Raw genomic sequence first — 54789 nt, forward strand, 5'->3', positions numbered from 1 at the left:
CTCAGGGCCGCCAGCGGCGAGCCGTGCTCCTGCCGCGCCCGCTCGAACGGCTCCCCGGCCGTCCGGGCGGCGTGGGCGGCGAACGCCAGCAGCAGCCCCCGCTTCGACCCGAACCGCTGCACCAGCGTGGCCGGGGACAGCCCGGCCTCCTGGGCGACCGCGGCCAGCGTGAGGCCCTGCGGCCCGTGCCGCCCGATCGCGCGGGCGGTGGCACCGAGGATCGCCTCGTCGCTGGTCGTGCGCGGCCTGCCCATGCTCGCCCTCCCGCGGGACGGTTTACCGAATGCGCGTTCACAAACTAGCAGCCCGGCCCGGCAGGCGGCGCCTCGTGGCAGCGGAGTCCGTCAGGGGAGTCCGTCAGGGGAGAGAGCCGCACGGCCCGCCGGTGGCCAGGTCGGGCAGGTGGCGGCGGGCATGCTCGATGAACGCCCTGGCCGCCGGGCTCTGCCGGCCACCCTCCCGCCACACCACGCCCATCCGGCCGCGCATGCTCGGCTCCGTCACCGCCAGCACGTGCAGCTCGGACGCGGCGGCGGCGACCGCCGATTCGGGCAGGACGGCCACGCCGAGCCCGCGCGCGGCCAGCTGCCCCAGCACGTAGGGCTCGCCGGCCTCGAACGCCACGTGCGGCGCGAACCCCGCCCGCCCGCACGCCTCCTCCAGCGCCGCCCGCAGGCCGGTGCCGGTCGGCAGGCTGATCAGCGGCAGGCCCTTCAGCTCCGGCACCGCGATCGACTCCGCGCCGGCCAGCTCGTGCCCGCGGTGCACGACGGCGACCAGCCGCTGGTCCACGACGATCTGCACCTCGACGCCCGGTGGCAGCGGAGCCCCGAGCCCGAGCAGGGCGAGGTCGAGCCGCCCGGTCACGATGCCGTCGAGCAGCGCCTCGGGGTCGCTCTCCACGAGCGAGATCTCCACGGCCGGATGGCGCTCGTGGAAGCCGGCGAGCATGCCCGGCAGGTCGAGCACCGAGGGTGCGGAGACCCCGCCCATCACCACGCGCCCGCGCAGCAGCCCGGTGAACTCGTCGGCGACCAGCCGCATCCCGGACACCGCCGCCAGCGCGGCCCGCGCGTACGGCAGCACGGCCTCGCCCACCGCCGTCAGCCGCACCGCGCGCCCGGACCGGTCGAACAGCGGCTCGCCCAGCTCCCGCTCCAGCTGGCGGATCTGCGCGCTGACGCCCGGCTGGGCGACGTGCAGCCGGGCGGCGGCCCTGGTGAAGCCGCCCTCCTCGGCCACGGCCACGAGGTATTCGAGCTGCCGCAGTTCCATGCCCAGGAATGCTAGCCAGCCGCTACGACGGAAGGCTCACGCCCGTCACCGCGAAGCGCTCGACGGCGGCCACGTGACCGCCGGTGGAGGCCACGACGGTCAGCGTCCTGCCCGGCTCGGCGGTGAAGGAGACCTTCGCCGACCAGGCCGCGTTCTCGCCTCCGGCGCCCAGGCAGCACCGCTCCCCCACCGGCGTGGCCGAGCCGGGGTGGCGTACCTCGATCCGGATGCTCTCGTCGACGCCGGTGATCCGGCCGCCGACGGTCAGCGGGGAGCCGACGGTGGCGCCGTAGCCGGGCTTCGTCAGGGTGAGGGTGGTGTCGTCGGTGCCGACCACCTCCCAGGGGGCGTTCCTGCCGCTGCCGTACCGCATGAGGTGCACGACCGCGGCCACCAGCGGGCGGGGGCCCTCCTCGCTGCGGAAGCCGACGTGCACCCGGGCGTGCTCGCCGTCCCGCACCGTCTTGACGGCCTGGTCGATCTCGGTGAAGCCGAGGAAGTCGCGGGTGAAGGCGATCGCGGTGCGGGCGGCGTCCAGGTGCCACGCCTCGCGGCCGTCCGCCTGGTAGGCGCGCTGCCAGGCGGCGACCTCGCCGGGGCCGGAGAACGGCCACAGCGGCCGGTAGTGGCCGGCGATCAGGGTCTCGCGCGGGGTGGGCGGCGCCTGCGGCGTGCTCGGGGCGGCGGCGGAGGGTGCGGCCGGCGGGGTGGCTCGTGCCCGGGGCGTGTCCGCCTCCCCGCAGCCCGCCAGGCCGGCTCCGAGGACGGCCAGCAGAGACAGGGCTCGTACGAGGACTCTCATGCGCATCCTCCCGGGGTGGGGCGGCCTGACGATGAAGACGTACCCCGTGGGGCGGCGGGCGGACCGGAGGTCCCCGGCGCGGCGGGGGCCGGGCACCATGGCTGGGTGGCGTCTGCGCGGGTAGCGTCCAGACATGGCCACCTTCGACCTGACCAGCCTGCGCGCCGTCGTCTTCGACACCGACGGCGTGGTCACCGACACGGCCCGGGTGCACGCCGCGGCGTGGAAGCACGTCTTCGACGCGTTCCTGCGGGGACGCTCGGCGCCGTTCGACATCCGCGCCGACTACCTGGCCCACGTGGACGGCCGGCCGCGGCTGGACGGCGTGCGCACGTTCCTGGCCTCGCGCGACATCTCGCTGCCCGAGGGCGGCCCGGACGACGAGCCGGGCGCGCCGACCGTGCGCGGGCTGGGGCTGGCCAAGGACGCGCTGTTCGTCGAGCAGATCGAGGCGCACGGCGTGGCCGCCTTCCCCTCCACGGTCGTGCTGCTGCACGAGCTGCACCGGCGCGGCTGCCGTACCGGGGTGGTCTCGGCCAGCCGCCACTGCCGCGCGGTCGTGCAGTCGGCGGGGCTGATGCACCTGTTCGACGTGCTGGTGGACGGCAACGACGCGGCCGCGCTGGGGCTGCCGGGCAAGCCGGAGCCGGCGCTGTTCCTGGAGGCCGCGCGCCGGCTGGAGCTGCCGGCCGCGCAGGTGGCGATCGTGGAGGACGCGCTGCCGGGCGTGCAGGCCGGGCACCGGGGCGGCTTCGGGGCGGTGGTCGCCGTGGACCGGAGCGGCACCCAGGCCGCCGCGATGCTGGCCGCCGGGGCCGACGCGGTGGTCACCGACCTGGCCGACGCCGACGTCGCCGGGCGGGTGCCCGTGGGGCGGCGATGAACGCCTGGACGCTGGTCTACGAGGGCTTCGACCCGGCCGGCGAGGGGCTGCGCGAGGCGCTGTGCACGCTGGGCAACGGCCGGTTCGCCACGCGCGGCGCCACCCCGGACGGCGAGCCGCGCACGCCGGGCACGTACCTGGCGGGCTGCTACGACCGGCTGGACACGGTGGTCGCCGGCCGTACGGTGACGAACGAGGACATCGTCAACCTGCCGGACTGGCTGCCGCTGACGTTCGCCACGCCGGGGTCCGGCTGGTTCCGGCCCGAGCGGGCCGACCTGCCGCTCTACCGGCACGAGCTGGACCTGCGGCGCGGCGTGCTGGTGCGCGACCTGCGCTGGCGCGACGGCGACGGCCGGGTCACGCGGGTACGCCAGCGCCGCCTGGTGTCGATGGCCGACCCCTACCTGGCGGCGCTCGAGACCACCTTCACCGCCGAGAACTGGTCGGGCCCGCTGCGCGTGCGCGCCACGCTGGAGGGCCGGGTGGCGAACGACGGCGTGGCCCGCTACCGCGACCTGCGCGGCGACCACCTCACCGGGCACGCCACCGGCTCGGAGGACGACCTGGCCTGGCTGACGGCGCGCACGTGCTCCTCCCACGTCGTCGTGGCGCTGGCGGCCAGGGTCGACGCCGACGCCCCTGCCGCCCGCCCGTCGCTGGGCACCGACCACATCGCCTCCGACCACGTGCTCGACCTGGCCGAGGGCGCACCGGCCAGGTTCACGAAGATCGTGGCGCTGACGTCCTCGCGCGACCCCGCCACCCACGACCCCCGCTCGTCGGCGCTGCGGCACGTACGCCGGGCGCCGCCCTTCGAGGAGCTGCTGGCCCGCCACGAGGCCGCCTGGGAGCGGCTGTGGCGCCAGGCCCGGCTCGACGTGGACGGCCCGGACCTGTCGCAGGTCGTCCACCTGCACATCTTCCACCTGCTGCAGACGCTCTCCCCGCACACCGCCGACCTCGACGCCGGGGTGCCGGCCCGCGGCCTGCACGGGGAGGCGTACCGGGGGCACGTGTTCTGGGACGAGCTGTTCGTGCAGCCGTGGCTGGACCTGCGCTTCCCGGAGATCTCGCGCGGCCTGTTGCGCTACCGCTGGCGGCGGCTGCCGGAGGCCAGGGACGCCGCCAGGGAGCTCGGCCACGAGGGGGCGATGTTCCCGTGGCAGAGCGGCAGCGACGGCCGCGAGGAGACCCAGACCCTGCACCTCAACCCGGCCTCGGGGCGCTGGCTGCCGGACCACTCCCGCCTGCAGCGCCACGTCGGCCTGGCCATCGCCTACAACGTGTGGCAGCACTACCTGGCCACCGGCTCGATGCCGTCGTGGTGCGGCGAGCTGCTGCTGGACATCGCCCGGTTCTTCGCCTCGCTGGCCGAGGAGGTGGCCGGCCGTTACGAGATCCGCGGGGTCATGGGGCCCGACGAGTACCACGACGCCTACCCGGGCGCGGCCCTGCCGGGCGTGGACAACAACGCCTACACCAACGTCATGACCGCGTGGCTGATGGCGCGGGCCGCCGACACCGCGGCCCTGGTCCCCCACCTGGCGCCCGGGGCGGAGGAGCTGGCCCGCTGGGACGACGTCGGCCGCCGCCTGCGGGTCGACTTCCACGACGGCGTGATCAGCCAGTTCACCGGCTACGGGGACCTGCTGGAGCTCGACTGGGAGCGCTATCGCGGGGTGCGCCGCCTGGACCGGGCGCTGGAGGCCGACGGCGACGACGTCAACAAGTACAAGGCCTCCAAGCAGGCCGACACCCTCATGCTGTGCTACCTGCTGCCGGGCGACGGGCTGGCCACCATCCTGGAGCGGCTCGGCTACCCCGTCGATCCCGGCCTGGTCTCCCGGACGATCTCGTACTACCTGGCGCGCACCAGCCACGGCTCCACGCTCAGCGCGGTCGTGCACGCCTGGGTGCTGGCCCGCTCCAACCGGCCGCGGTCCTGGGAGTTCTTCATCGAGGCCCTGTACAGCGACATGAAGGACGTCCAGGGCGGCACCACGGCGGAGGGGATCCACCTGGGCGCCATGGGCGGCACGCTGGACCTGCTGCAGCGCTGCTATCTGGGCCTGGAGCTGCGGCGGGACGGGCTGCGGCTGGACCCGCTGCTGCCCGGGGCGCTCGGGGTCGTGTCGATGCCCATCCACTACCGGGGGCGCCGGATCTTCATCGACGCCGAACGCGACGAGGCACGAGTCAACGGCACCCCGTGCCGTACCTATATGCGAGGAGAAAAGATCATGACACGCACCGGTGATCTCGGCCGCCGCGTCATCCACCACCGCGAGCGGCTCGGCCTGACCCGCGAGCAGGTCGCCGCGCGGGCGGAGATGTCGCCGGGCTACCTGAAATATCTCGAGGAGAACGCCGACACCCCCGACACCGGGGCTCTCTACCGGCTGGCGGACGCCCTCGGGACGACGGTGGACGACCTGCTGGGCGGTGGCCAGGACCGCCCGCCCGGGCACGGCCCCGCCATGGCGCATCCCACGCTGGAGACGCTGGAGGACACGGAGTGCCGGCGGCTGATCGAGCCGGGCGGGATCGGGCGGGTGGCGTTCAACGGCTCGCACGGGCCGACCGTGATGCCCGTCAACTACAAGATGCACGAAGGGGCCATCGTCTTCCGCACCGCCGTGGGCGGGGCCATGGACAAGGACCTGCGTACCGGGCTGGAAGGCGTCGACATCATGATCGCCTTCGAGATCGACATGATCGACGAGGCCAACCGGGAGGGGTGGAGCGTGCTGGTGCAGGGGGCGGCGCACCACGTGTCGCCGGAGGAGGCGGGCGACCTGGCCGAGGCGGGGGTCACCCCATGGGCGGGGGGCGAGCGGCACCTCTACATCCGCATCGTCCCCCACCAGATCACCGGCCGCCGCATCCACGGCATGTGAGGGGCGTCAGCTGCAGCCCGTGGTGGCGAACGCCATGAACTGCGTCACCTCGCGCTCGTCGAAGTTGTCGTCCGAGCCGATCACCAGGGTGCACTCACCGCTCGCCAGGCGCGGGCCCCAGGACATGCTCTCCAGGTTCTGCACCGGGGGCCGGAAGTCGCCCAGGTCGTGGACCAGGCGCTTGGTCACCGGCCGGTAGGCGCCGCCGTGTGCCAGGGAGCCGCGGTCCAGGACGTTGGTGGCGCCGCGCAGGTCGATCTCGTACAGCTTGACGCGGTAGTTCACGCCCTCGATCCAGGAGCGTTCCAGCGCCAGGTAGCGGAACTCGTCGATGGGCAGCAGCTCCGACACCCCGCTGTCGGCCTGCCCGGTCGGCGGGTTCGGCGGGGCGGGCAGGCGGTCGAGCGGGTAGGCGTACTGGGCGCGGGGGCGGCCCTGGCGGTTCCACACGGTCAGCCGCGTCGCCGAGCCGCGCTCCGCCGTCGGCACCGGGCCGTCCTCGAAGCGCGGCCCCTCGGTCACGGCGGTGATGGCCCGGGCCGAGACGGCCAGCCCCTCGAATCCGGAATTGCGCCGCGGCCCGGTCTCCTCGCCCGTCAGGCGCAAATTCTGCGGGATCGGGAATTCACCCACCTGGCGCCCGTTCATATCCATTCCGCGCACCGCGGCGCCGGAAATCGGAATATTCGGGTTTCGGGTGTCCGGCCGGTCGCCCTCGTCGCCCCACAGCAGCCGCCCGCTCCACCGGTCGAGCCTGATCGACTCGGGGTCGGCGGACTCCGCCTGGCCGTAGCCGGGGAACGGTGTCCCGTCGGGCCTGGTCAGCGTCTTGACGCCGGTCAGCCGAACCCCGGTGAAGCCGCCCGTCACCCGGTCGATGTCCAGCCGGCCGGTGTAGAAGCGGGCCGGGTTGTAGCGGGCGCGGTCGTCGGAGATGAAATACCAGGTCCCGGTGCGCGGATCCCGGTCGATCCCGGACAGGCCGCCCACGACGGTCCCCTCGAACCTCGTCATGTACGGGATCCGCTGCTCCCCGAGGAACCGCGTGATCCGCACCGGCTCCCGCGGCGCCGCCACCGCCGGTGGAGCGGCGCTCACCACCAACGCGAATGCGACGGCGATTTCCATTGTTCTCCGCGTACGAGTCATTTGTTCCTCCGTCAGGAAAATCGACGGAGCAAATAAAAGCGCGAATCACCGGCGAAGTCCACGAGCAAAGAACCCGCATGCCGCACTGCAAAAGGGGCAAATCATTGGGCGATGTCGGGCAGCGTGAGCAGGTGCAGCGACCCCTCCCGCAGCCCCGCCGCCGAGACGTCCAGGACGCTGCCGTTGGCGTCGATCCTCGTCGCGCTCGCTTCCCAAACGCCCGAGGCGGTGCGGCCGCGGTCCCAGACCCCGGAGCCGGGCACGACCGTCTGCACGCGCAGGCCGCCGTCCGGCAGGCCGGCCGCCGACACGGCGCTCACCGACCCGTTGGCGTCGATCCTGGCCGCGCTCGCGTCCCACGTCCCGGCCGCGGCGCGGCGCAGGTTCCACACTCCCGATCCCGGCACGACGGTCTGCACGTGCAGGGTGCCGTCCGGCAGGCCCGCGGCCGAGATCGCGGCCACCGCCGCCTCGCCGTCGATCCGCACCGAGCTCGCGGCCCAGGTCCCGGCCTGGTCACGGGTACGGTTCCAGACCCCCGCCCCAGGCACCACGGTCTGCGCGTGCACGGAGCCGTCCGGCAGCGCGGCGGCCGACACCCGGGAGACCAGCCCGTTGTCGTCGATCTTCACCGCGCTCGCGTCCCACGCGCCCGAGGCGCCGCGCCCCCGGCTCCACACCCCCGACCCCGGCACGACGGTCAGCACCTGCAGGCCGCCGCCGGGCAGGGCGGCGGCGGCCACGTCCGTGATGTCGCCGTTGCCGTCGATCCTGACGGCGTGCTCGTCCCACACGCCCGCGGGGCTGCGGCCCCGGCTCCACACCCCGCTGCCCGGCACCACGGTCAGCACCTGCAGGCCGCCGTCGGGCAGCGCCGCCACCGCCGCACCGGAGATGCCGCCGTTGCCGTCGACCTCGGCCGTGCCCGCGTCCCACGCGCCGGAGGCGGCGCGGACCCGGTCCCGGACGGTGCCGCGCAGCGGCCGGTCGACGACGCTGTAGTACGGGCTCCACACCCGCGCCTTGTAGAAGGCCGCGCCGGTGCGCTTGCGGGTCATGGAGGGCGAGAAGAAGTCCACGGTGTCGGTGCACCACGTGCTCGCGGTACACGACCCGGGCGGCGTCTTGGCGGCGTCGGCCCTCGTCTGGACGATCTGGCCCGAGGGCTGGTTGCCGATGGACTTGACCGCGCCCCGGTTCGCCCCGGCGGGTGCGGCGGTGAAGATCCTGGTCGCCTTGTCGTACAGGTAGGCGGCCGAGCCGGTGGTGACCCAGAGCTTGCCGGTGTCGTGGGCGTAGGCGTACACGTCGTGGCCGCCGGGGGTCTCCAGGGCCCTGCGGCGCTGGGTGTCCTCGCGCAGCGCCGGGCGCGCCGGGGTGCCCTCGACCGCGAGCGCGGTCAGGATGTGCTGCCTGGTGACGGGGTCCTGGCCGATGACCCACAGGCGCCTGATGGCGGGGTCCCAGAGGGCGGCGTGCGCGTCGGCGAGCGGGAACTCGGCGTACGCGGCCGCGTTCGGGCCCTGAGAGGACGCGTACACCCTGACCCAGCCCCCGGTGGAGGCGGCCACCGCGATGTTGCCGTCGGGCAGCAGCTCGGCGGCGTGCAGGTTGCCCGGCAGGATCCGCGCCCACTGCCGCACGCCGCCCGGGTAGGAGACGATCGCCGCGATGCCCCGGCTGCCGCCGGCCGCGACCACGACGCTCCGCTCGCCCGACGGGCGCTCGCGCAGCTTGAAGTCGGCGATGAGCCCGAACGCCGAGACCTCGTCCGCGGTGAACCGGCCGGTCGTCACGCTGGGCTGCCACGTCCATTTCACGGCGGAGGGGCTGTTCCAGTCGGCCACCGCCGGATCGAACGCGATCAGCCGCCGGCCCGTCTGGTCCCCTCCCGCCACCCAGTAGTCCCCCGGGGCCGCGACCGCCTTCCCCGCGGGAAGTCCCATGCTCACCAGCATGACGGCGACCATCGCTGATTTGCGCACCCGCTGTCTCCTCCTCCACCGACGGATGATCGTCGATTATGGAGACCCGGGACCGGGTTCGTCCTGCTATTGGGCGGTTTACTGGGGGCGGAGGGAGGCCGCCACGCCGTCGACGATGAGCCGCACGCCACGGGCGAACGCCTCGTCGCTGGTGGGCGCGCCGCCGGCCCTGACGGCCGCGACGGTGAGCGGGAAGTCGGCGTAGGAGGCGAGCTCCCGCGTCTCGCCGCGCTCCTGGCGCTCGCGCCGGGCCTGCTCGTTCAGGACGAAACCGAGGGTGTAGTGGCTGATGGACGCGATCGCGTGCAGCCCCTGCTCCGGCGTGAACCCGAGCCCGGCCAGGATCGCGAGCTCGTCCTCGAAGCGGCGGGCCACGCCGGGTCCGGGGTCGCTGCCGGTGACCAGCCGCGCGCCGTCGCGGTGGCTCAGCAGCATGCGCCGGTAGGCGTGCGCGCGGCGGGTCAGCCACTCCCGCCACGACTCGCCCTCGCCGGGTCCGCCCATGTCGGGGGCCAGCAGCTCGCGGGCCATCTCGTCGAGGAGCTCCTGCTTGTCGCGGAAGTGCCAGTAGAGGGCCGGGTTCTGCACGCCCAGGCGGGCGGCCAGGCGGCGCACGGACAGGCGCTCCAGGCCGACCTCGTCGAGCAGTTCGAGCGCCGCGCGCACGACCGTGTCGCGCGCCAGTCCCTTCTGTGCCATCGCGGCCCACCTTAACACCGCTAAGCTCCTCGCCCGGGAATCGGGCTGCACCCCGGGCGGGCGGCCGTGACCAGCCAGGGGCGGTGGTCGGGGCGGTGGTCGGGGATCAGGCGGGATGGGTGCCGATGATCGCGGTGGCGTCCAGTTCGTCGGAGGTCGCCACCCGGGCCGTCAGGCCGGCGGCCGTCACCGCTTCGGCCGTGGCCGCCGCCTGGCGGGAGCTCGTCTCCACCAGCAGGTGGCCGCCGGGGGCGAGCCAGCCGGGCGCCTGCGCGATCACCCGTCGCACGACGTCGAGCCCGTCGGCGCCGCCGTCCAGCGACATCAGCGGCTCGTGCAGCCGCGCCTCGGGAGGCAGCAACCCGACCGACTCCGACGGCACGTACGGCGGGCTGGCGATCAGCACGTCCACCCGGCCCCGCAACGTGGCGGGCAGCGGGTCGTACAGGTCGCCCTCGTGGACGTGCGCCCCGGCCAGGTTGCGCCGGGCGCAGCGCACCGCGGCCGGATCGAGGTCGGCGGCGTGCAGCTCGGACCGCTCCAGACCCGCCGCCACCGCCGCGCCCATCGCGCCGGTCCCGCAGCACATGTCCAGGATCACCGGCGTTCCGGGAAGCTCCCGCGCCACGGCGACGGCGCGTTCGATGAGGAAGCCGGTACGCGGCCGGGGCACGAACACCCCGGGCTCCACGGCCACCCGCAGGCCGCAGAACTCCGCCCAGCCCAGCACGTGTTCGAGGGGCTCACCGGCGACGCGGCGCTCCACCATGGCGGCCAGGTCGCCGGCGGTGGGCGCGGTGGAGACGAGCAGCTCGGCCTCGTCCTCGGCGAACACGCAGCCGGCCGCCCGGAGCCGGGCGACGATCACAGAAGTAGGGATAGATGATGAAAAAACCGACATGGGAGCCTTTCGGGATGCCGATGGGCGCTCCCGCGGTCACCTGATCCCGGTGGGCCGCGCGCGGCCGGTGGAAGGGAGCACCCAGCCTGACACAGCGGTAATGGGTCTCACCTCCCAGGGACGATCGCTTCGAGACCGTCACAGTACCAGAGCGCTTTTCACGTCTTCCCGTCCCCCGCCACCGGAGCGGCCGCGTCCGGGATGACCCCGTGCAGGTGCAGACCGGCCCCGCGACCGGTGTCGATGGTGAGGGTGCCGCCGATGGCGCCGAGGCGGTCGTACATGTTGGTGATCCCGTGCCCGGACCTGAGCAGGTCGGGGCTGGCGCCGTCGCCGGTGTCGCGGAAGTCGAAGGACAGCCCGTCCTTGTCCCGCAGGTCGATGGTCACCGTGGCGTGCTCGCCCGCGTGCTTGCCGGCGTTCTGCAGCGCCTCCAGGAGGCAGAAGTAGATGTTGATCTCGATCTCGGGCGGGTAGCGGCCGATGCCGTGGGCGTGGATCTCGGCCGGCAGCGGGGAGTGCCGGACCGCCGCGCGCAGCGCCGCCTCCAGCCCCGACTCGGCCAGTTGCGGCGGGTAGATCCCGTGCGCGAGGTCGCGCAGCTCCGCCCCGGCCTCGCGCAGGTCCTCGGACAGCTGTGCCAGCAGCGGGCTCACGTCGGCGGGCTGGGTGGCCAGCAGCCGCTGCGCGACGCGCGACTGCACGGCCGCGGCCACGAGGCGCTGCTGGGCGCCGTCGTGCAGGTCGCGCTCGATCTGGCGGCGTTCGCGGTCGGCCGCGGCCACCAGGCGGCCTCGCGACTCCTGCAGCGCCTCCGCCCTGGCCACCAGCATCACGTGGTTGTGCCAGGCGAGGTAGGAGGCCCTGGTCAGGCCCAGGACGACCAGGACGATGACGGTCGCGGAGACGACCCAGCCGGGGGCGTTGCGCTCGAACCCGACGCCGGGCAGGAACCGGCCCGCCAGGGTGACGGCGACGGCCGTGGCGATCGTACAGCCCATGATGACCTTGAAGCGCCGGCGCGGCAGGTACGCCACGGACAGCAGCACCGGCGACACCGTCACCAGCGTCGCGTACGGCAGGGCGGACGGGATCATCGCGGTCAGCGCGAGCGCGTAGCACCAGGTGATGCCCGCCGAGACGCCGATGGCCCGCTCGATGCGGTCGCGCCTGACCACGCGCAGCGCCAGGACGATCAGCAGGGCCACCGTCCCGCAGCCGGCGGCCAGGGCCGGCAGCCAGGGGATGCGGGCGCCGGGGAACATCGCGACGGAGAGCGCGCCGGCTCCCAGCGCGACGCCGAGGATGGCCCACAGGCCGGTGGCGATGTACTGGTGGGGATGCGGGTGGGTGCTGCGCTGGAGGTCGGTGTAGAGACGGGCGACGACGTACCAGATCGCCTCCAGCGCGGCCCGTACGGCGCCGCCGCGCTCCTCGGCGGCACGCTGCACGCCCGCGCTCTCCAGCACGGCGCGGGGCAGGTGCCCGTGCAGGCGCATCCCGCCGCCCGGCCGGGTGTCGATGGTGAGGGTGCCGCCGATGGCGCCGAGGCGGTCGGTCATGTTGATCATGCCGGTGCCCTGGTGGATCGCGTCGGGGAAGCAGCCGGCGCCGGTGTCGCGGAAGTCGAAGGACAGGCCGTTGCGGTCCTGGAGGGTGATGGTGACGGTGGCGCCGTCCCCGGCGTGCCGGCTCGCGTTCCGCAGGGCCTCCAGGAGGCAGAAGTAGATGTTGATCTCGATCTCGGGCGGGTAGCGGCCGATGCCGAAGGCCCGGACCGTGGTGGGCAGCGGGGCGTGCTGGGCGACCGCGCGCAGAGCCGTCTCCAGGCCGTACTGGCCGAGCTGGGGCGGGTAGATCCCGTGCGCCAGACCGCGCAGCTCGGCGCTGGCCTCCTGCAGGTCGTCCGACAGCCGGGCCAGCAGCGGGGCCACCTGGGCGGGGTCGGTGTCCAGCAGCAGCCGGGCCTCCCGCGTCTGCTCGGCGGCGGCCATCAGGCGCCGCTGGGCGCCCTCGTGCAGGTTCCGCTCGATCTGGCAGCGCTCGCGGTCGGCCGCCGCCACCAGCCGGGCCCGCGACTCCTGCAGCGCCTCGGTCCTGGCGACCAGCATCCCGTGGTTCTGCCAGGCGGCCAGCGACACCAGGATCGTGATGAACGGGATGAACGTGATCGCCAGCGCGTGGGTGACCCCCGGCGGCACCTGGCCTTCGAGCCCCACCCCGCCGTGCACGGTGCCCACGACCACCAGCGCCGTACCGACCAGCATGGTCGCGCCGAGCATCGCGGCCAGCCGCGCGTGGTTCATGTGCTGTACGGCCACCAGCACCGGCAGCAGCACCGCCAGCGCCAACGTGGACAGCGCGAACGGCACCATCGAGGTGACCGCGACGGCCACGATCCAGTTCGCCAGCGCGAACACCACGACCGCGGCGAAGCGCCGGAACCGGTGGATCAGCTGGACGGCCCGGACCAGGAACCCCGCCATGACCAGCAGCAACGACACGATCACGACGAGCCAGGGGTCGTCCACCACCAGGAGCCGCAGGACGATCAGCCAGCCGACGGCCACCAGGACGCCGGCCAGATCCGCCTGGATGTACGTGCGCAGCCGCTCCCACTCGGGCGCGCCTATCTCGATGATCTCGTGCCCCCGCAGGCCGGCTAAGAGTTCACGCGCCCCCCGTCGCTCCACAGCGCCTCCAGTTCGTCGGGGCCGAAGCGGTCCTTGTGCCGATAATGAGCCCCCATCACCATCGCGTCACGAGGCAGATCCTCTGTGTTGTTGACCGACAGCAGGACCACCGTGATGTCCGGATGGCGGCACCGGATCCGGCGCGCCGCCTCCAGGCCGCCCATGCCGGGCATGTTCACGTCCATCAGCACCATCCCGACGGCCTCGTCCTCGATGAAGTCCAGGGCCTCCTCGCCGCTGACCGCCTCCCCCGCCAGCACGAACCCGTCCGCCACGGCGATCACGCCGGCCACGGCCCGGCGGAACGACGGCAGGTCGTCCACCACCAGCACGCGCACGAGATGTTGCTCCACAGACCTGATCGTCGCATCGGATCGCCGCCGTGTCGGTGGTGCCACCATCACTATCTTCGGCTTTGTCGCGGTCACCCGGGCGGGGAGTCCAGGAACATCAGGACCGCCTTGACCCGCCGGTTGGTGTCACGGTCGCCGCGCAGGCCCAGCTTCAGGAAGATGGAGTTGATGTACTTCTCCACCGCCCGCTCCGAGACGTTGAACGCGGACGCGATGGCGAGGTTCGACCGGCCGGCGGCGACCTCGGCGAGCGTCTGGCGCTCGCGGGGCGTGAGCTGCCGCAGCGGGCCCGCGTCGTTGCGGGCCTTGGCCGAGACCAGCGACTCCACGACCACCGGATCGATGAACGAGCCGCCGGAGGCCACCGTGCGGATCGCCGAGATCAGCTCGCCCGGCGCCGCGATGCGCTCCTTGAGCAGGTATCCGCGCCTGCTGCTGCCCTGCGCGATCAGAGTCAGCAGGTAGCTCGGGTCGAGGAACTGCGACAGCACCAGCACGGCCACCTCCGGATGGGTGTCGCGCAGCGCCGTGGCGGCCCTGATGCCCTCGTCGCTCATGGTCGGCGGCATGCGGATGTCGGAGACCACGACGTCCGGCTTCTCCTCGTCGACGCAGGCCATGAGCGCGTCGTAGCCCGAGCAGGCGCCGACGACCGCCACATCGGCCTCGGTCGCGACCAGCGCCTGGATGCCGGTCCGGACCAGCAAATTGTCCTCGGCGATCACCATCCGTAAGGAGGTCACCCCGTCAACGTAGTCCGCCGCACCCCGAATGCTCAACGGGTGCGGAAAACCGAACCACGGACTCGGAAGCCACCTTTATCGCCGAATTAGCGGGGGCGCGGGAAACTTGGCACAACGGCAGTGAACCTGCGAGCGAATATCAGGGGTTTCAGCTAGGGCCGAGACGGAGGGGAAGTGGGGGCCGAAATGCTGGACGTCGCCGAGGGAGTATCGCGAATCAGGTCCCGGATCAGCGCGTGGCTGGTCCGCGTCGACCGGGCGCTGTACGCGAAGCACGACGAGCGGGCCCGCCGGTACGGGTGGACGGTCACCAAGACGGGCTTCGGCTCCCGGAAATATCGCGATCCGCGCTTCGACGCGCTCAAGGCGGCCCGGGTCGCGGAGCTCCGCGCGGCCGGGGAAGCACCAGTACGTTCCGCTGTCAGGAGTTGATCGACATGTCCATGCGTAATATGCGCCGCAACCCGTACGCGCCGGCCGAGGGGGCGTACCCGGTGCCGGGGGCCGGGTCGCTGGTGGTGCTGTGGCGGTGGCGTACGGAGCTGGCGCTGGCCGCGCTGGTGGCCGCCGCGGGGTTCGTGATCGCGGCGGCCGTGGGCCAGGGGCTGTGGTGGGCGCCGATCGCGCTCGCCGGCAGCGTCTCGGTCCCCGCCACGGTGCCGGTCGGCCGCAAATGGATTCGGCGCCACTTCTGGTGCCTGTTTTCCCGGCACCGGCTGCAGCGGGTGTGCCTGGAGACGTCCATGCACACCCGAAAGAACAGAATTCCGCTGATCCTCTGGATAACGCCGACCGACTTGGGGGAAAGGGCTTTCATTCTGCTCCGGGCCGGCATTTGCGCCGAGGACTTCGAGGCGTTCGCGGGGGAAATAGCGGCGGCCTGCTGCGCGGCTTCCGTACGGGTACGGCGGCACCCGGGGCGGGCGCAGTTCGTCACGGTGGAGATCGTGCGGCGGGGCGTGGTGCTCGGGGCGGGGACGTGGGGCGACGACGGCGAGCCGGGGGCGGGACGCCCGCTGGAGAAGCTCGCCGGATAGGCCCCGCCCCGGATCCGCGGGCGGTGCGGCTCCACGCCACCCGAGCCCACCGCCCTTCCGACCCTCCGGCGCGCCCCTGCTGCCAGTACGGCCTGAGCAGGGTGGTCGTCGGGGCCCTCGTCCGGATCGCGTCAGGCCGACCTCTCGCGGCGTTCCGGGCCGCGGTGGCCGCGGGGCACCAGGGTCGGGTTGACGTTGTCGAGCACCGTGTCGCGCGTGACCACGACGCGGGCCACGTCGTCGCGGCTCGGCACCTCGTACATCACGTTGAGCAGCACCTCCTCGAGGATCGCGCGGGCCGCCCGGGCGCCGGTGCGGCGCAGCAGCGCCTGCTCGGCGACGGCGGCCACGGCGCCCTCGTCGAACTCGAGCTCCACCCCGTCGAGCTCGAACAGCCGCCGGTACTGCTTGATCAGCGCGTTGCGCGGCTCCGTCAGGATTCGCATCAGCGCCGTGCGGTCCAGCGGGCGCAGCGGCGCGATCACGGGCAGGCGGCCGACGAACTCCGGGATGAGCCCGTACTTCAGCAGGTCCTGCGGCATCACCTGGGACAGCACGTCGTCGTCCCCGTCGCGCAGGACGGCGTTGAAGCCGGCGCCCCGCCGGGCGACCCGCCGCTCGATGATCTCCTCCAGCCCGGCGAACGCGCCGCCCGCGATGAACAGCACGTTCGTCGTGTCGATCTGGACGAGGTCCTGGTGCGGGTGCTTGCGGCCGCCCTGCGGCGGCACCCCGGCGACCGTGCCTTCCAGCAGCTTCAGCAGCGCCTGCTGCACGCCCTCGCCGGAGACGTCACGCGTGATCGACGGGTTCTCACTCTTGCGGGCGATCTTGTCGATCTCGTCGATGTAGACGATGCCGGTCTGCGCTCGCGCGACGTCGTGGCCGGCCGCCTGGAGGAGCTTGAGCAGGATGTTCTCGACGTCCTCACCGACGTAGCCGGCCTCGGTGAGCGCGGTGGCGTCGGCGATCGCGAACGGCACGTCGAGCAGCCGCGCCAGCGTCTGTACGAGGTGCGTCTTGCCGCTGCCGGTGGGCCCGGCGAGCAGGATGTTCGACTTGCCGAGCTCGATCGGCTCCGGCTCCGCGGTCCCGCCCGGAGAGGAGGAGCGGTGCACGCGCTTGTAGTGGTTGTAGACGGCGACGGACAGGGCGCGCTTGGCCTGGTCCTGGCCGACGACGTACTGGTCGAGGAAGTCGTGGATCTCGCGCGGCCGGGGCAGCTCCCTGGCCTCGCCGCGGCCCTCCGCCGCGCGTTCCTCGGTGATGAGCTCGTTGCACAGGCCGACGCACTCGTCACAGATGTAGACGGTCGGCGGGCCCGCGATGAGCTTGCGCACCTCGGTTTGGCTCTTGCCGCAGAACGAGCAGCCCACCGCGTCGCCGTTCTTGCCGATTCGTGCCATCGGGCGCCTCAGCCGGCCCGGCGCGGATCGGTCACGTCGATCTCCAGCACGTCGTTCATGGCCCCGCTCCGCATTTCGCATGATCCCATCATCTGGATGTTCACGGTATCTTGAGCCGAGAGCGTACGGCAACGAGGAGGACGCTTGGTCCGGCTCACCAGAGCGGAGGCCCAGGAGCGCAATCGCGCGAAAGTGCTGGCTGCGGCCAGGCAGGAGTTCGCTGAGCGCGGATTCCGGGACGCGAAGATCGATGGCATCGCCGAGCGCGCCGACCTCACCCGGGGGGCGGTCTACTCCAACTTTCCCGGCAAGCGCGCGCTCTATTTCGCCGTCCTGGCCGACCTGGCCGAGCGCGCCCCCGTGACGGCCCGCGTCGAGCCGGCGCGCAGCGTGCGCGAGGCGCTGGCCGCTGTGGCACGGGTGTGGGCGACCCGGCTGCCGCTGATGGGCGACGACGAGCACGCCCCGAGCAGGCTGGGCATGGGCCTGCTGCCCGAGATCCTCGCCGACGAGGCCACGTGGAAGCCGTTCGCGCAGCTCATGAGGCTGAACGCGATCCTGCTCGGGCTGGCCGTGGAGCGGCTGCGGGCGCCCGGGGAGCCGGACGGGCGGCAGGTGCGGCTGGCCGAGTCTGTGCTCACGGTGCTGCAGGGGGCGGGGCAGCTCGCGGGCGCGGCGCCCGGGTTCGTGGAGCCGTTCGACCTGATCCGGGTGTGCGAGCAGCTCGCCGACCTCGACCTGGGCGACCGGTGGACGGTGGCGCCCATGCTCCCGCAGGTGCGGGAGGGTGCCGGGGCCTGGTCGCCGCCGGGCGGGGCGGTGGACGCGGTCAGCGGCGGGCCGGCCCGGCTGGAGCGCGACGGGGTGGTGGCGGTGCTGGGGCTGCACCGGCTGTCGGCCGCCGAGGAGGCCGTACGCGCGGCGCCCCCCGGGGCCGAGGTCACCGCCGTCGTGGTGACGAGCGCGCCCGGCGAGCTGCTGCCGCTGGCCCGGCTGGTGCTCGCCGAGGTGGTCACGTGCCTGCGGCAGGCGTTCCCGCGGGCGGCGTGGCCGCGGTTGCGGGTGGTGTTCGACGAGTCGGGGGCGCTGGCGGCGGCTGCGGGAGTGGCGGCACCGCGGGACATGACGGAGGTGGCGATCCGGGTGGAGTCCGGGCGGATCGCCCTGCGTGCCGAGGGTTTCGGCGCGTGCCACGCCGCCGCGTCCGTCCGTCACTGACGCTGTCCCCGTTTCACCGGCCCCGTCCCCTACGCCTCCAGCCAGAAGCCGGCGCTCTGCCGCCACAGCTCCAGCAGCGCGGTGTCGCCGATGAGCTCGATGCCGGGGGCGGGCCGGTTGTAGACGTACAGGAGCAGGTCCGTGATCGGGCCGCGCGCCGCGACGGCGGCCTTCTCGTGCGCGTGCCGCCAGGAGGGCGCCTCGCCGGTGAGGTCCACCAGCCACTCCCCCGCCGCCCCGTCGGCGTGGAAGTGCAGCGTGTGGCCGGGCCCGAGCAGCCCGGGCACCCCCTCGTACGCCTCCGGCACCGTGGAGAAGTGCAGCCACTCCTCCAGCCCGTCGCGCGCCACCTCCTCGGCCACCACTTAGTCGGCGCCCACGGCCAGCGCCGCTTCGGCCCGGTGCACCACGGTCTCGTGGGTGGTCCGCCGTGCCCAGAACCGCGGCGACCGGTCCGTCGCCTGCTCGTCCGCCGGCGACCACACGCGCACGTCGGGCCCGGCCTCGCGCAGCGTCTCCGCCAGCCGCTCGGCCCCCTCCGCCAGCCAGGAGTCCAGCACGGCGGCGTCCTCGTCGGTGTACGCGGACACGTCGTTGAGCACGTCGTCCGGGACCGGCTCCGTGGCCCGGGTGCGCACGACGGTCTCGGCCCAGCGGTGGTGGCCGCCGAGGTGGCGCAGGAGCCGGCCCAGGTTCCAGCCGGGGCACGTGGGCACGGGTGCCGTCATGTCGGCGTTCTTGACGTGTGATCTCAGCAGGTCCGTCTGGGTGACGATCTCGTCGCAGCAGCGTTCGAAGCCCAAGGAGGTCATGCCCTCACGCTACCGACGCGGCTCCTTTCCCAGGCGCGCGGCGCGGCCCCTCCGGCCGGTCGAGCAGGCGGTGCGCGCGCCCGCGTCGCCGCTCTGTCAATGGATCATCGAATCGATGGAACCGCCGGGCCCGGATGAGCTGTCCAAGCAATGGGCGACGCCCACGCCGGCACCCCGGCCGCTCGCCGGAAAGCCGGCTGACGCCGCAGACGGCCCTTCCCGTCCGCGGGCGCGCGCTGGACGTCGCCCCCCACCAGCTTCGTCAGAGGGTGGTCGGCAGCACCGGGAGGCCGCGGACGCCGGGGTCGGCCGCGAAGACGGCGCCCGCCTCGGGCTGCTCCGCGCGGTCCACGCCGAGCGCGGAGGTGGTGACGAACAGCCGGTCGAGGTCCTCGCCGCCGAACGTGACCGCCGTGACCTTGCGTACCGGCAGGGTGATGACGGCGTCGAGCCGCCCGCCGGCGTCGTACCGGTGCACGGCCCCGCCCTCCCACAGCGCCACCCACACGCCGCCCTCGGCGTCCACCGTCAGCCCGTCGGGCGCGCCCCGCTCCGGGTCCACGACGGCGAACGGCCGCCGCCCCGTCAGCCCGCCCTCGGGGTCATAGTCGAGCACGTCCACGCGCCCGGTCACGGTGTCGGCGTAGTAGGCCAGCCGCCCGTCCGGGCTGAAGCCGAACCCGTTGGAGATCGTCACCCCGGGCAGCACCACGCTCAGCCCGCCCCCGGACCCGGCCACGTAGAACGAGCCGCGCCCCGGGGCGGCGTCGTAGGCCATGCTGCCGATGTAGAAGCGGCCGTCGGGGTCGCAGCCGCCCTCGTTCATGCGGATCGCGGGGTCGGTCCACGCCTCGCCCAGGGAGCGCAGCGGGGCGTCCAGGTCGTCGGAATCGGACAGCAGCAGCTCGCGCTCGGCGGCGACGAGGTAGCCGCCGGAGGCGCGGGGGCGTACGACGGCGGCCACCGCGCCGACGTGGCGGCGGCGCACCTCGCCGCCCGGGCCCAGCGCGAGCACGTCGCCGGCCAGCATGTCCACCCACCGCAGGCCACCCCACCGGCCGGACCACACGGGTCCCTCGCCGTGCTCGGCGACGGGGTCTGTCACGGTGTACGCGGTGATGGTCATGCCGCTCTCCTCCAATGCTCGCGATCGGTGATCCACGACCCTATTCGTCCGATACGCCACCGTGAACCAGGCCGGGGCGACGGGCCACCACGGGGGCGGGGTTCGAGGACGCCCGAGGCAGCGCGCGCGGCCGGGAGGGCTGGAGCTGGGCGACGACGAGGGCGGCCAGCACGACGAGCGCGCCGAGCGCCTGGGCGGCGGTGAGGTCCTGGCCCAGCACGAGCCAGCCGAGCGCGGTGGCCACGACGGGGCTGAGCAGGCCGAGGAACGTGACCTTGGTGGCCGACAGCACCCGCAGCCCCCTGAACCACAGGGCGTAGGCGAGGGCGGCCCCGATGAGGGTGAGGTAGGCGTACCCGGCGAGGTTCGCGGTGGTCAGCGCGGCCGGCGGCGGGCCCTCGACCAGCAGGGCCACCGGGAGCAGCAGCAGGCCGCCCGCGACGAGCTGCCAGCCGGTGGAGGCCAGCAGCGGGGCGGGCGATTGCCACCGCTTGCTGAGCACGACCCCGGCGGCCATGACGGCGGCGCCCCCGAGCGCGGCGGCCACCCCGAGCGCGTCCAGCCGCGCGTCGGCGCGCAGCACGAGGAGGCTGACCCCGGCCACGCCCGCCACGGCGGCCAGCGTGGTGCGCAGGGTGAGCCGCTCGCCGAGCAGCCCGGCCGCCAGCAGGGCGACCAGCAGCGGCTGGATGGCGCCGACGGTCGCCGCCACCCCGCCGGGCAGCCGGTACGCCCCCACGAACAGCAACGCGAAGAACACCCCGATGTTCAGCGCGCCCAGCACCAGGGCCCGCCACCACCAGACGCCCTTCGGCAGCCGGCGGGTGATGGCGACGAGGAGGAGACCGGCGGGCAGGGCCCGGATCACGGCGGCCAGGAGGGGGCGGCCGGGCGGCAGCAGCTCGGTGGTGACCAGGTAGGTGGTCCCCCAGATGGCGGGGGTCAGCGCGGTCACGAGGACGATTCCCATGCGATTGCTTAGCACTAAGACAAAGTATCTCAGCACTAAGCGACTTGTCACGTGATTTACCTCAGCGCTAAGACATCGGTAGGCTGGAGCGGTGGCTGATCACGTCGACCTCGTCCTGGAGCAATGGCACGCCCAGCGGCCCGACCTGGATGTCTCCCCGATGGGGATCATCGGGCGGCTCTCGCGGCTGCACCGGCTGATCGACGCGGAGCTGTGCCGCACGTTCGCGGCGCACGGGCTGGACCGGGCCTCGTTCGACGTGCTGGCCACGCTGCGCCGCAGCGAACCGCCGCACCGGCTGACGCCCGCCGAGCTGATGCGGGCGTCCATGGTCACGTCGGGGGCGGTCACCCAGCGGCTGGACCGCCTGGAGTCGCGCGGGCTGGTGAAGCGCACGCCGAGCGAGTCCGACGGGCGCGGCGTCCACGTGACGCTCACCGAGGAGGGCTACGCGCTGATCGAACGGGTGCTGCCCGACCACCTGGCGACGGAGCACCGGGTGCTGGCCGCGCTCTCCGGGGAGCGCCGCGAGGACCTCGCGCGCACGCTGCGCGACCTGCTGGAGTCGCTGGGGGACACCACCGGCGGCGGGTGACGGCGGCGGGGGGATGCGTCAGCGGGGACGGCGGGCGAGGGCGGCGGACGGATGCGTCAGCGGCGGCGCCGGGGGCGGCGGGGCGTGGCCGGGGATGGGCGTGTGGCGTTTCCCCGCTTCTCCCCCGGGCCCTCCGCCGTCCAGTGGGCGGGCCGGGTGAGCGCGGCGGGCAGGCGGGTGGCAGGGGTGCCCTTGGCGGCGTTGACCTGGGCCTGGGTGAGGAAGACGGCGCCGGTCAGGTCGGCACCGGACAGGTCGGCGCCCCGCAGGTCCGCCCCGATCAGGTCGGCCTGCCGCAGGTCGGCGCCCCTCAGGTCGGCCCCGATCAGATAGGCCCCGCGCAGGTTGGCGGCCCGCAGGTCGGCGCCCCTCAGCCGGGCCCCGATCAGGTCCGCGCCGCGCCGCTCCTTGCCGTCGTGCCCGGCCCGCGCCAGCTCGCTCGTACGCAGGAGCAGCTCGTTGACCCGGGCCCGATGCGCCGCGACGTCCAGTTTCTCCAGCACGTCGGCGCTCTCCCGGGTGAGCCGCTCCGTCTCCTCCAGGGCCTCGGCCACCGAGGCGTGGATCGGCCGGGCGGCCTCCACCGTCAGCGCCTCCGCCAGATACCACAGCAGCTCGTGCAGCTGCCGCATGACCGGGAACACCGCGTACATCTGCCGCGCCGTCCCCGGCGCCTCCCGCCAGCCGCGGCCCTCGAACGTGACCTGCGAGACCTTCTGACCGGCCCCGAAACAGTCGAACACCGTGCATCCCGTGAACCCGCGCTCCCTGAGCCGCTCGTGGATCGAGCAGCGGAAGTCGTCGCGCAGGTTGTGGCAGGGCTGCCCGGCGTCCTTGTCGACCGCGAAGTCGGCCGAGGCCGAGAACGGCAGGGCGACGCAGCACAGCCCGAAACAGCTCTCGCAGTCGGCCAGCAGGCCGAGCTCCCGGGGGTTCATCGCGGGCAACGTGCCGGTCTCCTCGTGGGTGATGGGGTGTGGCAGGTCAGTCAAGGGTACTCACGGATGGACGTACGGCGTCGTCGTGGTGAGCGGCGTGAAGCCGAGCCGCGCCAGGATGGGGCGGCTCTGGTCGGAGGCGTCCACCTGCAGGTAGTCGTAGCCGCGCGCGACCGCCTCACGGGCCCGGTAGGCCACGAGCGCGCGGTAGACGCCGCGCCCGCGCCATTCCGGTACGGTGCCGCCGCCCCACAGGCCGGCGAACCGGGTGCCGGGGTGCAGGTCCATCCGGGCCGCGCTGATGGGCACGTCGCCGGCCAGGGCGAGGACGGCGACGACGGTCCCGGTGGCGAGCTGGGCGGGCAGGCGTTCCCTGATGTGGTCGTGGGTGGCGCCGAAGGCGATCTCGTGCACGCCGGCCAGCCGCTCGACGCCGTCCCGGCCGCTCACCGGCTCCAGCCGGACGCCGTCCGGCACCACCACGCCCGCGCCGGCGATCGGGGCGGCTTCGGCGATCATGAGCGTTTCGGCCGGCTCGGCGGTGAAGCCGGCGGCCAGGAGGCGGCGGTCGAGGTCGGCGGGCCGGTCGTGGTCGTACAGCTTCCACTCGAACGCCCGTCCCAGGGCCCCGAAGAACCGCACCTGCTCGGCGATGGCCGCGTCGGCGTCACCGGGGCCGAGGCCGGACCAGATGACGCCGTTCCAGGCGTGCTCGGGACCCACCTGGCGGACCACGTCGCCGACCCGCTCGACCTTGCTCTCCGGGCCGTCGGGGGCGGCCTCGCGCCGCAGCTCCCGGTCGAAGAGTGCGAGCACTTTATCTCGATTCACCCGCACACCCCACCAGTCGCACCCGCCTCCGGGCAACCGGTTAACCGCGGGTCAGCCGCCGTAACGGCGCTGGCGGGCCGCGAAGCTGCGCAGCGCGCGCAGGAAGTCGATCTCGCGGAACGCCGGCCAGTACGCCTCGCAGAAGTACAGCTCGGAGTAGGCGGACTGCCAGAGCAGGAAGTTGGACATGCGCTGCTCGCCGCTGGTCCGGATGACCAGGTCGGGGTCGGGCTGCCCGGCCGTGTAGAGGTGCGGGGCGATGTCGTCCACGGACAGGTCGGAGGCCAGCTCCAGCATCGACTGGCCGGCCTCGGCCCGCTCGTACAGCAGCTCGCGCAGGGCCTCGATGACCTCCTGGCGGCCGCCGTACCCGATGGCCAGGGTGAGGTGGAACCCCGTCTCGCAGGTGCGGGTCGCCTCGACGGCGCTCTTGAGCGCCCGGGCCGTGGTGTCGGGCAGGATGTCGAGCATTCCGGCGACGTGGACGCGCCAGCGGGCGTCGGGGCGGTCGAAGCGGTCGGTGACCATCTGCTCGATCACCCGCAGCAGGAAGGCCACCTCCTCGTCGCCGCGGCGCTGCAGGTTCTCCGTCGAGCACAGGAAGACGGTCACGTGCCGGATGCCGAGCCCCTCGCACCACGACAGGACGTGCTCGATGTGCTCGGCGCCGTACTTGTGGCCGATGCTCGGGTTGGCCATGCCCATCTGCCTGGCCCAGCGCCGGTTGCCGTCCATGATGAGGCCGACGTGCCGGGGCAGCGGGCCCGCCATGACGTGCCGCCGCAGGCGCCGGGCGTAGAGGGAGTGAAGGAGGTTTGTCGTCTGCACCCTCCAAGGATGGCGCGGGCGGCGGACCGGAATGCGATCTTTCCCGATTTCCGGGCCCGGCTCACCGCCCGGTCAGCGCCAGCTTGGCCCCCAGCGCCACGAACGCCGCCCCGAACCCGCGCCGCATCCAGGTCAGCACCTTGGGCCGGGAGATCACCTGGTTCCTGACGGCGGCGGCGCACAGGCCGTACCCGGCGAAGACCACGAACGTCAGCAGCATGAACACGCCGCTCAGCTCCAGCATGCGCGCCAGCGCGGCCGGCTCGCCGGCGCTGACGAACTGCGGCAGGAACGCGAAGAAGAAGATCGACAGCTTGGGGTTGAGGATGTTCACGAGCACACCGTCGGCGATCACCCTGGCCGCCGGGCGCGGCTCGGACTCCCCCTCCACGCTGAGCGCGCCACGCTCGCGCAGGGTGTTCCAGGCCATGTAGAGCAGGTACGCCACGCCCGCGTACTTGATGACCTGGAAGGCGACGGCGCTGGCGTGCAGCAGCGCCGCCAGGCCGGTGACGGCGGCGGCCATGTGCGGCACGATGCCGAGCGTGCAGCCGAACGCGGCGACGACCCCCGCCCGCCCGCCGCGGGACAGCCCGGCCGCCAGCGTGTAGAGCACGCCGGTGCCGGGGGTGACGACGATGACGAGCGAGGTCAGCAGGAACTCGATGCTCACGGCCGGCGGCCTTTCAGGAGGCGGGAGTGCTGTCACTGGCACCCAACCACTCCCCCGCCTTCTATGTCAATCTTGATTGGTTTTAGTCTGCGCCGGGGCATCTCGGGGTTCTTCACATGATCGCCGACCATCGCGCCACCGGTCCGAGAATCTCGGCATGATTACTGTCAGTTACGGGGATAACACTCCTCGTCTCACCAAGGGGCTACCTAGTCCGAAATATGCCTATGTGTCAGGAGAATTGGAGGCATCGACGATGCGGAACGGCGGCACCATACTCGTCAGCACGTTCACGGTGGTGCTGCTCGTGACCGCGGGATGCACCTCGGGCGGCTCCAGCAGCCCGCCGCAGAGGCCGCAGGCGCACGTCCCGCCGCCCCAACTGTCCCTCACGCCGGCTGACGGCACGAAGAAGGTCCCGCCGGACACCGGGATCGGCGTCAGGGTCACCGACGGCAAGGTCACCGAGCTGACCGTCGCCGACGCCAAGGGGCGCGAGGTCAGCGGGAGCCTGGGCGCGGACGGGACGTGGCGGCCGAGGTGGCCGTTGAAGCCGGCCACGGCGTACACGGTGAGCGCGCGGGCCACCAGCCCCGACGGCACGCAGGTGATCACGAAGCGGGCCGCGTTCACCACGCTGAAGCCGCAGCGGGTGCTGGAGAGCGGCATGGCGCCGCTGGACGGCGAGAAGGTCGGCATCGGGATGCCGATCCAGCTCCTGCTGTCGAAGCCGGTGACCGAGCAGAAGGACCGGGCCGCGGTCGAGCGGTCGCTGACGGTCCAGATGTCCAAGCCGGTCGAGGGCACGTGGAGCTGGGTGAGCGACCGGGAGGTGCAGTTCCGGCCGCGCGAATACTGGCCGACCGGCGAGAAGGTCACGGTGGTCGCCCACCTGGCCGGCCTCCGGATCGGCCGGAACCTGTGGGGCACCAAGGACCGTACCGTGACCTTCACCGTCGGCCCCGAGCACATCACCACGATCCACAACAAGACCCACCGGGCCGTCGTGCGCAAGAACGGCGAGGTCGTCAAAACCATCCCGGTCAGCCTGGGCAAGCCGGGCTACGAGAGCTATTCCGGCACCATGATCGCCCAGGAGAAGGCGGCGGACTTCCTCATGGACTCGGCCACCGTCGGCATCCCGGGCGAGTATCTCCACCACACCAAGTGGAACGTCCGGATGACCTACAGCGGCATGTTCTTCCACGCCGCACCCTGGTCGACCAGCGCGCAGGGCAACCGCAACGTCAGCCACGGATGCGTGAACGCCAGCACGTCCAACGCCCGCTGGTTCTACAACTTCACCCAGCGGGGGGACATCATCAAGGTCAGGGGGACGTCGCGCAAGCTCAGGTTCGGCAACGGGCCGACGCCCTGGACCAAGTCGTGGGAGGAGTGGCTGGCGGGCAGCGCCCTCAGGACTTCGACCGACGCCTGACCCCCGGCGGTGGCCGAAGGCCTTCTCGCGTGGGATCACGCAACGACCAGCCCGTCGCGCCCACCCAGCGGCCGGTGCGCGCCTGTCCCGCTCGGTGCGGCGCGGCAGAGCTCACGCGGCCCACGACGGCCGTACGTGCCGAGCGCGACCACAACACGGCGAGCACCGCCACACCCGGTGCCCGGCCACGATCGGCGGGCACCGGCAACCGGCACCATCGCACGCTTCCGGGGCGTTCCGCCGATCGGCGGGCTGCACGAATCCACCCGGAAGAAGTGAGCACCTCGCCACTGGAGGAGCCGCTGGAGGAGCCGGCAGGCCTCGCGCGGCCCGACACTCGCCGGGCCGCCAGGCAAAGGACGAGGTGATCGCCGGTCACCTGCGGGCGGGTGAGCGGCGGCGGGACGGTGCGCCCTGCTCGCCGCGCCTCGGCCGGGCGGGGGTGCGGCTCCGCGGGGCCGCCTCCACGGGCTCCTCCTCGGGCTCTTCCTCTTCCTCTTCGGCCTCTTCCTCGTACTCGGCTTCCTCGCCCTCCTCGGGCTCCTCCTCTTCCTCCTCGTACTCGGCCTCTTCGCCTTCCTCGGGCTCCTCCTCGCCCGGTTCGGCCTCCTCGGCCTCCTCGTACTCGGCCTCCTCGCCCTCTTCGGGCTCCTCCTCCTCGGGCTCTTCCTCGGCCTCCTCGTACTCGGCTTCCTCGCCCTCTTCGGGCTCCTCCTCGTACTCGGCCTGCTCGCCTTCCTCGGGCTCTTCCTCCTCGCCCGGTTCGGCCTCCTCGCGTTCCTCGGCGAGGGCCGTCTCGTGGTCCTTGACGACCTTGCCTTCGCGGATCTCGCCCCGCCAGCCGCTCTCGTCCATCTCGTCCGGCTTCAGCATGACCTGCGTCATGACGTGCCGGGCGAAGTGCTTGAGCTCCAGCCGGGCCCGGCGGCCCTGGGCGCGCCAGAGGTTGCCCGTGTACTCGAAGAGCCCCTTCGGGTGGTACTCCAGGACCACCATGACGCGGGTGAAGTCAGGGGTGAGCGCGTGGAAACTCACCGCGCCGTCGACGTAACCCTTGTCGCCTTCGGAGCGCCACATGATCCGCTCGTCGGGGATCTGCTCGCGGATGGTCGACTTCCACGTACGGTGCGACCAAAAGATCTGCGCCTTCCAGGCCAGCTTCTCGTCCGACTCCTGGTTGACGTTCTCGACCTTCTTCATGAAGTTGGCGAAGTCCTGGAACTCGGTCCACTGGTTGTAGACGATCCGGCGCGGAGCCCCGATGTCGATCGTCTCGACGATGTTGGTGACCTTGAGCTTCTTGCCGCCCTTGTTCTTCCCCTTGCCCTTCCTGCTGAAGATGCCCTTCAACGCCCCCTTCGCCGCGCCGGCGAGCGTCGAACCCGCGATCGACTTGTCCGAGCCGGTGATCGCGCCGAGGAGGTTCGATCCGCTGCCCTCCGCGTACTCACCGAGCCGCCCGGTCAGCCCCTCGATCTTGCCGGTCGTCGCCGTCAGCGCCCGCTGCGCCAGGGCCATCGTGAGGTCCTGCAGGGCGGAGGTGAGCTGCCCGGTCGGCAGCTCCGGCATCGCCTTACCCGCTGGTGTGCTCTCTGCGGCCTGCTGCCCTTGGCTGACGGCCTTGTCCGTCAGTTTCGTGGCCTGGGTCATCGCCCTTCACTCCCCTGTCCCTCTCGATGTGGACGACCGCTTGCGCCCGGCGCCCGGCATCCGTGCCCGGGCCTGCTCCCCGACCGTCCGGCTGGGCAGCTTCGGCGCGCGCGGCTTCGGCACCCGCGCCTTGGGCTTCTGCTCGGATGCCTCCTGCTCGGCGTTCTCGTCCTCTTGGGCCCGCTCCCCCGCCTCCGGTTGGCCGAGCGTCTCGGTCTGCTCGTTCAGCCTCGCGGTGAGGGATTCGATCTGCTTGGTGACCGCCGCGACGGCCGCGGCCTTCGCCACGTCCAGCAGCTCGCCCTTGAGCCGGCTGGTCAGGTCGGCGAGCTCTGGGGAGGAGCTGAGTGCTGTGCGCCCCTGCTCCACCAGCCCGCCGCGGTCCCGCCGGATCTTGCGCACGGCGCCGGCGCTCGCCAGGGCGATCGCCATCCGCAGCTTGCGCTGCCTGCCCAGGCAGTAGCCGCCGATGGCCGCCAACGCCACCTTGCCCGTGTCCTTCATGGCATGCTCCTTACCTACCGGCCCCGTCGACTCCCGCCTCTGACCGGCCCCTTCAGCCGGTTCGTCCATGCCCTCGGCTGGCATACCAAAACACGCATATGCCCATAAAACGGACAATCCTGCTTGGTCTTGTGCAGGCCTAAGGTTTGCGGGCCGGAAACGCGCGGCGGACGCGGCGGTAAGGGACGACAATTGCGGGCGGCCGAGGCGGGGGCCGGCTACGAGGCGGGGGCCGGCTACGAGGCGGGGGCCGGCTACGAGGCGGTGCCGGGCCAGTCGTCGCCCCAGTCCACCTCCCTGGCGCGGCGGTAGAGGTCGCCCTGCCGCTTGGAGACGAGCACGTCGCGGATGCCGTCGCCCTCCGTGCACAGGCGCAGGGAGACCAGGCCCTTGCGCTTCTGCGGATGGCGCAGGACCCGTGCGGCGGGGCGGGGCCAGGCGGTGGTGGTGGCGGCCACGTACGAGAACTTCTCGTCCTCGAAGCTGAGGGTGCCCGCCTTGACGCGGCGGTGCAGGGCGGTTCTGGGCAGGCGTACGGAGAAGTGGCACCAGTCGCGGCCCGGCTCGATCGGGCAGCGGCCGTCGTGGGGGCAGGGGGCGACGATGGTCAGGCCGCGGGCGGCCAGGACGTCGCGGGCGGCGGAGACGGTGGCCCAGCCGGCCGGGGTGCCGGGCTCGATGATGATCACCATGGCGGCGTCCTCGGCCAGCCAGCGTACGACGTCGGGGCGTTCGTTCTCGGGGAGCTCGCCCAGGGCGTACGACATGGTGACCAGGTCGGCCGAAGGCCGGTCGAGTCCTGGGGTGATGGAGGCGCGCCGCCAGGTCGTGTCCCGCAGGGCCGCCGAGCCGCGGGCCAGGCGCCGGCCCAGGTCGATGATGTCGGGGTCGTGTTCGATGACCGTCACCTTCTCGAGGGACGGCCATATCTGGCCCGCCACCCAGATCGCCGCCCCGGTGCCGCCGCCGGCGTCGAGGTGGCTGCGCGGTTCGAAGCCGGGGGTCAGCGTGGCCGCCTGGCGCATGGCTGTGGCGGCGGCGGCGTAGGTGGCGGGCATGCGGTAGGCGGCGTAGGCGGCGATGTCGGCGCGCGAGCGCAGGTGGTTGCCGCCGGTGGACAGGCCGGTGGCGGCGCCGGTGCGGTAGCGCTCGGTGAGCTTGGCCGCGGAGTCGGACAGTTCCTGCGGCGAGAAGCGGGCCAGGGTCTGGTCGAGGGCCGTTCTGAGGGCATCGGGGAGCATGGCTGAATTCACCTTGACGTGGACAAAGGGGAAGGTAGGGCGGGGCGGGCTCGATCACCCGGCGCGCGGGGCTAACCGCGCGGACGGGGTCACCCGGCGCGGGGCGACCTGTGCGGACGGGTTCACCCGGCGCCGGGTGAACCGTGCGGACGGGGCCGCCCGGCGCGGGCCGTGGCGCGCAGGCGGGATCACGCGGCGCCGGCCGCGGCGGGCGGGCGCGACCGTGCCGGGCGGGCCGGGGTGGGTGGAGGCGATCATGACGGGCGGGCCAGGGCGAGCGGGCGCCAGGCGGCTGCCGCGATGGCCGCCGTCGCGGCGCAGGCCAGCCAGTACGGTGCCGTGATCGTCCACGTGCGCGCGAGCAGGCCGCCCAGCAGCGACCCGATGGCCGCGCCACCGTAGTCGAACAGCGCGCTCACGCTCGCCACCCGCCCCAGCAGCCCGGCGGGCACGATCCGCTGCCGCAGGGTGGTGACGATCACGCCCCACACCATGGTGTGGATCCCGAACACGACCAGCACCGCCCCGGCCACGAGCGGCACGGTGGTGGCGGCCAGCACGCCGTGGGTGACGGCCTCGACGACGAGCCCGGCCCGCAGCAGGGCCGTCGCCCCGAGCCGGTCCTCCAGCCGGGCCGCGAGCCCCGTCCCGACGAGCCCGCCCACCCCGAACGTGGTGAGCAGCACCCCGTACCCGATCTCGGACAGTCCCAGCCGCTCGCGCGCGTAGAGCACGAAGACGGCGAACGCGGCGCAGAACACGACGTTGGCCAGCCCCATGGCGAGCGCCAGCGTGCGCATGAGCCGGTGCCGCCACAACCAGCGCAGCCCGGCCGCTATCTCGGCGCGCAGCCCGCCGCCCCGCTCGTACGGCCGCGCGGGCGCCGGCCGTACGGTCGCCACCAGCGCCGCGGCCACCGCGAAGGACACCGCGTCCACCCCGAACGGCAGCGCCGCCGACGCGGCGAACAGCCCGGCGCCCACGGGCTTGGCCAGCAACTGGTTGACGACCGTGAACGTGGCCATCAGCCGCGCGTTGGCCGAGGCCAGCCGCTCCGGCGGCACGATGGCGGGCAGCAGGGCCGCCGAGGCGGTGTCGGCCAGCGTCTCGCCCACGCCGAGCAGGAAGAACGCCAGGTAGATGACCGGGATGCCGGTCGAGCCGGTGGCCACGGAGACGGCCAGGGCGCCGAGCACCAGTCCGCGCAGCAGGTTGACGGCCACGATGAGCCGGCGGCGGTCGACCCGGTCCACGTACGCGCCGCTGACCAGCGCGAACAGCAGCCACGGCAACTGCTGCGCGAACGCGGCGCCGGCCACCAGCGCGGGGTCGGCGGTGAGGGAGGCGACGAGCAGGGGCCCGGCGGCCATGGTGATGCCGTCGCCGAGGTTGGACACGGCCGAGGCCGTCCACAGCTTGGAGAAGTCCGCGCCGAGGCGCGCGGACATGGAGGCACGCAAAAGAGCTCCTCGCAGGAGTAAGGGGAGAAACGGTCGGTTATGCGAGCGACCGCTTCAGGCGAGGAGCATTCGCCCGCCGGCACGATCCCGACGGCGACCTGCTACGACGTGGTACGCCCTCGCCCGGAAGCGGCGGCACAGACCTTGGCGAGGCGCATACGAACCCCCATCAATGGCGATGTCAATCGGGGACATTATCGGACATTCGACAGCACAAATGGTAGGACCGCGGCCATCCCCCTGAACTACCGCCCCCCTCCAGGCCAGACCGGCCGTCATCCTCCCTGGACGGCCTGGCAGCCGTTGCGGAAGAGCCGCCAGAACGCCAGCGCCGCTTCGTCGGTGCGCTCGGGCCGCTCCCCGGCCACCCAGTGTGCGAGCACGCCGACGAGGGCCCCGGCCAGGTAGGCGGCGTGCACGTCGACGGGGACGTCGTCCCACCCGGCGGGGCGGCTGCCGCCGGCGAAGCGGCCGGACAGCTCGGCGGTGAGGCGTTCGCGCATGCGCGCGGCGAAGCGGGCGCTGCCGTGGGGGCCGAGCATTCGCGCGTACATGGTGGCGTTGCCGGCCACGTGCTCGAACAGCTCGCCCAGCGGGTCGGGGGCCCGGTCGCGGGGGGCGTCGAGGGGGCACAGGGCGGCCGCCCTGGCGACCGCGGCGACGGCCTCCTCCATCGCGTCGGTGATCAGCGAGTCCACGTCGGGGTAGTGCAGGTAGACCGTCGCCCGGTTCACCTCCGCGCGCTTGGCCAGCGCGGACACCGTGATGGTGGCGAGCTCCTGCTGCGCGGCCAGCTCCAGCACCGCCGCCTTCAGCCGGGTACGGGTGCGCTGCGCGCGCGGATCGTCCGAGTTCACAACCGCAACTATACGACATTCATTGCATATACGACATGTGTTGACTAATAGACATTTGTCGCATACTTTGATGGCATGCGAATTGAGATCTGGGCGGATGTCGTCTGCGGGTGGGCCCACATCGGCAAGCGGCGGCTGGAGAAGGCGCTCGCCTCCTGGGAGGGGGAGCCGGTCGAGGTGGTCTGGCGGCCGTACCAGATCGACCCGTCCGCGCCCGCGCGCGCCGTGCCGATGGCGCAGGTGCTGCTCGACCCCGTGGCCGACGAGGCGCTGCGCACCTGCTCGCCCGGGCTGTCCCCGGCCGAGAACCGGGAGCGCGTGGCCGAGGTGGCCGCCGCCGAGGGGCTGGGGCCGCAGTGGGGCTCCGAGTGGCGGGCGAGCACGCTGGAGGCGCACCGGCTGATCGCGCTGGCGTACGAGAAGGGCGGCGCCGAGCTGCAGGGCCGGGTCGTGGAGCGGGTGCTGCGGGCCCATTTCGTGGACTTCCAGGACATCAGCGACCTCGCCGTGCTGACCGCGATCGCCGCCGAGGCGGATCTGGCGGAGGAGGCGGGCTACACCGGCGAGCCGGATCCCGCGCGCCAGACGCTGCCCGGGGCCGAGCTGGTGCGGGAGCTGCTGCTCGTCGGCAAGGCCAAGGGCGTGCGGACCTCGCCCACGATCGTGGCCGGTGACCTGGCGCTGGAGGGCGCGCAGCCGCCGGAGACGATCAGGGAGTTCCTGGAGGAGGCGAGCCGGCACGCTCCGCGCCGCCTGCCCGCGGAGGTGGAGCGGTTGCGCCGGGCCGAGTCGCTGCTCGACCAGCGCGACCCCCTGGGCGCTCTCACGCTGCTGCGGCCCCTGGTGACCGAGCACGGGGACGACCGCGGCGTGCGGCTGCTGGCGGCGCGGGCGTACTTCGCCTCGGCCCAGCTCAACCGGGCGCGCGCGGCGCTGGAGTCGCTGGTGGCCGAGTCGCCGGACGACTCCTACGCCCGCCACCTCCTGGGCCGCACGCTGCAGCGGCAGGGCCGGCACGAGGAGGCCGCCTCCCACCTCACCCTGGCCGCCGTCATGACGCCGGACTACGCGTAACACCCCTGCGCCGCAGGTCACGGGCCGCGAGGAGGAGCAGCGCGGCCCACCCGGCGCAGTACGCGCCGAAGGCCGCGCCCCCGCGGTCCGTGAGCGCCGCGCCGCCGAGCATGCCCGCCGCCCCGGCCGCGGCCACGGCCGCGCACAGCCAGTGCGCGGTCAGCACCCCCGCGTACGGCCACCGCCGCCGGATCCGGAGCCGCCCGGCCAGCAGAATCACCATGACCAGCACCCCGGCACCCGCGTTGCCCCATTGGGCCAACGCCACCTCCCCCGGCCCGTAGGCCAGGTAGGCGTCCGGCGACACCCTCGGCCCGCCGGTCACCCCCAGCCGCCCCTCCAGGGCGAAGACGACCTTCGAGGCCACGTACAGTCCGGTCCACGCGATGCCCGCGTCCGCGATCTTCACCCGTCGACCCTGTCACCGGCCCGCACCCTCCCGGCTCCCCCACGCGGGGGAGCCGCCTCCCCCGCCGGAGCTGTGCCCCTGGCGAACAGGCGGGCCGCGCGGCCCGCCGCCGCACTAGCGTTCGGGGCATGCCGATCGTGGACGACATCAAGATCGCGTACGAGGACGCGGGGCCCGGCACACCGCCGGGCACCGTCGTGTTCGTGCACGCCGGGGTGGCCGACATGCGCATGTGGGAGCACCAGTTCAGGGCGCTGGCGCGGCGTTACCGCGTGATCCGCTACGACTGGCGCGGCCACGGCCTGTCCGGTGACGCGGAGGGCGAGGTGTGCCACCACGAGGACCTGCTGGCGGTCATGGACGCGCTGGGGGTGGAGCGGGCGGTGCTGGCAGGTTGCTCGATGGGCGGGGCCTACGCCGTCGAGGCCGCCCTCGCCGCGCCGTCGCGGGTCGCCGGGCTCGCCCTGATCTGCTCCGGCCTGGCCGGTCACCAGTGGCCGCGCGAGATGCTGGAGCAGGCCGCCGAGCGGGTGCACTCCTCGGTGCCGGCCGACCGCCTGGCCCGCTACCGCGCGGGCACGGCCGGGCACGTGGATCCCGGCGACGTGCGCGCGATGGCCGAGGCGCACACGCTGTGGCAGGTCGCGGGCCCCGATCGCGGCCGCGAGGCGCTCTCCGGCGAGGTGTGGGCGGCGGCGGTGGAGATGTGCCGGCTGGTGTTCGAACGCTCCTGGACCGGCCCCAGGTCCGCCGAACGCCTCCTCGACCCGCCCGCCGCCACCCGCCTGCACGAGGTCGCCGCCCCCACGCTGGTGATCAACGGGCTGGCGGACGTGCCCGGCATCCAGGAGGTCTCCGGCCTGCTCGCGGCGGGCATCCCGGGCGCCCGCCGGATCGATCTGCCGGAGACCGGCCACCTGCCGCCCGTGGAGCGTCCCGCCGAGGTGACGCGGGCGCTGACGGGCTTCCTGGCGGACGTCTTCGGTCCCTGACCGCAGTGGGTGGCCCTCCGCGTGCAGGACGGAGGATGCGGAGGGTCGCCGAGGCCGTCGAACCCTCCGGCTAAGTGCGGCTAGGACGCCCCGCCGTCCCGCGTGGCGTGCGCGGTCAGGAGGCCGCCGATGGCCGCGGCCAGCAGGTCCCGGTGCTCGTCCGGCAGGTCGCCCGCCAGCGTCTCCAGCCGCCGCGCCACCTCCTCGTGCGCCAGCACCCCGACCCGCGTCCCCTCCGGGGTCAGCTCGATCAGGCAGACGCGGCGGTCTCCGGGGTCACGCGTGCGCGCCACCAGCCCCCGCTTCTCGGCCCGGTCCACGAGCCCGGTCAGGCTCGACTTCTCCAGGTGCAGCGCGCGGCTCAGCTCGCCCATCCCCACCGGCCCGTCCACCAGCAGGCAGAGCAGCTGCGCCTGCTGCGGCGTCAGGTCGTGCTCGCGGCTGACCTCCCCGAACACCTGCTGCACCAGGTGCGCCAGCCGTACGAGCGCGTGGGTGAGCGGCAGGACCGGTTCCTTCGTGGTGACCACGGGCCCGAGTCTAGTTGACAGTTGTTCGCGAGACGAACTAATTTCTTCGTACAACCAACTGTTCGCAACACAAACTAATGGGAGCCACCCGTGCCCGACTACGGCCACGATCTGCTCTTCAGCGCCAACCTGGTGCCCGTCGCCCGGCAGGCGGACGACGTCGTGGCCCGGGCCCGGCTCGCCGAGCGCGCGGGGCTCGACCTCGTCACCTTCCAGGACCACCCGTACCAGCCGGCCCTGCTGGACGCCTGGACGCTGCTCAGCTACGTCGCCGCCGCCACCGAGAGGATCCGGCTGGCGGGCAACGTGCACCCGCTGCCGCTGCGGCCGCCCGCGATGCTCGCGCAGGCCGCCGCCAGCCTGGACCTGCTCAGCCACGGGCGCTTCGAGCTGGCCCTGGGCGCCGGTGGCTACTGGGACGCCATCGCCTCCATGGGCGCGCCCCGCCTGAGCCCGGGCCAGGCCGTGGACGCGCTCGAGGAGGGCATCCAGATCATCAGCGCCGCGTGGGACACCGACGCCCCCGGCGGCATCCGGCACCACGGCGAGCACCACCGGGTGGACGGCGCCGGACGGGGCCCGCGGCCGGCCCACGACATCGGCATCTGGCTGGGCGCGTACAAGCCGCGCATGCTCCGCCTCACCGGCCGGCTCGCCGACGGGTGGCTGCCCTCGCTGCCCCGCTTCCGGAGCTTCGAGGAGATCGCCGCGGGCAACGCCATCGTCGACGAGGCCGCCGCGGAGGCGGGCCGCTCGCCCGCCGACATCCGCCGCCTGCTCAACCTGTCCTAGGAGCTGCCGCCCGAGCAGCTCGCCGAGCTCGCCCTGCTGCACGGGATCAGCGTCTTCACGCTGATGGCCGACGATCCGCGCCGCATCGAGCGCTTCGCCGCGGAGACCGCCCCCGCCGTACGCGAGCTCGTCGCCGCCGAACGCGCCTCGGCCGTCCCCACCGCTCCCGCCGAACGCGCCCCGGCAACCCCTGGCGCCGCCGCCCCCGGACGCGCCCCGGCCCACCCGCGCGCCGCGGGCACGCCCGCCGGCGGCCTCCAGGACTCCGCACTCCCCGAGGGCGCCGCGCTGGGCATCACCCCCACGCCGGACGACGGCGTACGGCTGACCGACGTCCGCGTCTGGGACGAGAGCACCCGCCCCACCGCCCCCCGCCCCGACCCGGGCAGGCCCTACACCGCCAGGGAGCGGGCCAACGGCCGGCACCTCATCGACGTCCACGACCACCTGCGCGCCGAGCTGGCCCAGCTGCGCGACCTCGCCGACCAGGTCGCCGCCGGGGTGCTCGACCCGGGCGCGGCCCGCTCGCACATCAGCACCATGACGATGCGCCAGAACAACTGGACCCTGGGCGCCTACTGCGAGTCCTACTGCCGCCTGGTCACGATGCACCACTCCGCCGAGGACGCGATGCTCTTCCCCCAGCTGCGCCGCACGGAGCCCGGCCTCGCCCCCGTCCTCGACCGCCTCCGGGAGGAGCACCACGCCATCCACAAGGTCCTCGAACAGGTCGACCGCGCCCTGGTCGCCTTCGTCACGGACCCGGCCGGCCTGACCGGCCTGCGCGCCGCCGTGGACCTGCTCACCGACAGCCTGCTGTCCCACCTGTCGTACGAGGAGCGCGAGCTGGTCGAGCCCCTGGCCAGGCACGGCCTCTGACCGGGAACGCGTGCCGCCGCGCCCCCACCACGATCACCAGGGCCGCCGCGACCAGGGGGAACGCCGTCCATGGCAGGGCCCCCGCCCCGGCGCCCTCCAGCACCACCCCGCCGGCCAGCGACCCGGCCGCGATGCCGGCGTTGTACACGGTCGTCTGCAGGGACGTCGCCACGTCGGCGTTCCCCGCGCCCGCGACGTTCACCAGCGCCGTCTGCAGCAACGTCGGCACGCCCCCGAACGCCATCCCCCACAGCGCCGCCGCCCCGACCACCACGCCCCCGGTCCCCCCGAAGGCCCCCAGGACGGCCATCGCCCCCGCCACGACACCCAGCACCACCACCAGCGCCCCTCTCAGGAACCGGTCGATCACCGCCCCGACCACCCAGATCCCGGCCACCGTCCCGACCCCGAACACCAGCAGCACCACGCTCGTCCGCTCCCGCGCCAGCGGCGCCAGGTACGTGTACACCGCCTGGTGCCCCACCAGCACCAGCGACGTCACCCCGAGCGAGGTGCGCACCCCGGGCATGACCACCACCCGCCGCAACGGCACCCGCGCCGCCGCCTTCTCGCCGGGAAAGTTCGGCACCTGCCACCACACCCACGCGATCAGTACGAGCGCCGCCCCCGCCAGCCCGCCGAACGCCCAGCGCCACCCGGACACCGACGCCAGCGCCGCCCCCGCCGGGATCCCCGCGCACAACGCCACCGTGATGCCCGCCGAGACGATCGCGATCGCCCGGCCCCGCCGCTCGGCCGGCACCATCCGGGCCGCGTACCCGACCAGCATGGCCCACAGCACCCCGCCCATGACCCCGGCCAGCACCCGCGCCCCGAACGTCACCGCGTACGACGATGACAGCGCGGTCACCGCGTTCAGCACGGCGAACCCGGCCAGCACCCCGACCAGCACCGGCCGCCGGTCGAGGCCGCGCAACACCGCCGTCACCGGGATGGCCGCCAGGAACGACGCCACCGCGTACGCCGTCACCAGGAACCCGGCCCGCCCCTCGGACACCCCCAGGGCGCCCGCGATCTGCGGCAGCAGCCCCGCCGGGAGCAACTCCGTCATCACCGCCGTGAACGCCGCCGAGAACAGTGCCAGCAGCCCCGGCCAGGGCATCGTCGCGCGCACCCGGGCCGGACTGGCGATCGCCACATCAGACATGCGACCATGCTGAAACCTTCACATCAATGTGAAGGCAAATCCCGGCACGACCGAGGCACACCATGAGGATCGGGCAGCTGTCGCAGCGCACGGGCGTACCCACCCGCATGCTGCGCTACTACGAGGAGCAGGACCTCCTGCACCCCGAACGCGCCGGCAACGGCTATCGCCACTACCCCGAGTCGGCGGTCTACCGGGTCCAGCAGATCCGCGGCCTGCTCGACTCGGGCCTCACCACGGAGATCATCCGCCGGATCCTGCCGTTCCTGGAGCGGCCCGACGAGATCCACCTCCACCCGCAGTGCCTCACGCCGGAGCTGGCCGACCTGCTGGAGGCGGAGGCGGCCCGGATCCAGCAGCGCATCGACTGCCTGGCACGCAACCGCGACGCCATCCACGCCTACCTCGCCGCCGTACGCGCGCTGCGGACCTGAGCCCTTTACAATGTAGATCTATATGACATCCCTGACGGAGCTCCTCACCGACGCCCAGCACGGCCACTTCCCCCCGGCGGACGGCGGCCTGACGATCCTGCCCCAGCCCTCACCCCGCGACGTGGGCGTCATCGCCTTCACCGCGCACACGGTGGTCTTCGCCGACGTCGAGCCGGCCTGGGTCCGCGAGCGGCTGCCGCCCGGCGACCTGTCCGCCCCCCTCTGCCCGCCCTTCCTCCAGGCCCTGGCCGGCCGGACGGGGCGCCGGGCCGGCGGTGTCGACCTCATCGCCCTGGCCGGGCCGCTGCCCGGCCCTCCCCCGGCCGGGCTGGAGGAGGTCACGGACAGCGACCATCCGCGGGTGGCGCGGGCCCGCCGCTACCGCGACGCCGTCCGCGTGTGGACCACCGGGGACGGCGACCTGCTGGCCGTGGGGCGCGGGGTGGCGGGGCGGTGGGAGGCGGCGGTCGAGGTCGACCCGTCGCGCCGCGGGCGCGGGCTGGGCCGGCTGCTGGCCGGGGCGGCCAGGCAGGTCGCCCCCGGACCCGTGTGGGCGCAGGTCGCGCCGGGGAACGCGGCCAGCGTACGGGCCTTCCTCGCGGCCGGGTACGTCCCCATGGGTGCCGAGGTGCTCCTCGCGTCGTGAGTCCCCGGAACCCGGCACGCCTTCACCGCGGACGCGGCCGGGGCGGGCACCGCAGCCTGCCCGAGTCCCCCTGAACCAAGCAGGGCCAATGCGGCCGGTCTCCGCGTACGGCCGCGACCGGTGACAGCTGCGAGTTTGCCGGTCAACGGGCGCCTGTTGGACGAAAGCGGGCGTGGCGCTGTCTTGCCACCACAAGATCGCTACGTATAGTGATGGCCGATGTCACTTCGTGATTACAGGGGGAGATCATGAGAAGTAGCCTCATCGCCGCCGGCGGTGCGCTGCTCACCGCGGCCGCGCTGTTCGGAACAGCCGGCACTGCGGCCGCCGACATCTGGATCGACTGGACGCACACCTACCCGAGGCACTGCGCCCTCGGGGTGAACGACGACACGACCTACCACCACGTCACCGACCACGGGGTCTTCGCAGGCACCCGCGACGCCGACGGCTGCAAGGGCAACCACCACGCAGGCTGGGGCTGGAAGTGGGGCGGACACCACGATCACGGGCGCAACGAGGTCGAGAGGTGGGAGCGGGGTAACTGGCCCAACAGCGGCAACGGCAACTGGGTCGGCCACGGGTACGGCCCGGGAGCCGGCGTGGGCGTCGGCGGCTGACCTCACGCCATGAACCTGTCCCGGTGCCCGCACGGGCGCCGGGACCGGCGCGCGTCCGGCCCACGCCTGGGCTTCCCCCGCCGGGTGATCGCTGGATAGCCTGGCCGGGTGCGACTAGGCGTGAACGTCCCCAACTTCGGCCCCGGCACCGACCCCGGCGTCCTGCGGCAATGGGCCCTGACGGTCGAAGGGCTCGGCTTCGACCTGCTCATGGTCTCCGACCACGTGGTGATCACCCCCGATGTCGCCGCGAAATATCCCGCGCCGTTCTACGAGCCGTTCACCACGCTCGCCTGGCTGGCCGGCGCCACCTCCACGATCTCGCTGGGCACCACGGTGGTGATCGTCCCCTACCGGCACCCGCTGCTCACCGCCCGCATGGCGGCCAACCTCAACGATCTCAGCGGCGGCCGGCTGGTGCTGGGCGTCGGCGTGGGCTGGGCGCGGGAGGAGTTCGAGGCGCTCGGCGTCGCGTACGAGCGGCGTGGCCGGCTGACCGACGAGCACCTGGCCGCCATCCTCGCCGCCTGGGCCGACGAGCGCGACTACCGCTCCGGCGGCGTGCCGATCTGGGTGGGCGGCGGCAGCGACGCGGCCCTGCGCCGGGCGGTGCGGTTCGGCCAGGCGTGGCACCCGCTCAGGAACACCGTGTCGTGGCTGCGCGAGACGTGGCCCCGGGTGACGGCCCTGGCCGAGGAGCAGGGGCGGCCCGCACCGGCGCTGGCACCGCGGATCGTGCTGCGGATCACTCCGGAGCCCGTGACGGGCCCGGACCGGCTCGCCGGCGAGGGCACCATCGGGCAGGTCATGGAGGACCTCGAACAGCTCCGCCTGCTCGGCGCGGAGACCGTCGTCCTCGACCCGTTCCTCGGCGACCCGGAGGAGACCCTCCGCCCCGAGTCCGCCTGGGAGCACCTCGCCGCCGTGGCCGCCCGTAGATCCGCGAAGTAGCCGCAGGCTGATAGCCTTTATGCCGTAAAGAATTGTCCGGCACGGGGAGTTTCCGCGTTGGTCGTCTACGCAGGCCAGGGTGACGCGCGACGGTCGATGGCGCTGCTGTGGCGCAGCGGCGAGCCGGGCGAGGTCCGGCCGGGCCCCAAACCCGGGCTGAGCGTGGACGTCATCGTCGACGCCGCGATCGCGGTGGCCGACCGCGAGGGCATGGCGGCGCTGTCCATGCGGAAGGTCGGCGAGCGGCTGGGCCGCACGGGGATGGCGCTGTACACGTACGTGCCGAGCAAGGGCGAGCTGGTCGACCTCATGTACGACCGGGCCCTGGCCGAGCTGCCCGCCGGCTACGACCTGAGCGACGGCTGGCGCCCCGCCGTGGCCTCGTGGGCCGAGCACACGCTGGCCTTCTACCTGCGGCATCCGTGGGTGCTGCAGGTGTCGCAGGCGCGGCCGGTGCTGGGGCCCAACGAGTTCGCGATGCTGGAGAGCGTGGTGGCGATCCTGCGCACCACCGGGCTCGGGCCGCGCCGGCTGCGCGGGGTGGTGGCGCTGCTGTTCGACTTCGTACGGGGGGCGGCGAAGACCGTCTCGGAGTCGCGCCTGGCCCCGTCCGAGACCGGGGTGTCGGACGAGGAGTGGTGGCAGGCGCGCTCGTTCCTGCTGGAGGAGGTGGCGCCGGGGTTCGCCGACCGGTTCCCGATGGTGACGTGGATCGAGTCGGACGACGACGGGCCCGGCGCGGGCGAGCCCTACCTGGAGCATCGGGTCAGCGAGACGTTCTCGGTGGGCCTGGCCGTGCTGCTGGACGGCATCGAGGCGGCCGTGCGGGCGGGCTGACCGCCGTCAGTGGCGGGCCGCCAGCTCCGCCTCGTCCCGCAGGAACGCGATGTGGCGGCCGCGGTTGCATTCGAGCACCCAGGCGGCCAGGGCGGAGCTGACCTCGGTGTGGCGGGCGATGTCGCCCACGATGGCCAGGCCGACGCCGTAGTTGACGAACTTCTGCGCGATCTCGCCCGCCACGCCGGTGCTCAGCGTGAAGAAGCCGTCCGGGAGGCTGTCGGCCGGGACGACCACCCAGGTGGCGCTGCTCGACCACGCCTCGCCGATGAGGTCGAGGACGTCGCGGACCTCGCGCAGGGGTCCATCTTGCGGGTCGTAGCGGTGGATGCGGTGGTCAGGCATGCGGGGTCTCCAGGAAGTCCATGATCTGTCGGCTCCGGGCGGGGAGCAGGAGCTGTACATCGGCGGCGGGTGTCGCGGGGGTCGGGCAGGCTGTCGCGCCCGCCGACGAGGGGTGGGTCCCGCTCATCAGTCCCTCACCAGGGCGTCGATGATGCGCAGGACCTGGGCGCTGTCCTCCAGCCCGCCCAGCACGATGACCTTGAGGTGCTCGCGCTCCTCGTCGTAGACGAACTCCACGCGCAGGCCGTGCGGCCGGCCGGCCAGCGAGCCCAGGACCATCGTGCTGACCCGGTCCAGGTCGGCCCTGGCGATGCCGTCGACCTGCACGATGCTCGACACCTCGGCACGCCGGGGCCGGGCGGGCGCGCCGACCGGCCGGCCGGTGAACGCCGCGAGGTCCTCCTTGGCGATCCGGTACCGCTTGCCGATCCGGACGGCGGGCAGCCGCCCGTCACGCACATAGTTGCGCACGGTCTTGACGTGCAGGCCCAGCAGGGTCGCCACCTGCTCCACGGTGTATTGCTCCATATCGCTCCCTATCATGCACCATGCCAGGGAGTGATAGGGAACTTTCAGGCGTGCGCTCCCACGGTGACCGGGCCGATGGTCAGGCGGGGCCTGCCCTCCATCACCTCGCCCAGCCGCCGCACCTGCTCGTCCAGCTCGCGCGACTGGGCTGAGGTGAGCTCGCGCAGCGGCTCCACCGTGACGTCGATCCGGCTCCCCGAGCGCCGCTGGTGCCAGACGCCGCCGACGTTCCCGTCCACGAGCAGCACGGGGAAGTTCCCCGCCTGCCCGCCGGCCAGCGCCCGCACCGCCGCCTCACCCGGGTACAGGAGTTCGCGGGGCCGCCCCGCCACCACGTACGCGTCGAAGTACGGCAGCAGCCGCACCCCGCGCGGCGGCTCCCCGGGCACCGCCGTGTCGCCCGCGAGCACCCGGGCCCGCTTCCCCACGAACAGCACCTCCTCCGTCTCCACCCCCTCGAACGCCTTCGCCGCCCAGGTGACGGGCCCGCCCGCCCAGGTGGCGAAGTCGGCCGGGGTGGCAGGCCCGTACGCCGCCAGGTAGCTCCTGACCAGCCCGTGCAGCCCGTCGTCCACCGGCGGCGCGTCCGGCGGGGCGGTGTAGGTGACCTTGCGGCCCCGTACGGGACCGAAGACGAGCGCGCCGCGGTGCGCCGCCAGGTGCAACGCCTGCCGCCACCGCGGCCACCAGCCCTGGAACGCGGGCATGACCAGGTCTCCCGCCCACGGCCCGGTGGCCTCGACCACCGCCTCGCTCAGCTCGTCGATCGTCAGCTCGGCCCCGGCGAGCGCCTCCCGGACGGCCGCCACCACCTGCTCGGTCTGCTCGGCGGTCATCCGCACGGTCTCGGGCGCGCGGTTCACCACCGGCACCGAGGACATCGCGCTCACCCACATCGGCAGGTCACGGGCGGGCAGCAGGTGCACGGTGCCGCGCGGCCCGTGCGTCTTGACCAGGCTGCGCGAGCCCCACAGCGCATCACGGACATGGGAGCGCGTGACGCCGTCGAGCCGCAGCCCGATGGACGCCTCGGCGGCCGACATGACCTGGGCGTGCGCGCCGCACATGGCCGCCACCATCTCGTCCGGCCTCCCCGGGCCGGGCGATCCCGCCAGCCCGGCGCGTTCCAGCCTCCTGGCACTGACCTGCGGCCACGACAGCTCGATCATCACGTCCTCCTCCTTCGGCACGACCACAGTAGGAGACAATGCGGAAGGTTTCGTGCCGCAATGACGCCCGGAATGATGCCCGGAATGCCGCGACGCCTGCATGGCCTGGCGCCCGGGGGGTCCGGCGCACAAGGGAGAATTCACCCCGCATGATGCAACCTTTCCGGTGAGCGGCGGCATCTGGGAGGTTGTGGATCTCTTGAGTGCGGACGAGGAGTACACCGCGTACGTCCGCGGGCGCCTGCTCTGGTTACGCCGGATCGCCTATTCGCTGTGCCAGGACTGGCATCGCGCCGACGATCTGGTGCAGGCGTCGATCACCCGGCTGTACGTCAAATGGCGCCACGCCCGCCAGGCGGCGGACCTGGACGCGTACGTACGGGTGATCCTGGTCCGGATCTTCCTGAGGGAGCAGCGGGGCGGCTGGTTCTCGCGTACCAGGCTGAGCGCCGTCCCTCCCGAGCCCGCCCCTCCCGAGGCCGCCGTGCACGGGTGGGACGCCGACCTGGCCATGGACCTGCGCCGGGCGCTGGCCCTGGTGCCGCCGCGCCAGCGGGCCGCCCTGGTGCTGCGCTTCCACTGCGACCTGAGTGTCGAGCAGACCGCGGCGGCGCTCGGCTGCTCGGCCGGGACCGTCAAGAGCCAGACCGCGCGCGGGCTCGCGACCCTGCGCGCGCTCCTCGAGGTGACGCCGACCAAGGAGGACCGATGATGGATCTCAAGCCGCTGTTCGAGAACCTGGTGCCGGACGAGCAACCGCCGTCGGGGGTGGACGTGGGCGCGGCTGTGCGGGCCGGCCGCCGGCTGCGCCGCCGCCGCCGGGCTCTGACGGCCTCGGTGCCGCTCGCCGCCGCGGCCGTCACCGCGCTGGTGCTGGCGACGGGATCGCTGGCCGATCTCGGCCGCCGCGACGCCTCCGCCACCCCTTCGCCCTCCGCCGTCTCCATCGGGAACATCTGGTCGCCCGCGATGACCACCATCCCCGCCGCGGCCTCCGACGGCTTGGCGTACACGCCGGTGACCGCGCTGAGCGCCACCGAACTGCTGCTGCGCGCCGGCACGTCCTCCGGCGGGGGCGGGAGGCTGGAGGTGTACGACACCGCGGCGGGCAGGGCCAGGGTCCTCGGCGACCTGCCCCGGCCGGACGGCGCCCGCGGCTACCACCCGCAGGCCGTCGAGCCCGGCCCGGAGCACATCGCCTGGTGGGCCCGGGACGTACGCGCCCAGCGGGCCACGGACGTGTGGGTGCTGCCCCGGGCCGGCGGGCAGGCCGCCCTCCTGGCGCGCCTCAGCGGGCCGGCGGCGGCGGTGGAACGCCTCGGCGTGCTGCGCGACCGCGTCGTCTGGTCGGTCCGCCAGGGCGGGTTGTACGCCGTCCCGATCACCGGTGGCGCACCCCAGGCCCTGCCGGGCACCGGCGGCCTGCACCTGGTGTCCTGGCCGTGGGCGTCCGACGTCCGCCGGCACGACACCGGCCGCAACCAGAGCGTGCTCGTCAACCTGGAAACCGGCGAACGCACCTCCCTGCCGGCGCCGCGCGGGGGGACGGGCATGCGCTGCAGCCCGAACTGGTGCGTGGCCACGCTGGACGGCCGTACCGTGGTGTGGGGTCAGGGCGGTGGCGAGCCCCGGGCCGTACGCGGCAGTCTCTCGCCGTCGTCGCAGATCCGCGCCGATCGCTTCATCGACCTCGGCACGACCGTGCACGACCTCGCCACCGGGCAGGACGCCGAGCTCGGCCCGAAGACGTCATCGGGTGGGGTCGCCTGGCACGGCGGCGGGTCCTCCTCCCCCGGGCTGGTGCTCAGCCGGCAGGCCTGCGACTCCTCCTCCTGCGGGCCCGAACTGGCCGTGCTCAACCTGGCGGCGGTTCAAGGGTGAACCTGCCTGCTCAGAGATTTGCCCAGAGCCCTGCCCAGAGCCCTGCCCGGAGCACGGCGCGCCGGCTGGTTCCGCCCATGCCGGCCGACGGGTGGTGGGGATGGGCGGGGCCGCTCTTCGTCACCGTGCTCGGCGGCGCCCTGCGGTTCCTCCGGCTGGGCGAACCGCACGCGGTGGTCTTCGACGAGACCCACTACATCAAGGGCGCCTATTCGCTGCTGACGTTCGGTGTCGAGCGCATGACGCTGGGCACCAGCGAGGACCCGGTCGCCGACCGGATGATCATGGCAGGTGACCTCGGCATCTGGCGGCGCTGCCCGACCGTCGAGGAATGCGCCGAGTACGTCGCGCACCCGCCGCTCGGCAAGTGGATGATCGCCATCGGCGAGTGGTTGTTCGGCATGACGCCCTTCGGCTGGCGGTTCGCGGGCGCGGTGGCGGGCACGTTGTCGATCCTGATCATGGCGAGGGTGGCCCGGCGGATGACCCGGTCCACGTTGCTGGGCTGCCTGGCCGGTCTGCTGCTCGCTCTCGACGGCCTGCACTTCGTGCTCTCGCGGACGGCGCTGCTGGACGTCTTCCTGATGTTCTGGGTGCTGGCCGCCTTCGCCTGCGTCGTGGCGGACAGGGACTGGACCAGGCGACGGCTCCCGTCAGCCGGGCCCCGGCCGGGCTTGAGGCCGTGGCGGCCGGCCGCGGGGGCGTGCCTGGGAGCCGCGTGCGCCGTCAAGTGGTCGGGGGTCTTCTTCCTGCTCGCCTTCGCCGCGCTCTCACTGATGTGGGACGCGGGCGCGGGGCGGGCACTGGGCCGGCGGGCGCGTCCGGTGGCCGCCTTACAAGGTCTGGCGGGCGCGTTCGCCCTGGTCCCCGCGACGGTGTACGTGCTGAGCTGGAGCGGCTGGTTCCTGCGGGCGGAGGGCTGGGGACGCGGCTGGGAGCAGGCCACCCGGTCCGGGCCCGGCTTCTTCGTGCTGGACTCGCTGCGCTCGTGGCTCGGCTACCAGTTCCAGGTGCTCGGCTTCCACACCGGCCTGGACGCCCGGCATCCGTACATGTCGGAGCCGTGGCAGTGGCCGCTGCTGCAACGTCCCGTCGCCTTCCACTACGTGAGCCCACCGGACGCCTGCGCCGCCCAGGACTGCTCGCAGGCCGTCCTGGGCGTCGGCACACCGGCGCTGTGGTACCTCGCGCTGCTCGCCCTCGTCGTGCTCGTCGCCCGGTACACGGCCGTCCGGGACTGGCGGGCCGGGGCGGTGCTGCTCGGATACGGGGCCGGGTGGCTGCCGTGGTTCTATTACGCCGTCGCCGACAACCGCACCATGTACCTGTTCTACATGCTCCCCGTCGTGCCCTTCATGGTGCTGGCGCTGGTGATCGCCGCGGGGCTCGTGCTCGGGCCCGGGGGAACGGCGTCGGTCAGGAGAGCGGCGGGGGCGGCCGTCGTCGGCGCGGTCGCGCTCATCGTCCTGGTCAACTTCTGGTGGCTTCATCCGATCGTGTCCGGCGAGACGATCACGCACGCGGCGTGGTGGGCTCGGATGCTGATGCGCTCGTGGGTATGACGCTCAGTGCTGGATCAGGCCGCCGACCGGGACCGGAGCGACGTGGCCGGTCGCCGGAACGGTCTGCGCCAGGGCGAGGCCGATGTCGACCAGCGACGCTCGGCGCAGGCCGGCGACGTCGGCGATCGGAGTCCACGCCGACTCGGCGATCTCGCCGTCCGGCTCGGGCCGGAGCCGGCCGCCGGTGATGCGGATCCGGTAGAAGACGCCGACGTTCTGGTGCGTGGCACCGGCACGGGCGACGGCGGCGGGGATCACCCGCGAGTCCACGCCGAGCAGGCGCTCGACCACAGCGTCACAGCCGGTCTCCTCGGCGACCTCCCGGATCACCGTGTCGAACGGATCCTCCCCGTGCTCGACCCCTCCGCCGGGAAGAGTCCAGCTGTGTTCGCCCACGGGTGGTACGTGACGAGCGAGCAGCACCCGCCCGTCCTCGACGCACACGCCGTACGCCGCCAGCCGGAAACTCACCCGCACCTCCTCCCCCGGGAGAAGCGGCTCATGACGCGGCGCCCGCGCCGTCGTCCCCGCGCAGAGCAGCCGCGAAGCGCCGGCCCGGCGCCGGGTCGACCCCGAAGCGCTCGGCGTAGCGTTCGTGCATCTCCGCCCACCCCTCGTGCGCGTCCTCTTCGGAGACGTCCTTGCCCGCGAGGTGCGGTTCGAGGCGGGAGAAGTAGGCCTCCCAGCCGGTGGCGGTCTGCGCGGAGAGGTCGCGGTCGTCGACGACGTGGATGAAGACCAGGCGGCAGCCGTCCTCGTGCGGGGACAGATCGAAGCTGTACAGCTGGCCGGCGAAGGTCCACGCCAGGCGGTGGGGTGGATCGACCTCGGTCACCTCGCCGGTCGCCCCGGCGGCCTCGAAGGTCTCGCCCGGCGCCGGTATCCAGTCGGCGGCTGCGGGAAACCACTTCTCGAGCTCCGCCGGCACGCTGACGGCTCGCCACACGCGCTCGATCGGGTAGGGGAGCGTGCGCTCGAAGCGCAGCGCCGGGCGGCCGTCGATCGTTTCCAGGGTTCCGTGCATCATGGGTTGTCCTCCAGGTGTCGTTCCAGGGCGTCGAGGCGCCTCGACCAGTAGACGCGGTAGGGCTCCAGCCACTGGTCGACCTCGGCGAGGGGCTCGGGGCGCAGCGCGTACATCCGCTGCTTGCCCTCCGTGCGCACCACGACGAGCCCGGCCTCGCGCAGCACCTTGAGGTGCTTGGACACGCCGGGCTGGCTGAGATCGAGGTGTTGCACCAACTCTCCGACGGGCCGCTCGCCGTCACGCAGCAGGTCGAGAATCTGCCTGCGGTGCGGCTCGGCCAGGGCTGCGTAGGCGCTCACGTGCTCATATTGCCAGATGGAAATATGTTCCGGCAACCCGGGGCCGAGCCCTCACTCCGGCCGTGGCGGCGGGTCCGGCCGCGGGGCGTCAGGCTGCGGGGGTGGTCGCGGCGGAGGGCGGTGGGGGCGGGTCCGCCGGGTCGCCGGGCATGGTGACGGGGACGGGCTCGGCGCGGGCGGCCCAGCGGCCGTCGTCGCTGCGGACGAGGCGTACCGGGTGGTCGAAGCACGCGCTGACCAGGTCGCTGGTCAGGACCTCGGCCACCGGGCCGCCGGCCAGGCACAGGCCGCCGCGCAGCAGCATGGCGTGTGTGGTGGTGGCCGGGAGTTCCTCGAGGTGGTGGGTGACCAGGACGGTGGCCAGCGACGGGTGCCGGGCGCGCAGGGCGTCGATGCTGGCCAGCAGTTGCTCGCGGGCGGCCAGGTCGAGTCCGGTGGCCGGTTCGTCGAGCAGCAGGAGCCGGGGCTGCGGCATGAGGGCGCGGGCTATCAGCGCTCGCCCGCGTTCGCCCTGGGACAGGGTGGGCCAGGTCGCCTCGGCCCGATGGCCCATCCCGAGCATGGCGATCAGCCCGTCGGCCCGTCGCGCCTCCAGCGGGGTGGGCGTCCAGCGGGGCACGAGTGCGGCGGTGTTCGTCAGGCCGGTCAGCACCACGTCGCGCACCCGCAGCGGCCCGTCCGGGGCGTGGCGCGGGTTGACGTGCCCCAGGTAGGAGCGCAGCTCGCGGACGTCCACCCGGCCCATCGTGCGCCCGAGCACCTCGACCGTGCCACGGCTGGGGTGGGTGACGGCGCCCAGCAGCCCGAGCAGGGTGCTCTTGCCGGCGCCGTTGGCCCCGAGCAGTGCCCAGTGCTCGCCCGGGTGCACGGTCAGCGAGACCTCCCGCAGCAGATGGCGGCCGTCGCGAACGAGGTCCACGCCGTCGGCCCGCAGTACGGGCCCGGTGTCGGCGGGACGTGAGACCACCGTCATCGGCCCGCCTCCCGCCCGCTCGCCGCAGCCCGATCCCGCACGGCCGCGGCACCGTGCCACAGCCCGAACATCTCCGTCACCACGCGCTCCCTTCCAGGCTCGTGGTAACGAACATATCGACTCGTCAGATGTCTGATGTATTCGGGCTTGCGCCCCGTGTTCAGGACCGGCGCTCGGCGGACCAGGGGCTCACGCGCCGCAGGCGGTGCGGACGTCCGCGACGAGCCGGGCCGCCGCGTCGACGGTGCGGCCGATCTCCTCCGGCGTGTGCCCGACCCCGGCCAGCAGCTCCCGTGCCCGCTCGCCGAACCCCTCCGGCGCCGACGGCAGCCGGTCGGCCGAGGCGATCATGCCTTTCTCGTTGATCAGCCACGCCCCGTCCGCCGCGTGCAGCGCCTGGCAGGCGACCCCGACCGCCCGGAAGACGGCCCCCGCCGCGTACGCCGGATCGTTCCCGGCGGCCCCGTACCGGGCGGTCATCAGCGCGAAGTCGCACTCCCACAGCCCCCTGACCAGCGCCTCCCGCAACGCGGGCGGATAGTGCGCGACCTGCTCGCGCAGGGCGGTGAGCTCGCCCCCGGGGTCGGCGAGCACGCGGCACAGCGCCACCTCGCCCGCGTAGGCGCAGGAGTAGAAGCCGAGCGGGTGCCCGACCTGGAAGCCGATCTCGTAGCGGCCGTCGAGGCAGTCTCGCCAGACCCGGTGCACGCGGTCGAGGTCGCGGTAGATCCAGTCCACCCGCCACCCGTCCACGGTCAGCCAGCCGCCCCCGTCGACCCAGGGCCCCCACCCGCCGGGCTCCGTCACCTCGGTGTCCTCGCCCGTCACGTCCCGCGCGAGCGCGCGCAGCTCCGCCACGGCGAGCCGGCCCCGGTAGTAGAGGCCGAGGTCGATGTCGGAGTCCGGGCGGTGGGTGCCGCGGGCCCGGCTGCCGCCCAGGACGACGGCCACCACGCCGGGGACCGTGACCAGCCGCGAGGCTATGCCGTGAAGATCCGGTTCTCGCACGGGTCGAGCCTAGACCGCCCGGCGTACAGCCGGACGCCCGGCCGCTGAGCTGGGGCTTTCCTGGATGGACTGGTTCGTGGACCCCTAGGATGAGTCGTGTGAAGTACATGCTGATGATCTACGCCAACCCCGGGTCGCCGGTGGGCGACGAGGTGATGGCCGAGGTCGACGCGCTGATGGCGGAGCTCGTCGAGAGCGGCGAGCTCGTCGGCGGGCAGGCGCTGGACGGGCCCGCGAGCGCGCGGACCGTGAAGGTGCGCGACGGCGTGCCCGCCGTCACCGACGGCCCCTTCCCGGAGGCCAAGGAATACCTGGCCGGCTACCTGGTCGTCGAGTGCGACGGGCTCGACCGGGCCACCGAGATCGCCGCGCGCTGGCCGGACGCGCGGCTGTGCGCGATGGAGGTGCGGCCGGTCATCGACGAGGTGAACGGGTGAGCGACGTCGAGGGGCTGCTGCGGGAGCTGGCGCCGCAGGTCCTGGGCGCGCTCGTACGACGTTACGAGCAGTTCGACACGTGCGAGGACGCCGTGCAGGAGGCGCTGCTCGACGCCTCCCAGCAGTGGCCGGAGCAGGGGCTGCCGGACAACCCGCGGGCCTGGCTGATCACGGTCGCGGCGCGCCGGGTCATCGACCAGATGCGCAGCGAGCACGCGCGCCGGCGCAGGGAGGAGAGCGTGGCCGTCAGCGTGCCGGCCGACGAGTTCACCGCCCCGGCGCCGGGCGAGGAGCGGGCGGCGGACCAGGACGACACGCTGACGCTGCTGTTCCTGTGCTGCCATCCGTCGCTGTCGCAGCCCTCCCAGCTCGCGCTCACGCTGCGGGCCGTGGGCGGGCTGACGACGGCGCAGATCGCCAGCGCGTTCCTGGTGCCCGAGGCGACGATGGCGCAGCGCATCAGCCGCGCCAAGCAGCGCATCAAGGCCACCGACCTGGAGTTCCGGATGCCGCCGGAGGGCGAGCGGGCCGACCGGCTGCGGGTGGTGCTGCACGTGCTGTACCTGATCTTCAACGAGGGCTACACCGCCACCTCCGGGCCGGAGCTGCTCCGGGCGGACCTGACGGGTGAGGCGATCCGGCTGGCCAGGGCCGTGCACCGGCTGCTGCCCGGGAACGGGGAGGTCTCGGGGCTGCTGGCGCTCATGCTGCTCACGGAGGCGCGCCGCCTGGCCCGTACGGACGGGGACGGGCGGCTGATCCCGCTGGCCGAGCAGGATCGCGGCCTGTGGGACCGCGCGCTGATCGAGGAGGGCGTCGAGCTGGTCACCAAGGCGCTGTCCACCACGGTCGTCGGCCCCTACCAGGTCCAGGCGGCCATCGCGGCCGTGCACGACGAGGCGCCGAGCGCCGAGGAGACGGACTGGCCGCAGATCCTGGCGTTGTACGGGGTGCTGGCGGGCGTCGATGACAACCCGGTGGTGCGGCTCAACCACGCGGTGGCGGCGGCCATGGTGCGGGGGCCGCGGGCGGGGCTCGACCTGCTCGACGACCTGACGGGCGACGACCGGATGGCGGGGCATCACCGCCTGGCCGCCGTACGCGCCCACCTGCTGGAGATGGAGGGCGACGCGGAGGCGGCGCTGGCCGCGTACCGGGAGGCGGCCCGCCTGACCACCAGCCTGCCGGAGCAGCGGTACCTGGAGGACCGAGCAGCCCGGCTGTCTTGACAATGATTTTTTTCGGTGCCATCGTGCTCCCATGTACGAAGTGGCGGTGATCGAAGACCCCGCGGCGGCCGAGGCGTCGCTCGACCCCATGCGGTCGAAACTGCTGGCGGAGCTGGTGGAGCCCGGCTCGGCGACGTCGCTGGCGGCCAAGGTGGGCCTGGCCAGGCAGAAGGTCAACTACCACCTGCGCACGCTGGAGCGGCACGGCCTGGTGGAGCTGGTCGAGGAGCGCAGGAAGGGCAACGTCACCGAGCGCGTGATGCAGGCCACGGCCGCGTCCTTCGTGATCTCCCCCGTCGCGCTGGCCTCCGTGCAGCCCGACCCCGCCAGGTCGCCGGACCGGCTGTCGGCGCGCTGGCTGCTGGCGCTGGCCGCGCAGCTCGTCCGCGATGTCGGCACCCTGATCACCGGGGCGGCGAAGGCGCAGAAGCGGGTGGCGACGTTCGCCATCGACGGCGAGGTGCGCTTCGCGTCGGCGGCCGACCGGGCGGCGTTCGCGGAGGAGCTGGCACAGTGCGTGACCTCCCTGGTCAGCAAATATCATGACGAGTCCGCCGAGGGCGGGCGCGAGCATCGGCTGATCGTGGCCGTCCACCCCACCGTGAAGGAGCGCTGACGTGGGGCACGAGTTCGAGCTCCCCCACGAGGCGACGGTCGGGGCGACGCCGGAGGAGGTCTGGGAGGCGATCTCGACCGGGCCGGGCATCGACTCCTGGTTCATGGGGCGCAACGAGATTGCCGACGGCGTCGTACGCACCGCGTTCGGCCCGTTCGACATGCCGCCGTCGACCGTGACCGGCGCCGAGCCACTGCGGCGCTTCGCGCACGCCAGCGACAAGGGCGACGACGGGCGCTTCGTGGCCTACGAGTTCATGATCGAGGGCCGGGAGCGGGGCAGCACGCTGATTCGCATGGTGACCAGCGGGTTCCTGCCGGGCGACGACTGGCAGGACGAGTTCGAGGCCATGTCCAGGGGTCTGGAGCTGTACGTGGCGACGCTGGCCGAATACCTGGGCCACTTCACGGGGCGGGCGGCGACGCCGCTGACGGAGTTCGGCCCGCCGGTCACGGACTGGCCGGACGCGTGGAAGCGGCTGAACGCGGCCCTGGGCGGGCCGCCCTCCCCCGGCGACCGGGTCCGTTTCGGCCCCGGCGACCGTTTCGAGGGCGTCGTCTACCACCGCAACTCCCAGACGGTCGGCATCCGCTCCGGCGAGGCGATGTACCGCTTCCTCCAGGGGTTCGGCGGCTCCATGACCGCCTCCCACCTGCTGTTCGTGAGCGCGGACGACCAGGGGCCGGCGTGGCGGGCGTGGCTGGCGGACCTGTACGCCTGATCTCGGCGGGCCGGCTGGAGTTCCTGGCCGCGGACGCCGCCACCGGCGAGCGGCTCGGCCGCGTGGGCCTGGGCCCGCGGGGCGACGGCACGGCCGAGATCGGCTACTGGGTCGACCCGCGGGCCCGGGGGCGCGGCGTGGCGACGGACGCGGTCCGCGCCGCCTGCCGGTGGGCCTTCGCCACCCAGGGTCTGGAGCTGATCGAATGGCGGGCCGAGGTCGGTAACGTGGGCTCGCGCCGGGTCGCGGAGCGGGCGGGTTTCCTGATCGAGGGGACGCTCAGGAAGCGGCTCCGGCGGCATCGGGGCGTCCGGGTGGACGCCTGGGTCGGCTCGCTGCTCAAGGAGGAGATGCCGTGAAGCTCGACGTCCAGGTCGGCTCGGGGCTGGACGGCCTGCGGTTCGGCATGGACGAAACGCAGGTCAGAGCCGGGCTGGCCGCTTACGGGGAGGTCGTGGACGCGACGGCTCCCGGAGGCGCGCTCTGCCTTCGCACGCGGGGGCTCGACGCCTCGTTCTCGGTGTACGCCTCCTTCACGGCCGACGGCCTGCTGTTCACCCTCGAGATCTGGCGGCCGGATGACGCGAGCTCGATCGAGGTGAGCCTGTACGGCATCCCGGTCTTCGCCGCCCCCGCCGACATCGTCCTGGCCCGGCTGGCCGAGCTGGGGCAGCCGGTCGACCTCGCGGACCGGTGGCATCCGCTGCTGCCCGAGGCGTCGATCGGCCTGGACCGTGAGGGCGGCGACGACTGCGACGACGACGGGCTCGCCCGCCACTTCCAGTCGATGTTCATCGCCCCGCCCGGCTATTACGCGGGGCCGCCCGGGGCCGGGATGGGTGGTGTGCGGAGCGGGCAGGAGTGACGGGGTGAGAGTCGTCGCCTTGTCCGACACGCATGCGCCCAGGCGGTGGCGGTCGTGCCCGCCCCGGGTCGCCGAGCAGCTGCGGGGTGCGGACGTCATCCTGCACGCCGGTGACGTCTGCGTGCCGTCCGTCCTGGAGGAGCTGGCCGCGTACGCGCCCGTGCACGTCGTGAAGGGGAACAACGACGGGCCCGACGTGGTGGCGCCGGAGACGCTGGAGCTGACGCTGGACGGGCTGCGGGTCGGCATGATCCACGACAGCGGCCCGGCCAAGGGGCGCCTGGCCCGCATGCGGCTCCGTTTCCCGCACGCGGACCTGGTGGTGTTCGGCCACTCGCACATCCCGCTCGACGAGTCGGGTGAGGGGCTGCGGATCTTCAATCCGGGCTCCCCCACCGACCGCCGCCGCCAGCCGCACGGCACGGTGGGGCTGCTCACCATCGAGCGGGGCGTCCTGACGCGGGCCGAGATCGTGCCCGTCACCTGACGGCGGCCTACTTGACGGCGGCCTACTTGACGACGTCGTCGCGGGACTTGTCGAGGTTGGTCTTCAGTTCCTCCATGACCTTGGCGTACCCGAGGTAGCTGTAGCGCTCGGCCGCGTGCCACGGGTAGAGCTGGCCGGCCTTGACCGCGGGCAGCTTGGCCCAGGTGGGCTTCTTGGCCATCTCCTCGATCTTCATCGACTGGGAGCGCGCGTCCACGAGGATCACGTCGGCCTGGTACTTGTCGGCGTTCTCCCAGCTCAGCACCTCCCAGAAGCCGCCCTCGCTCTCCGTCGGCCGCTCGGGATAGACGATGTTCAGGCCGAGCTCGCCCCAGTACTTGAG

Annotated in this window: 62 protein-coding genes (1 of these 62 only partly in view); 26 read left to right on the plus strand and 36 right to left on the minus strand. The window is 73.3% G+C overall.

The window, feature by feature from the left end:
* The 3 genes from ACTWPW_RS39125 to ACTWPW_RS39135 form a co-directional block, all read right to left on the minus strand.
* On the minus strand, positions 1–254 hold a 254-nt coding region (locus ACTWPW_RS39125; protein WP_443171635.1), incomplete at its 3' end, for a helix-turn-helix domain-containing protein.
* Between the two features lie 103 nt (positions 255–357).
* Positions 358–1275, minus strand: coding sequence for a LysR family transcriptional regulator (locus ACTWPW_RS39130; protein ID WP_443171636.1), 918 nt, complete (start codon positions 1273–1275; stop codon positions 358–360).
* Positions 1276–1297: 22 nt separating this feature from the next.
* A complete protein-coding gene (locus ACTWPW_RS39135; RefSeq protein ID WP_443171637.1) occupies positions 1298–2077 on the minus strand; it encodes a hypothetical protein in 780 nt (259 codons plus the stop codon).
* Between the two features lie 133 nt (positions 2078–2210).
* On the opposite strand from ACTWPW_RS39135, the gene ACTWPW_RS39140 reads away from it, so the two are divergent.
* Together ACTWPW_RS39140 and ACTWPW_RS39145 are read left to right on the plus strand one after the other, a co-directional pair.
* Complete coding sequence (locus ACTWPW_RS39140) at positions 2211–2960, plus strand: HAD family hydrolase (RefSeq protein WP_443171638.1); 750 nt, start codon at positions 2211–2213, stop codon at positions 2958–2960.
* Positions 2957–5860: a pyridoxamine 5'-phosphate oxidase family protein gene (locus ACTWPW_RS39145; protein WP_443171639.1), complete on the plus strand. Its 2904-nt coding sequence runs from the start codon at positions 2957–2959 to the stop codon at positions 5858–5860. The genes ACTWPW_RS39140 and ACTWPW_RS39145 overlap by 4 nt, the downstream gene beginning before the upstream one ends.
* Before the next feature lie 6 nt (positions 5861–5866).
* Here ACTWPW_RS39145 and ACTWPW_RS39150 read toward each other — a convergent pair whose 3' ends face one another.
* From ACTWPW_RS39150 to ACTWPW_RS39180, 7 genes are all read right to left on the minus strand, one after another.
* On the minus strand, positions 5867–6988 hold the full coding sequence (locus ACTWPW_RS39150) for an esterase-like activity of phytase family protein (RefSeq protein WP_443171640.1): 1122 nt from the start codon (positions 6986–6988) through the stop codon (positions 5867–5869).
* A gap of 122 nt (positions 6989–7110) precedes the next feature.
* Positions 7111–8994, minus strand: a complete 1884-nt coding sequence (locus ACTWPW_RS39155; protein WP_443171641.1) for a DUF6528 family protein — start codon at positions 8992–8994, stop codon at positions 7111–7113.
* Between the two features lie 78 nt (positions 8995–9072).
* Positions 9073–9693: a TetR/AcrR family transcriptional regulator C-terminal domain-containing protein gene (locus ACTWPW_RS39160; protein WP_443171642.1), complete on the minus strand. Its 621-nt coding sequence runs from the start codon at positions 9691–9693 to the stop codon at positions 9073–9075.
* Positions 9694–9799: 106 nt separating this feature from the next.
* The gene (locus ACTWPW_RS39165; RefSeq protein ID WP_443171643.1) at positions 9800–10594 is read right to left on the minus strand and encodes a putative protein N(5)-glutamine methyltransferase; all 795 of its coding nucleotides are present in this window, start codon (positions 10592–10594) and stop codon (positions 9800–9802) included.
* A 158-nt stretch (positions 10595–10752) separates the two neighbouring features.
* Positions 10753–13287 (minus strand): sensor histidine kinase, encoded by a 2535-nt coding sequence (locus ACTWPW_RS39170; protein WP_443171644.1) that lies wholly within the window; start codon positions 13285–13287, stop codon positions 10753–10755.
* Positions 13257–13640 (minus strand): response regulator transcription factor, encoded by a 384-nt coding sequence (locus ACTWPW_RS39175; protein ID WP_364133036.1) that lies wholly within the window; start codon positions 13638–13640, stop codon positions 13257–13259. Before ACTWPW_RS39175 ends, ACTWPW_RS39170 begins: the two co-directional genes overlap by 31 nt.
* A gap of 71 nt (positions 13641–13711) precedes the next feature.
* The gene (locus tag ACTWPW_RS39180; RefSeq protein WP_375112070.1) at positions 13712–14383 is read right to left on the minus strand and encodes a response regulator transcription factor; all 672 of its coding nucleotides are present in this window, start codon (positions 14381–14383) and stop codon (positions 13712–13714) included.
* A gap of 174 nt (positions 14384–14557) precedes the next feature.
* Between ACTWPW_RS39180 and ACTWPW_RS39185 the strand changes: the two genes are divergently transcribed.
* Positions 14558–14815, plus strand: coding sequence for a hypothetical protein (locus ACTWPW_RS39185; RefSeq protein ID WP_375112069.1), 258 nt, complete (start codon positions 14558–14560; stop codon positions 14813–14815).
* A gap of 5 nt (positions 14816–14820) precedes the next feature.
* Positions 14821–15420 carry a hypothetical protein gene (locus ACTWPW_RS39190; RefSeq protein WP_443171645.1) on the plus strand — a complete coding sequence of 200 codons (600 nt, stop codon included), beginning with the start codon at positions 14821–14823 and terminating at the stop codon, positions 15418–15420.
* A gap of 131 nt (positions 15421–15551) precedes the next feature.
* On the opposite strand, the gene clpX is transcribed toward ACTWPW_RS39190, so the two are convergent.
* A complete protein-coding gene (gene clpX / locus ACTWPW_RS39195; RefSeq protein WP_375112067.1) occupies positions 15552–16826 on the minus strand; it encodes an ATP-dependent Clp protease ATP-binding subunit ClpX in 1275 nt (424 codons plus the stop codon).
* 144 nt (positions 16827–16970) lie between these two features.
* Between clpX and ACTWPW_RS39200 the strand changes: the two genes are divergently transcribed.
* A complete protein-coding gene (locus tag ACTWPW_RS39200; RefSeq protein WP_443171646.1) occupies positions 16971–18044 on the plus strand; it encodes a TetR/AcrR family transcriptional regulator in 1074 nt (357 codons plus the stop codon).
* A 29-nt stretch (positions 18045–18073) separates the two neighbouring features.
* On the opposite strand, the gene ACTWPW_RS39205 is transcribed toward ACTWPW_RS39200, so the two are convergent.
* The 4 genes from ACTWPW_RS39205 to ACTWPW_RS39220 form a co-directional block, all read right to left on the minus strand.
* A complete protein-coding gene (locus tag ACTWPW_RS39205; RefSeq protein ID WP_443171647.1) occupies positions 18074–18409 on the minus strand; it encodes a hypothetical protein in 336 nt (111 codons plus the stop codon).
* Positions 18410–18856 carry a maleylpyruvate isomerase N-terminal domain-containing protein gene (locus ACTWPW_RS39210; protein ID WP_443171648.1) on the minus strand — a complete coding sequence of 149 codons (447 nt, stop codon included), beginning with the start codon at positions 18854–18856 and terminating at the stop codon, positions 18410–18412.
* Positions 18857–19118: 262 nt separating this feature from the next.
* Positions 19119–19982, minus strand: coding sequence for an SMP-30/gluconolactonase/LRE family protein (locus ACTWPW_RS39215; RefSeq protein WP_443171649.1), 864 nt, complete (start codon positions 19980–19982; stop codon positions 19119–19121).
* Between the two features lie 40 nt (positions 19983–20022).
* Entirely contained in the window at positions 20023–20952 is a 930-nt protein-coding gene (locus ACTWPW_RS39220; protein WP_443171650.1) for an EamA family transporter, read from the minus strand.
* A gap of 91 nt (positions 20953–21043) precedes the next feature.
* Between ACTWPW_RS39220 and ACTWPW_RS39225 the strand changes: the two genes are divergently transcribed.
* Positions 21044–21547, plus strand: coding sequence for a MarR family winged helix-turn-helix transcriptional regulator (locus tag ACTWPW_RS39225; RefSeq protein WP_443171651.1), 504 nt, complete (start codon positions 21044–21046; stop codon positions 21545–21547).
* Positions 21548–21603: 56 nt separating this feature from the next.
* Here the strand turns inward: ACTWPW_RS39225 and ACTWPW_RS39230 are convergent, their stop codons facing one another.
* The 4 genes from ACTWPW_RS39230 to ACTWPW_RS39245 form a co-directional block, all read right to left on the minus strand.
* Positions 21604–22485, minus strand: coding sequence for a pentapeptide repeat-containing protein (locus ACTWPW_RS39230; protein WP_443171678.1), 882 nt, complete (start codon positions 22483–22485; stop codon positions 21604–21606).
* Positions 22486–22545: 60 nt separating this feature from the next.
* Positions 22546–23316, minus strand: a complete 771-nt coding sequence (locus ACTWPW_RS39235; protein WP_443171652.1) for a GNAT family N-acetyltransferase — start codon at positions 23314–23316, stop codon at positions 22546–22548.
* 51 nt (positions 23317–23367) lie between these two features.
* On the minus strand, positions 23368–24087 hold the full coding sequence (uppS, locus tag ACTWPW_RS39240) for a polyprenyl diphosphate synthase (RefSeq protein ID WP_364133079.1): 720 nt from the start codon (positions 24085–24087) through the stop codon (positions 23368–23370).
* 118 nt (positions 24088–24205) lie between these two features.
* Positions 24206–24817, minus strand: a complete 612-nt coding sequence (locus tag ACTWPW_RS39245) for a LysE family translocator (RefSeq protein ID WP_443171653.1) — start codon at positions 24815–24817, stop codon at positions 24206–24208.
* Between the two features lie 241 nt (positions 24818–25058).
* Here ACTWPW_RS39245 and ACTWPW_RS39250 point away from each other — a divergent pair, with 241 nt between their 5' ends.
* Positions 25059–26255 carry an Ig-like domain-containing protein gene (locus ACTWPW_RS39250; RefSeq protein WP_443171654.1) on the plus strand — a complete coding sequence of 399 codons (1197 nt, stop codon included), beginning with the start codon at positions 25059–25061 and terminating at the stop codon, positions 26253–26255.
* A 375-nt stretch (positions 26256–26630) separates the two neighbouring features.
* On the opposite strand, the gene ACTWPW_RS39255 is transcribed toward ACTWPW_RS39250, so the two are convergent.
* The 5 genes from ACTWPW_RS39255 to ACTWPW_RS39275 all read right to left on the minus strand — a co-directional run bounded on the left by ACTWPW_RS39255 (position 26631) and on the right by ACTWPW_RS39275 (position 31967).
* Complete coding sequence (locus tag ACTWPW_RS39255; protein WP_443171655.1) at positions 26631–27905, minus strand: SRPBCC family protein; 1275 nt, start codon at positions 27903–27905, stop codon at positions 26631–26633.
* A 6-nt stretch (positions 27906–27911) separates the two neighbouring features.
* A complete protein-coding gene (locus ACTWPW_RS39260; protein ID WP_375112056.1) occupies positions 27912–28409 on the minus strand; it encodes a hypothetical protein in 498 nt (165 codons plus the stop codon).
* Between the two features lie 254 nt (positions 28410–28663).
* Complete coding sequence (locus ACTWPW_RS39265; RefSeq protein WP_443171656.1) at positions 28664–29650, minus strand: small ribosomal subunit Rsm22 family protein; 987 nt, start codon at positions 29648–29650, stop codon at positions 28664–28666.
* Positions 29651–29904: 254 nt separating this feature from the next.
* Positions 29905–31098 (minus strand): MFS transporter, encoded by a 1194-nt coding sequence (locus ACTWPW_RS39270; RefSeq protein ID WP_443171657.1) that lies wholly within the window; start codon positions 31096–31098, stop codon positions 29905–29907.
* Positions 31099–31385: 287 nt separating this feature from the next.
* Positions 31386–31967 carry a TetR/AcrR family transcriptional regulator gene (locus tag ACTWPW_RS39275; RefSeq protein WP_375112053.1) on the minus strand — a complete coding sequence of 194 codons (582 nt, stop codon included), beginning with the start codon at positions 31965–31967 and terminating at the stop codon, positions 31386–31388.
* A gap of 75 nt (positions 31968–32042) precedes the next feature.
* On the opposite strand from ACTWPW_RS39275, the gene ACTWPW_RS39280 reads away from it, so the two are divergent.
* Complete coding sequence (locus tag ACTWPW_RS39280) at positions 32043–33041, plus strand: DsbA family protein (RefSeq protein WP_375112052.1); 999 nt, start codon at positions 32043–32045, stop codon at positions 33039–33041.
* Here the strand turns inward: ACTWPW_RS39280 and ACTWPW_RS39285 are convergent.
* Positions 33019–33450, minus strand: coding sequence for a hypothetical protein (locus ACTWPW_RS39285; RefSeq protein ID WP_375112051.1), 432 nt, complete (start codon positions 33448–33450; stop codon positions 33019–33021). The genes ACTWPW_RS39280 and ACTWPW_RS39285 overlap by 23 nt on opposite strands.
* Positions 33451–33578: 128 nt before the next feature.
* Between ACTWPW_RS39285 and ACTWPW_RS39290 the strand changes: the two genes are divergently transcribed.
* Positions 33579–34442 carry an alpha/beta fold hydrolase gene (locus tag ACTWPW_RS39290; RefSeq protein ID WP_375112050.1) on the plus strand — a complete coding sequence of 288 codons (864 nt, stop codon included), beginning with the start codon at positions 33579–33581 and terminating at the stop codon, positions 34440–34442.
* Positions 34443–34522: 80 nt separating this feature from the next.
* On the opposite strand, the gene ACTWPW_RS39295 is transcribed toward ACTWPW_RS39290, so the two are convergent.
* Positions 34523–34972, minus strand: a complete 450-nt coding sequence (locus tag ACTWPW_RS39295; protein WP_443171658.1) for a MarR family winged helix-turn-helix transcriptional regulator — start codon at positions 34970–34972, stop codon at positions 34523–34525.
* Between the two features lie 90 nt (positions 34973–35062).
* Between ACTWPW_RS39295 and ACTWPW_RS39300 the strand changes: the two genes are divergently transcribed.
* Both ACTWPW_RS39300 and ACTWPW_RS39305 read left to right on the plus strand, forming a co-directional pair.
* Positions 35063–35764, plus strand: coding sequence for an LLM class flavin-dependent oxidoreductase (locus ACTWPW_RS39300; RefSeq protein WP_443171659.1), 702 nt, complete (start codon positions 35063–35065; stop codon positions 35762–35764).
* Between the two features lie 63 nt (positions 35765–35827).
* On the plus strand, positions 35828–36643 hold the full coding sequence (locus tag ACTWPW_RS39305) for a hemerythrin domain-containing protein (RefSeq protein WP_443171660.1): 816 nt from the start codon (positions 35828–35830) through the stop codon (positions 36641–36643).
* Here ACTWPW_RS39305 and ACTWPW_RS39310 read toward each other — a convergent pair.
* Complete coding sequence (locus tag ACTWPW_RS39310; protein WP_375112047.1) at positions 36567–37811, minus strand: MFS transporter; 1245 nt, start codon at positions 37809–37811, stop codon at positions 36567–36569. The genes ACTWPW_RS39305 and ACTWPW_RS39310 overlap by 77 nt on opposite strands.
* Positions 37812–37873: 62 nt before the next feature.
* Between ACTWPW_RS39310 and ACTWPW_RS39315 the strand changes: the two genes are divergently transcribed.
* The 5 genes from ACTWPW_RS39315 to ACTWPW_RS39335 all read left to right on the plus strand — a co-directional run bounded on the left by ACTWPW_RS39315 (position 37874) and on the right by ACTWPW_RS39335 (position 41299).
* A complete protein-coding gene (locus ACTWPW_RS39315) occupies positions 37874–38245 on the plus strand; it encodes a MerR family transcriptional regulator (protein ID WP_375112046.1) in 372 nt (123 codons plus the stop codon).
* Between the two features lie 22 nt (positions 38246–38267).
* Positions 38268–38891 carry a GNAT family N-acetyltransferase gene (locus ACTWPW_RS39320; RefSeq protein ID WP_443171661.1) on the plus strand — a complete coding sequence of 208 codons (624 nt, stop codon included), beginning with the start codon at positions 38268–38270 and terminating at the stop codon, positions 38889–38891.
* A gap of 248 nt (positions 38892–39139) precedes the next feature.
* Complete coding sequence (locus ACTWPW_RS39325; protein WP_375112044.1) at positions 39140–39511, plus strand: hypothetical protein; 372 nt, start codon at positions 39140–39142, stop codon at positions 39509–39511.
* Positions 39512–39619: 108 nt separating this feature from the next.
* A complete protein-coding gene (locus ACTWPW_RS39330; protein ID WP_375112043.1) occupies positions 39620–40462 on the plus strand; it encodes an LLM class flavin-dependent oxidoreductase in 843 nt (280 codons plus the stop codon).
* Positions 40463–40519: 57 nt separating this feature from the next.
* The gene (locus ACTWPW_RS39335; protein ID WP_364133434.1) at positions 40520–41299 is read left to right on the plus strand and encodes a TetR/AcrR family transcriptional regulator; all 780 of its coding nucleotides are present in this window, start codon (positions 40520–40522) and stop codon (positions 41297–41299) included.
* A gap of 6 nt (positions 41300–41305) precedes the next feature.
* Here ACTWPW_RS39335 and ACTWPW_RS39340 read toward each other — a convergent pair whose 3' ends face one another.
* From ACTWPW_RS39340 to ACTWPW_RS39350, 3 genes are all read right to left on the minus strand, one after another.
* Positions 41306–41644: a DUF4180 domain-containing protein gene (locus ACTWPW_RS39340; RefSeq protein WP_443171662.1), complete on the minus strand. Its 339-nt coding sequence runs from the start codon at positions 41642–41644 to the stop codon at positions 41306–41308.
* 126 nt (positions 41645–41770) lie between these two features.
* Positions 41771–42172 (minus strand): helix-turn-helix domain-containing protein, encoded by a 402-nt coding sequence (locus ACTWPW_RS39345; protein WP_375112041.1) that lies wholly within the window; start codon positions 42170–42172, stop codon positions 41771–41773.
* Between the two features lie 44 nt (positions 42173–42216).
* Complete coding sequence (locus ACTWPW_RS39350; protein ID WP_443171679.1) at positions 42217–43341, minus strand: winged helix DNA-binding domain-containing protein; 1125 nt, start codon at positions 43339–43341, stop codon at positions 42217–42219.
* 190 nt (positions 43342–43531) lie between these two features.
* Between ACTWPW_RS39350 and ACTWPW_RS39355 the strand changes: the two genes are divergently transcribed.
* The 3 genes from ACTWPW_RS39355 to ACTWPW_RS39365 all read left to right on the plus strand — a co-directional run bounded on the left by ACTWPW_RS39355 (position 43532) and on the right by ACTWPW_RS39365 (position 46784).
* The gene (locus tag ACTWPW_RS39355; RefSeq protein ID WP_443171663.1) at positions 43532–44053 is read left to right on the plus strand and encodes a SigE family RNA polymerase sigma factor; all 522 of its coding nucleotides are present in this window, start codon (positions 43532–43534) and stop codon (positions 44051–44053) included.
* The gene (locus ACTWPW_RS39360; protein WP_443171664.1) at positions 44050–45222 is read left to right on the plus strand and encodes a hypothetical protein; all 1173 of its coding nucleotides are present in this window, start codon (positions 44050–44052) and stop codon (positions 45220–45222) included. The genes ACTWPW_RS39355 and ACTWPW_RS39360 overlap by 4 nt, the downstream gene beginning before the upstream one ends.
* A 77-nt stretch (positions 45223–45299) precedes the next feature.
* Positions 45300–46784 (plus strand): dolichyl-phosphate-mannose--protein mannosyltransferase, encoded by a 1485-nt coding sequence (locus ACTWPW_RS39365; protein WP_375112037.1) that lies wholly within the window; start codon positions 45300–45302, stop codon positions 46782–46784.
* A gap of 3 nt (positions 46785–46787) precedes the next feature.
* Here the strand turns inward: ACTWPW_RS39365 and ACTWPW_RS39370 are convergent, their stop codons facing one another.
* From ACTWPW_RS39370 to ACTWPW_RS39390, 5 genes are all read right to left on the minus strand, one after another.
* Positions 46788–47255, minus strand: a complete 468-nt coding sequence (locus tag ACTWPW_RS39370) for an NUDIX hydrolase (RefSeq protein ID WP_375112036.1) — start codon at positions 47253–47255, stop codon at positions 46788–46790.
* A 28-nt stretch (positions 47256–47283) separates the two neighbouring features.
* Entirely contained in the window at positions 47284–47811 is a 528-nt protein-coding gene (locus tag ACTWPW_RS39375; protein ID WP_443171665.1) for an SRPBCC domain-containing protein, read from the minus strand.
* Positions 47808–48110: an ArsR/SmtB family transcription factor gene (locus ACTWPW_RS39380; protein ID WP_375112034.1), complete on the minus strand. Its 303-nt coding sequence runs from the start codon at positions 48108–48110 to the stop codon at positions 47808–47810. The genes ACTWPW_RS39375 and ACTWPW_RS39380 overlap by 4 nt, the downstream gene beginning before the upstream one ends.
* Positions 48111–48198: 88 nt before the next feature.
* Positions 48199–49083, minus strand: coding sequence for an ABC transporter ATP-binding protein (locus ACTWPW_RS39385; RefSeq protein WP_375112033.1), 885 nt, complete (start codon positions 49081–49083; stop codon positions 48199–48201).
* A 189-nt stretch (positions 49084–49272) separates the two neighbouring features.
* Positions 49273–50091, minus strand: a complete 819-nt coding sequence (locus ACTWPW_RS39390; RefSeq protein WP_443171666.1) for a nucleotidyltransferase domain-containing protein — start codon at positions 50089–50091, stop codon at positions 49273–49275.
* 107 nt (positions 50092–50198) lie between these two features.
* Between ACTWPW_RS39390 and ACTWPW_RS39395 the strand changes: the two genes are divergently transcribed.
* From ACTWPW_RS39395 to ACTWPW_RS39425, 7 genes are read left to right on the plus strand one after another with little or no spacing between them, the layout of a single operon-like run.
* Positions 50199–50528, plus strand: coding sequence for a YciI family protein (locus ACTWPW_RS39395; protein WP_375112420.1), 330 nt, complete (start codon positions 50199–50201; stop codon positions 50526–50528).
* Positions 50525–51757: an RNA polymerase sigma factor gene (locus ACTWPW_RS39400; RefSeq protein ID WP_443171667.1), complete on the plus strand. Its 1233-nt coding sequence runs from the start codon at positions 50525–50527 to the stop codon at positions 51755–51757. Before ACTWPW_RS39395 ends, ACTWPW_RS39400 begins: the two co-directional genes overlap by 4 nt.
* A gap of 31 nt (positions 51758–51788) precedes the next feature.
* Positions 51789–52373: an ArsR/SmtB family transcription factor gene (locus tag ACTWPW_RS39405; RefSeq protein ID WP_375112030.1), complete on the plus strand. Its 585-nt coding sequence runs from the start codon at positions 51789–51791 to the stop codon at positions 52371–52373.
* A gap of 1 nt (position 52374) precedes the next feature.
* Positions 52375–53094: an SRPBCC family protein gene (locus tag ACTWPW_RS39410; RefSeq protein ID WP_443171668.1), complete on the plus strand. Its 720-nt coding sequence runs from the start codon at positions 52375–52377 to the stop codon at positions 53092–53094.
* Positions 53070–53453 carry a GNAT family N-acetyltransferase gene (locus ACTWPW_RS39415; RefSeq protein ID WP_443171669.1) on the plus strand — a complete coding sequence of 128 codons (384 nt, stop codon included), beginning with the start codon at positions 53070–53072 and terminating at the stop codon, positions 53451–53453. The genes ACTWPW_RS39410 and ACTWPW_RS39415 overlap by 25 nt, the downstream gene beginning before the upstream one ends.
* Positions 53450–53959, plus strand: a complete 510-nt coding sequence (locus ACTWPW_RS39420) for a hypothetical protein (RefSeq protein ID WP_443171670.1) — start codon at positions 53450–53452, stop codon at positions 53957–53959. The genes ACTWPW_RS39415 and ACTWPW_RS39420 overlap by 4 nt, the downstream gene beginning before the upstream one ends.
* 4 nt (positions 53960–53963) lie before the next feature.
* The gene (locus ACTWPW_RS39425; RefSeq protein ID WP_443171671.1) at positions 53964–54446 is read left to right on the plus strand and encodes a metallophosphoesterase family protein; all 483 of its coding nucleotides are present in this window, start codon (positions 53964–53966) and stop codon (positions 54444–54446) included.
* A 22-nt stretch (positions 54447–54468) separates the two neighbouring features.
* Here the strand turns inward: ACTWPW_RS39425 and ACTWPW_RS39430 are convergent, their stop codons facing one another.
* Positions 54469–54789: the 3' end of an ABC transporter substrate-binding protein gene (locus ACTWPW_RS39430; protein ID WP_375112025.1), read on the minus strand. It continues 723 nt past the right edge of the window; 321 of the gene's 1044 nt are visible here — the last part of the coding sequence; the start codon falls outside the window, past its right edge; it ends in the stop codon at positions 54469–54471.

The organism is Nonomuraea sp. KM90 (genome assembly GCF_052246675.1).
Lineage (GTDB): Bacteria > Actinomycetota > Actinomycetes > Streptosporangiales > Streptosporangiaceae > Nonomuraea.

Coding starts and splice junctions, on each gene's coding strand:
- ACTWPW_RS39130 (WP_443171636.1), bottom strand. CDS start 1,275: ATGGAACTGCGGCAGCTCGAATACCTCGTGGCCGTGGCCGAGGAGGGC.
- ACTWPW_RS39135 (WP_443171637.1), bottom strand. CDS start 2,077: ATGAGAGTCCTCGTACGAGCCCTGTCTCTGCTGGCCGTCCTCGGAGCC.
- ACTWPW_RS39140 (WP_443171638.1), top strand. CDS start 2,211: ATGGCCACCTTCGACCTGACCAGCCTGCGCGCCGTCGTCTTCGACACC.
- ACTWPW_RS39145 (WP_443171639.1), top strand. CDS start 2,957: ATGAACGCCTGGACGCTGGTCTACGAGGGCTTCGACCCGGCCGGCGAG.
- ACTWPW_RS39150 (WP_443171640.1), bottom strand. CDS start 6,988: ATGGAAATCGCCGTCGCATTCGCGTTGGTGGTGAGCGCCGCTCCACCG.
- ACTWPW_RS39160 (WP_443171642.1), bottom strand. CDS start 9,693: ATGGCACAGAAGGGACTGGCGCGCGACACGGTCGTGCGCGCGGCGCTC.
- ACTWPW_RS39165 (WP_443171643.1), bottom strand. CDS start 10,594: ATGTCGGTTTTTTCATCATCTATCCCTACTTCTGTGATCGTCGCCCGG.
- ACTWPW_RS39190 (WP_443171645.1), top strand. CDS start 14,821: ATGTCCATGCGTAATATGCGCCGCAACCCGTACGCGCCGGCCGAGGGG.
- clpX (WP_375112067.1), bottom strand. CDS start 16,826: ATGGCACGAATCGGCAAGAACGGCGACGCGGTGGGCTGCTCGTTCTGC.
- ACTWPW_RS39210 (WP_443171648.1), bottom strand. CDS start 18,856: ATGACCTCCTTGGGCTTCGAACGCTGCTGCGACGAGATCGTCACCCAG.
- ACTWPW_RS39215 (WP_443171649.1), bottom strand. CDS start 19,982: ATGACCATCACCGCGTACACCGTGACAGACCCCGTCGCCGAGCACGGC.
- ACTWPW_RS39220 (WP_443171650.1), bottom strand. CDS start 20,952: ATGGGAATCGTCCTCGTGACCGCGCTGACCCCCGCCATCTGGGGGACC.
- ACTWPW_RS39230 (WP_443171678.1), bottom strand. CDS start 22,485: ATGAACCCCCGGGAGCTCGGCCTGCTGGCCGACTGCGAGAGCTGTTTC.
- uppS (WP_364133079.1), bottom strand. CDS start 24,087: ATGGCGGGCCCGCTGCCCCGGCACGTCGGCCTCATCATGGACGGCAAC.
- ACTWPW_RS39255 (WP_443171655.1), bottom strand. CDS start 27,905: ATGACCCAGGCCACGAAACTGACGGACAAGGCCGTCAGCCAAGGGCAG.
- ACTWPW_RS39260 (WP_375112056.1), bottom strand. CDS start 28,409: ATGAAGGACACGGGCAAGGTGGCGTTGGCGGCCATCGGCGGCTACTGC.
- ACTWPW_RS39265 (WP_443171656.1), bottom strand. CDS start 29,650: ATGCTCCCCGATGCCCTCAGAACGGCCCTCGACCAGACCCTGGCCCGC.
- ACTWPW_RS39270 (WP_443171657.1), bottom strand. CDS start 31,098: ATGTCCGCGCGCCTCGGCGCGGACTTCTCCAAGCTGTGGACGGCCTCG.
- ACTWPW_RS39280 (WP_375112052.1), top strand. CDS start 32,043: ATGCGAATTGAGATCTGGGCGGATGTCGTCTGCGGGTGGGCCCACATC.
- ACTWPW_RS39290 (WP_375112050.1), top strand. CDS start 33,579: ATGCCGATCGTGGACGACATCAAGATCGCGTACGAGGACGCGGGGCCC.
- ACTWPW_RS39305 (WP_443171660.1), top strand. CDS start 35,828: ATGGCCGACGATCCGCGCCGCATCGAGCGCTTCGCCGCGGAGACCGCC.
- ACTWPW_RS39310 (WP_375112047.1), bottom strand. CDS start 37,811: ATGTCTGATGTGGCGATCGCCAGTCCGGCCCGGGTGCGCGCGACGATG.
- ACTWPW_RS39315 (WP_375112046.1), top strand. CDS start 37,874: ATGAGGATCGGGCAGCTGTCGCAGCGCACGGGCGTACCCACCCGCATG.
- ACTWPW_RS39320 (WP_443171661.1), top strand. CDS start 38,268: ATGACATCCCTGACGGAGCTCCTCACCGACGCCCAGCACGGCCACTTC.
- ACTWPW_RS39325 (WP_375112044.1), top strand. CDS start 39,140: ATGAGAAGTAGCCTCATCGCCGCCGGCGGTGCGCTGCTCACCGCGGCC.
- ACTWPW_RS39340 (WP_443171662.1), bottom strand. CDS start 41,644: ATGCCTGACCACCGCATCCACCGCTACGACCCGCAAGATGGACCCCTG.
- ACTWPW_RS39345 (WP_375112041.1), bottom strand. CDS start 42,172: ATGGAGCAATACACCGTGGAGCAGGTGGCGACCCTGCTGGGCCTGCAC.
- ACTWPW_RS39350 (WP_443171679.1), bottom strand. CDS start 43,341: ATGATCGAGCTGTCGTGGCCGCAGGTCAGTGCCAGGAGGCTGGAACGC.
- ACTWPW_RS39360 (WP_443171664.1), top strand. CDS start 44,050: ATGATGGATCTCAAGCCGCTGTTCGAGAACCTGGTGCCGGACGAGCAA.
- ACTWPW_RS39365 (WP_375112037.1), top strand. CDS start 45,300: ATGCCGGCCGACGGGTGGTGGGGATGGGCGGGGCCGCTCTTCGTCACC.
- ACTWPW_RS39375 (WP_443171665.1), bottom strand. CDS start 47,811: ATGATGCACGGAACCCTGGAAACGATCGACGGCCGCCCGGCGCTGCGC.
- ACTWPW_RS39385 (WP_375112033.1), bottom strand. CDS start 49,083: ATGACGGTGGTCTCACGTCCCGCCGACACCGGGCCCGTACTGCGGGCC.
- ACTWPW_RS39395 (WP_375112420.1), top strand. CDS start 50,199: ATGCTGATGATCTACGCCAACCCCGGGTCGCCGGTGGGCGACGAGGTG.
- ACTWPW_RS39405 (WP_375112030.1), top strand. CDS start 51,789: ATGTACGAAGTGGCGGTGATCGAAGACCCCGCGGCGGCCGAGGCGTCG.